At 71.9% G+C, this 56,728-nt stretch carries 49 protein-coding genes, 10 tRNA genes and 1 other RNA gene (1 of these 60 only partly in view); 32 read left to right on the top strand and 28 right to left on the bottom strand.

What is annotated here, in order from left to right; all coding sequences use genetic code 11:
- Nucleotides 1–231: 231 nt before the first annotated feature.
- The 5 genes from Sspor_RS41590 to Sspor_RS23115 all read right to left on the bottom strand — a co-directional run bounded on the left by Sspor_RS41590 (nt 232) and on the right by Sspor_RS23115 (nt 3,102).
- Nucleotides 232–474: a thiol-disulfide oxidoreductase DCC family protein gene (locus tag Sspor_RS41590; RefSeq protein WP_323187622.1), complete on the bottom strand. Its 243-nt coding sequence runs from the start codon at nt 472–474 to the stop codon at nt 232–234.
- Nucleotides 411–638 (bottom strand): thiol-disulfide oxidoreductase DCC family protein, encoded by a 228-nt coding sequence (locus Sspor_RS41340; protein WP_308295927.1) that lies wholly within the window; start codon nt 636–638, stop codon nt 411–413. The genes Sspor_RS41590 and Sspor_RS41340 overlap by 64 nt, the downstream gene beginning before the upstream one ends.
- A gap of 77 nt (nt 639–715) precedes the next feature.
- The gene (locus Sspor_RS23105) at nt 716–1,726 is read right to left on the bottom strand and encodes a sporulation-delaying protein SdpB family protein (protein ID WP_202200840.1); all 1,011 of its coding nucleotides are present in this window, start codon (nt 1,724–1,726) and stop codon (nt 716–718) included.
- Nucleotides 1,723–2,265, bottom strand: a complete 543-nt coding sequence (locus Sspor_RS23110) for an SdpA family antimicrobial peptide system protein (RefSeq protein WP_237403986.1) — start codon at nt 2,263–2,265, stop codon at nt 1,723–1,725. The genes Sspor_RS23105 and Sspor_RS23110 overlap by 4 nt, the downstream gene beginning before the upstream one ends.
- A gap of 174 nt (nt 2,266–2,439) precedes the next feature.
- Nucleotides 2,440–3,102: a sporulation delaying protein family toxin gene (locus tag Sspor_RS23115; RefSeq protein ID WP_202200842.1), complete on the bottom strand. Its 663-nt coding sequence runs from the start codon at nt 3,100–3,102 to the stop codon at nt 2,440–2,442.
- Between the two features lie 252 nt (nt 3,103–3,354).
- Here Sspor_RS23115 and Sspor_RS23120 point away from each other — a divergent pair, with 252 nt between their 5' ends.
- Genes Sspor_RS23120 through Sspor_RS23130 form a run of 3 tightly spaced genes read left to right on the top strand, consistent with a single transcriptional unit; the run spans nt 3,355 to nt 4,662 of the window.
- Nucleotides 3,355–3,819, top strand: a complete 465-nt coding sequence (locus Sspor_RS23120; RefSeq protein WP_202200843.1) for a DUF1648 domain-containing protein — start codon at nt 3,355–3,357, stop codon at nt 3,817–3,819.
- A gap of 26 nt (nt 3,820–3,845) precedes the next feature.
- A complete protein-coding gene (locus Sspor_RS23125; protein ID WP_202200844.1) occupies nt 3,846–4,301 on the top strand; it encodes a hypothetical protein in 456 nt (151 codons plus the stop codon).
- Between the two features lies 1 nt (nt 4,302).
- Nucleotides 4,303–4,662 (top strand): GntR family transcriptional regulator, encoded by a 360-nt coding sequence (locus tag Sspor_RS23130; protein WP_202200845.1) that lies wholly within the window; start codon nt 4,303–4,305, stop codon nt 4,660–4,662.
- Between the two features lie 321 nt (nt 4,663–4,983).
- On the opposite strand, the gene Sspor_RS23135 is transcribed toward Sspor_RS23130, so the two are convergent.
- A complete protein-coding gene (locus Sspor_RS23135; RefSeq protein ID WP_202200846.1) occupies nt 4,984–5,952 on the bottom strand; it encodes a hypothetical protein in 969 nt (322 codons plus the stop codon).
- Nucleotides 5,953–6,120: 168 nt separating this feature from the next.
- A tRNA-Ser gene (locus Sspor_RS23140) sits at nt 6,121–6,208 on the bottom strand.
- 108 nt (nt 6,209–6,316) lie between these two features.
- Here Sspor_RS23140 and ffs point away from each other — a divergent pair.
- The 6 genes from ffs (at nt 6,317) to Sspor_RS23170 (ending at nt 14,839) form a co-directional block, all read left to right on the top strand.
- An RNA gene (gene ffs, locus Sspor_RS23145) (signal recognition particle sRNA small type) lies at nt 6,317–6,411 on the top strand.
- A gap of 91 nt (nt 6,412–6,502) precedes the next feature.
- Nucleotides 6,503–8,668: a DNA polymerase III subunit gamma and tau gene (locus Sspor_RS23150; RefSeq protein ID WP_202200847.1), complete on the top strand. Its 2,166-nt coding sequence runs from the start codon at nt 6,503–6,505 to the stop codon at nt 8,666–8,668.
- Between the two features lie 60 nt (nt 8,669–8,728).
- Nucleotides 8,729–9,982 carry a phosphoribosylamine--glycine ligase gene (gene purD / locus Sspor_RS23155; RefSeq protein WP_202200848.1) on the top strand — a complete coding sequence of 418 codons (1,254 nt, stop codon included), beginning with the start codon at nt 8,729–8,731 and terminating at the stop codon, nt 9,980–9,982.
- A gap of 288 nt (nt 9,983–10,270) precedes the next feature.
- Nucleotides 10,271–12,097, top strand: coding sequence for a M48 family metalloprotease (locus Sspor_RS23160; protein ID WP_237403987.1), 1,827 nt, complete (start codon nt 10,271–10,273; stop codon nt 12,095–12,097).
- A 239-nt stretch (nt 12,098–12,336) separates the two neighbouring features.
- Nucleotides 12,337–13,824 carry a N,N-dimethylformamidase beta subunit family domain-containing protein gene (locus Sspor_RS23165; RefSeq protein WP_202200849.1) on the top strand — a complete coding sequence of 496 codons (1,488 nt, stop codon included), beginning with the start codon at nt 12,337–12,339 and terminating at the stop codon, nt 13,822–13,824.
- 109 nt (nt 13,825–13,933) lie between these two features.
- The gene (locus Sspor_RS23170) at nt 13,934–14,839 is read left to right on the top strand and encodes a phosphoribosylaminoimidazolesuccinocarboxamide synthase (protein ID WP_202200850.1); all 906 of its coding nucleotides are present in this window, start codon (nt 13,934–13,936) and stop codon (nt 14,837–14,839) included.
- 58 nt (nt 14,840–14,897) lie between these two features.
- Here Sspor_RS23170 and Sspor_RS23175 read toward each other — a convergent pair.
- The 8 genes from Sspor_RS23175 to Sspor_RS23210 all read right to left on the bottom strand — a co-directional run bounded on the left by Sspor_RS23175 (nt 14,898) and on the right by Sspor_RS23210 (nt 19,355).
- Nucleotides 14,898–14,970, bottom strand: a tRNA-Gly gene (locus Sspor_RS23175).
- Between the two features lie 24 nt (nt 14,971–14,994).
- The gene (locus tag Sspor_RS23180) at nt 14,995–15,606 is read right to left on the bottom strand and encodes a response regulator transcription factor (RefSeq protein ID WP_202200851.1); all 612 of its coding nucleotides are present in this window, start codon (nt 15,604–15,606) and stop codon (nt 14,995–14,997) included.
- Nucleotides 15,603–16,844, bottom strand: coding sequence for a sensor histidine kinase (locus tag Sspor_RS23185; RefSeq protein ID WP_254722678.1), 1,242 nt, complete (start codon nt 16,842–16,844; stop codon nt 15,603–15,605). The genes Sspor_RS23180 and Sspor_RS23185 overlap by 4 nt, the downstream gene beginning before the upstream one ends.
- Before the next feature lie 31 nt (nt 16,845–16,875).
- Entirely contained in the window at nt 16,876–17,640 is a 765-nt protein-coding gene (locus tag Sspor_RS23190) for an ABC transporter permease (protein ID WP_202200853.1), read from the bottom strand.
- On the bottom strand, nt 17,637–18,581 hold the full coding sequence (locus Sspor_RS23195) for an ABC transporter ATP-binding protein (protein WP_202200854.1): 945 nt from the start codon (nt 18,579–18,581) through the stop codon (nt 17,637–17,639). Before Sspor_RS23195 ends, Sspor_RS23190 begins: the two co-directional genes overlap by 4 nt.
- A 149-nt stretch (nt 18,582–18,730) precedes the next feature.
- A tRNA-Gly gene (locus Sspor_RS23200) sits at nt 18,731–18,803 on the bottom strand.
- A gap of 74 nt (nt 18,804–18,877) precedes the next feature.
- Nucleotides 18,878–18,949, bottom strand: a tRNA-Gly gene (locus tag Sspor_RS23205).
- Nucleotides 18,950–19,037: 88 nt separating this feature from the next.
- Entirely contained in the window at nt 19,038–19,355 is a 318-nt protein-coding gene (locus Sspor_RS23210; RefSeq protein ID WP_202200855.1) for a histone-like nucleoid-structuring protein Lsr2, read from the bottom strand.
- Nucleotides 19,356–19,682: 327 nt separating this feature from the next.
- Between Sspor_RS23210 and purS the strand changes: the two genes are divergently transcribed.
- From purS to Sspor_RS23235, 5 genes are all read left to right on the top strand, one after another.
- Nucleotides 19,683–19,928, top strand: coding sequence for a phosphoribosylformylglycinamidine synthase subunit PurS (purS, locus tag Sspor_RS23215; protein WP_030009438.1), 246 nt, complete (start codon nt 19,683–19,685; stop codon nt 19,926–19,928).
- Between the two features lie 2 nt (nt 19,929–19,930).
- Nucleotides 19,931–20,611, top strand: coding sequence for a phosphoribosylformylglycinamidine synthase subunit PurQ (gene purQ / locus Sspor_RS23220; RefSeq protein ID WP_030768819.1), 681 nt, complete (start codon nt 19,931–19,933; stop codon nt 20,609–20,611).
- On the top strand, nt 20,608–22,857 hold the full coding sequence (gene purL / locus Sspor_RS23225; RefSeq protein ID WP_202200856.1) for a phosphoribosylformylglycinamidine synthase subunit PurL: 2,250 nt from the start codon (nt 20,608–20,610) through the stop codon (nt 22,855–22,857). The genes purQ and purL overlap by 4 nt, the downstream gene beginning before the upstream one ends.
- Before the next feature lie 91 nt (nt 22,858–22,948).
- Nucleotides 22,949–23,740 carry a maleylpyruvate isomerase family mycothiol-dependent enzyme gene (locus tag Sspor_RS23230; RefSeq protein WP_202200857.1) on the top strand — a complete coding sequence of 264 codons (792 nt, stop codon included), beginning with the start codon at nt 22,949–22,951 and terminating at the stop codon, nt 23,738–23,740.
- A gap of 49 nt (nt 23,741–23,789) precedes the next feature.
- A complete protein-coding gene (locus tag Sspor_RS23235) occupies nt 23,790–24,596 on the top strand; it encodes an META domain-containing protein (protein WP_202200858.1) in 807 nt (268 codons plus the stop codon).
- An 18-nt stretch (nt 24,597–24,614) separates the two neighbouring features.
- On the opposite strand, the gene Sspor_RS23240 is transcribed toward Sspor_RS23235, so the two are convergent.
- Nucleotides 24,615–26,048, bottom strand: a complete 1,434-nt coding sequence (locus Sspor_RS23240; RefSeq protein ID WP_202200859.1) for a sulfatase-like hydrolase/transferase — start codon at nt 26,046–26,048, stop codon at nt 24,615–24,617.
- 137 nt (nt 26,049–26,185) lie between these two features.
- Nucleotides 26,186–26,308 carry a putative leader peptide gene (locus Sspor_RS41595; RefSeq protein ID WP_351150916.1) on the bottom strand — a complete coding sequence of 41 codons (123 nt, stop codon included), beginning with the start codon at nt 26,306–26,308 and terminating at the stop codon, nt 26,186–26,188.
- A 122-nt stretch (nt 26,309–26,430) separates the two neighbouring features.
- Between Sspor_RS41595 and purF the strand changes: the two genes are divergently transcribed.
- Both purF and purM read left to right on the top strand, forming a co-directional pair.
- On the top strand, nt 26,431–27,948 hold the full coding sequence (purF, locus tag Sspor_RS23245; RefSeq protein WP_030009390.1) for an amidophosphoribosyltransferase: 1,518 nt from the start codon (nt 26,431–26,433) through the stop codon (nt 27,946–27,948).
- Nucleotides 27,949–28,039: 91 nt separating this feature from the next.
- Nucleotides 28,040–29,110 carry a phosphoribosylformylglycinamidine cyclo-ligase gene (gene purM / locus Sspor_RS23250; RefSeq protein ID WP_202200860.1) on the top strand — a complete coding sequence of 357 codons (1,071 nt, stop codon included), beginning with the start codon at nt 28,040–28,042 and terminating at the stop codon, nt 29,108–29,110.
- Between the two features lie 79 nt (nt 29,111–29,189).
- Here purM and Sspor_RS23255 read toward each other — a convergent pair whose 3' ends face one another.
- Together Sspor_RS23255 and Sspor_RS23260 are read right to left on the bottom strand one after the other, a co-directional pair.
- Nucleotides 29,190–29,453, bottom strand: a complete 264-nt coding sequence (locus tag Sspor_RS23255; RefSeq protein WP_030009392.1) for a DUF3073 domain-containing protein — start codon at nt 29,451–29,453, stop codon at nt 29,190–29,192.
- A 290-nt stretch (nt 29,454–29,743) separates the two neighbouring features.
- A complete protein-coding gene (locus tag Sspor_RS23260; RefSeq protein WP_272934844.1) occupies nt 29,744–30,853 on the bottom strand; it encodes a Leu/Phe/Val dehydrogenase in 1,110 nt (369 codons plus the stop codon).
- A gap of 179 nt (nt 30,854–31,032) precedes the next feature.
- Here Sspor_RS23260 and Sspor_RS23265 point away from each other — a divergent pair, with 179 nt between their 5' ends.
- Together Sspor_RS23265 and bldC are read left to right on the top strand one after the other, a co-directional pair.
- Nucleotides 31,033–31,887, top strand: a complete 855-nt coding sequence (locus tag Sspor_RS23265) for a DUF8083 family protein (RefSeq protein ID WP_237403988.1) — start codon at nt 31,033–31,035, stop codon at nt 31,885–31,887.
- Between the two features lie 567 nt (nt 31,888–32,454).
- Complete coding sequence (gene bldC, locus Sspor_RS23270) at nt 32,455–32,661, top strand: developmental transcriptional regulator BldC (protein WP_003949541.1); 207 nt, start codon at nt 32,455–32,457, stop codon at nt 32,659–32,661.
- 643 nt (nt 32,662–33,304) lie between these two features.
- Here the strand turns inward: bldC and Sspor_RS23275 are convergent.
- Nucleotides 33,305–33,378 (bottom strand) — tRNA-Asp (locus tag Sspor_RS23275).
- A gap of 81 nt (nt 33,379–33,459) precedes the next feature.
- Nucleotides 33,460–37,407: an ATP-dependent RNA helicase HrpA gene (gene hrpA, locus Sspor_RS23280; RefSeq protein WP_202200861.1), complete on the bottom strand. Its 3,948-nt coding sequence runs from the start codon at nt 37,405–37,407 to the stop codon at nt 33,460–33,462.
- A gap of 111 nt (nt 37,408–37,518) precedes the next feature.
- On the opposite strand from hrpA, the gene Sspor_RS23285 reads away from it, so the two are divergent.
- The 3 genes from Sspor_RS23285 to Sspor_RS23295 are packed head-to-tail and all read left to right on the top strand — an operon-like array spanning nt 37,519 to nt 39,587.
- A complete protein-coding gene (locus Sspor_RS23285; protein ID WP_202200862.1) occupies nt 37,519–37,950 on the top strand; it encodes a hypothetical protein in 432 nt (143 codons plus the stop codon).
- Between the two features lie 54 nt (nt 37,951–38,004).
- Complete coding sequence (locus Sspor_RS23290; RefSeq protein ID WP_202200863.1) at nt 38,005–38,745, top strand: DsbA family protein; 741 nt, start codon at nt 38,005–38,007, stop codon at nt 38,743–38,745.
- Nucleotides 38,742–39,587 carry a cytochrome c biogenesis CcdA family protein gene (locus tag Sspor_RS23295; protein WP_202200864.1) on the top strand — a complete coding sequence of 282 codons (846 nt, stop codon included), beginning with the start codon at nt 38,742–38,744 and terminating at the stop codon, nt 39,585–39,587. The genes Sspor_RS23290 and Sspor_RS23295 overlap by 4 nt, the downstream gene beginning before the upstream one ends.
- A gap of 38 nt (nt 39,588–39,625) precedes the next feature.
- Here the strand turns inward: Sspor_RS23295 and Sspor_RS23300 are convergent.
- From Sspor_RS23300 to Sspor_RS23310, 3 genes are all read right to left on the bottom strand, one after another.
- Nucleotides 39,626–39,702: transfer RNA gene (locus Sspor_RS23300), tRNA-Phe, on the bottom strand.
- A 22-nt stretch (nt 39,703–39,724) separates the two neighbouring features.
- A tRNA-Asp gene (locus Sspor_RS23305) sits at nt 39,725–39,798 on the bottom strand.
- Between the two features lie 39 nt (nt 39,799–39,837).
- A tRNA-Glu gene (locus tag Sspor_RS23310) sits at nt 39,838–39,910 on the bottom strand.
- 103 nt (nt 39,911–40,013) lie between these two features.
- On the opposite strand from Sspor_RS23310, the gene Sspor_RS23315 reads away from it, so the two are divergent.
- The 10 genes from Sspor_RS23315 to Sspor_RS23360 all read left to right on the top strand — a co-directional run bounded on the left by Sspor_RS23315 (nt 40,014) and on the right by Sspor_RS23360 (nt 48,487).
- Complete coding sequence (locus Sspor_RS23315) at nt 40,014–40,364, top strand: metallopeptidase family protein (protein ID WP_030012899.1); 351 nt, start codon at nt 40,014–40,016, stop codon at nt 40,362–40,364.
- Nucleotides 40,361–40,894: a FluC/FEX family fluoride channel gene (locus Sspor_RS23320; RefSeq protein WP_202200865.1), complete on the top strand. Its 534-nt coding sequence runs from the start codon at nt 40,361–40,363 to the stop codon at nt 40,892–40,894. Before Sspor_RS23315 ends, Sspor_RS23320 begins: the two co-directional genes overlap by 4 nt.
- A complete protein-coding gene (gene crcB / locus Sspor_RS23325) occupies nt 40,891–41,283 on the top strand; it encodes a fluoride efflux transporter CrcB (RefSeq protein WP_202200866.1) in 393 nt (130 codons plus the stop codon). Before Sspor_RS23320 ends, crcB begins: the two co-directional genes overlap by 4 nt.
- A 176-nt stretch (nt 41,284–41,459) precedes the next feature.
- Complete coding sequence (locus Sspor_RS23330; RefSeq protein ID WP_202200867.1) at nt 41,460–42,002, top strand: hypothetical protein; 543 nt, start codon at nt 41,460–41,462, stop codon at nt 42,000–42,002.
- A 278-nt stretch (nt 42,003–42,280) separates the two neighbouring features.
- Nucleotides 42,281–44,611 carry a DEAD/DEAH box helicase gene (locus tag Sspor_RS23335; protein ID WP_202200868.1) on the top strand — a complete coding sequence of 777 codons (2,331 nt, stop codon included), beginning with the start codon at nt 42,281–42,283 and terminating at the stop codon, nt 44,609–44,611.
- Nucleotides 44,612–44,829: 218 nt separating this feature from the next.
- A tRNA-Lys gene (locus Sspor_RS23340) sits at nt 44,830–44,902 on the top strand.
- Nucleotides 44,903–45,077: 175 nt separating this feature from the next.
- Nucleotides 45,078–45,620 carry a GNAT family N-acetyltransferase gene (locus Sspor_RS23345; RefSeq protein WP_202200869.1) on the top strand — a complete coding sequence of 181 codons (543 nt, stop codon included), beginning with the start codon at nt 45,078–45,080 and terminating at the stop codon, nt 45,618–45,620.
- Between the two features lie 84 nt (nt 45,621–45,704).
- A tRNA-Met gene (locus tag Sspor_RS23350) sits at nt 45,705–45,778 on the top strand.
- 206 nt (nt 45,779–45,984) lie between these two features.
- Nucleotides 45,985–47,157: a PP2C family protein-serine/threonine phosphatase gene (locus Sspor_RS23355; protein WP_202200870.1), complete on the top strand. Its 1,173-nt coding sequence runs from the start codon at nt 45,985–45,987 to the stop codon at nt 47,155–47,157.
- A gap of 301 nt (nt 47,158–47,458) precedes the next feature.
- Nucleotides 47,459–48,487: a M23 family metallopeptidase gene (locus Sspor_RS23360; RefSeq protein WP_202200871.1), complete on the top strand. Its 1,029-nt coding sequence runs from the start codon at nt 47,459–47,461 to the stop codon at nt 48,485–48,487.
- Here Sspor_RS23360 and Sspor_RS23365 read toward each other — a convergent pair.
- The 4 genes from Sspor_RS23365 to Sspor_RS23380 form a co-directional block, all read right to left on the bottom strand.
- Complete coding sequence (locus Sspor_RS23365; protein WP_373318907.1) at nt 48,396–49,715, bottom strand: PrsW family intramembrane metalloprotease; 1,320 nt, start codon at nt 49,713–49,715, stop codon at nt 48,396–48,398. The two genes, Sspor_RS23360 and Sspor_RS23365, sit on opposite strands and share 92 nt — an antisense overlap.
- A gap of 64 nt (nt 49,716–49,779) precedes the next feature.
- The gene (gene trmB, locus Sspor_RS23370; protein WP_372499825.1) at nt 49,780–50,526 is read right to left on the bottom strand and encodes a tRNA (guanosine(46)-N7)-methyltransferase TrmB; all 747 of its coding nucleotides are present in this window, start codon (nt 50,524–50,526) and stop codon (nt 49,780–49,782) included.
- A 205-nt stretch (nt 50,527–50,731) separates the two neighbouring features.
- A complete protein-coding gene (gene lhgD, locus Sspor_RS23375; protein WP_202200874.1) occupies nt 50,732–51,964 on the bottom strand; it encodes an L-2-hydroxyglutarate dehydrogenase in 1,233 nt (410 codons plus the stop codon).
- Between the two features lie 77 nt (nt 51,965–52,041).
- On the bottom strand, nt 52,042–53,892 hold the full coding sequence (locus Sspor_RS23380) for an NsdA family TPR-like regulatory protein (RefSeq protein ID WP_202200875.1): 1,851 nt from the start codon (nt 53,890–53,892) through the stop codon (nt 52,042–52,044).
- 629 nt (nt 53,893–54,521) lie between these two features.
- Between Sspor_RS23380 and Sspor_RS23385 the strand changes: the two genes are divergently transcribed.
- Nucleotides 54,522–56,728: the 5' portion of an asparagine synthase-related protein gene (locus Sspor_RS23385; RefSeq protein ID WP_237403989.1), read on the top strand. The gene runs 7 nt beyond the window's last position; 2,207 of the gene's 2,214 nt are visible here — the first part of the coding sequence; its start codon is at nt 54,522–54,524; its stop codon lies beyond the right edge, outside the window.

The raw sequence follows: 56,728 nt of genomic DNA on the forward strand, positions 1-56,728 counted from the left end.
CGGGGCACACGCAGAAGGCCCCGGCCGGTTTCCCGGTCGGGGCCTTCAAGTGCCCGGTGAGGCACTGGCGGAGGATACGAGATTCGAACTCGTGAGGGGTTGCCCCCAACACGCTTTCCAACTCGGCCCCGTCCGAACAGCCCCGGACGGAGGCGAATGAGACCAGAACCGAGACCGGCTACCAAGTGATCGGCCTGGTGGCTGTGACCCCAAGCCCGCCCGAGTGTGGTGTCAGGCGCCGTCACGGGTCGCGGGCCGCAGATGGGCGGGCAGGGAGCAGGCTGCCGTTGCGCCTGGGAGGCGGTGGCCGTTCATGGCCACGGCCCGGTACACGAGCCGGGCGGTCCAGTTGAGCGGGGGCATTGCCATGGCCTGTCCCGCGAGCCGCCAGGAACGGTGCGGGCTCTGCTTCAGCAGGTGGGCCACCGCTTCCGCGCCGCCGTGCACGACGGCAGCGTCGGCCTCGATCCACAGGACCTCGCGGTCGGCTTTTCGGCGGTGACGCCCAGTGTCTCCAGGTCGGCGAACTGCCAGGGGGTGATGTCGGCGTCGGTGTCCAGCGGGCGCACAGCGGTGTTGACGGCTTTGGTGCAGAAGTCGCGGTCGCCGTCGAAAAGCAGGATTGGACGTTCGGCCATAGGGATTCTCCTTCGCCTCCCGAGCTGCTGACGCAGCCTTCGGCGTGCGCACCCTCGTGTGCGGCTCCCTGTCGGCATTACTGCCGACTTTGTGTGAGTCCCGTTTCGTCCATCTGCCCGCGCCGTGGGGGTGCGGCCGCCCCGGCTTGCTCGCCGACGTGCACCGGCTCGGCCTCTTGTTCGGGCGTGGAGGGTGTGGGGACTGCCGGTTCGGTGATGTGGAACTGGATGGTGGAGCCGAGTGGCAGGCACAGAAGGAGGATTCCTCCGGCCATGGCAAGGGCGAAGCTCCACAGGCCCATCATCAGGGCGATGGAGAGGTGGAAGAGGAGGCCGGCGCCCATGGCCCACCATCGCAGGCGCTGCGGCAGCAGTAGGGAGATGGCCAGGGAGCCCTCGATAACCAGAGGGAGCCAGGTCATCAGCGCCACTCCGAGCGGGGTGCCGATGACAGGTGCGATGAGCGTGTCAAGCCATGGGGCGGGGCCGAAGTCGAGGTTGGTGCCCCAGTACCACATGGCGGTTCCGTCCTGCCATTCGGAGTGAGGCAGTTTGGCGACGGCGGCCTGGAAGTAGACGACGATCATCTGGAGGCGCAGCATGACCAGCCCGCCGGTACCGATGAGCGCGAGTAGTTGGGTGGCGCGCGTCTGCGGCGTCCGGACTGGAGGTTGTGCCCAGTGCCAGCGCCGCCTGTCCCCGAGGGCTGGGAGGACGAACAGGACGGAGAGGATCAGGGCGATCTGGTCGCCGCCGTCGACGATCGCGATGCCAGAGAAGACGCTGTAGTTGATGTAGGCGTGAGGCAGTGCGGTGAGCCTGGGACGCCAGCCCGATGCGACGACCAAGAGGGCGATGACGCACGCCCATTTGATCCAGGTCAGGTGCGTGTAGTCGTCCGGAGAAAGGCAGAAGAGGCTGGCTGCGGTGGTGGAGGTGCAGGCCGGGTAGTTCCCGATGGTGGCCACGGGCCGGAACAGGGTTTCGGCACTCGATGCGGCCAGGGTTCCGGCGGTGCCCAGGGCAACGAGGGTGCGGGCGAGGCCGTAGACGTTGGTCCAGGGCAGCGGGATGCGTCTCTGGTTCACGGGCACGTCACATCCCAGACAGCGATGCGCTCGGGGGTGTGAGGCTCAGGGGAGAGGTCACGCCAGGCCCAGGGAACCGGCCGCATCTCCGCCACGGCGGCGCGTCCGCACAGGGTTGGGTCCGGCGAGGGGTTGGTCGTCGTCGTTGCCTGGGCTGCTGCTCTCTTCAGGCAGTCCGTCACCGAACGCGTTTCCGCGCACGGGGTCCACGTGACGTTCTCCTGGTGGAGCAGCAGGGCTACCTCGATGCCCTGGGACCTGGAAGCGCGGTCGAGCCCGAAGGCGTTCGACGGCCTGGAGTGCGGGGTGAGCGCCGCACTGTGCCACTGACCGCCGGTCATGCGATAGGGGGCGTACTGAGGGTCCTTTGCGGACTTGGTGAAGAAGGCCCAGCCCTGGGGAGCCACCACGGTCGCCACCTTCCGGGTCTTGCCCTGCCCGGGAAGGGAGATGGTGTTGTGCGGCAGGAAGCTCTGGGCCACGTAGAGGCAGATGACGACCCAGGCCGCGGTGGTCGCCGTGACCCAGATGCGGGGCACTGTGACCGAATGGTCGGGAGAGTGGGAGTGCAGCTGAATTCTGTTGGTGAGACGCATGGGAAGGGGGTGCCCTTGACTGGTCGGCGAAGCCTGGTGGCCTGCGGGAGCGGAGGACGAGGGCAGCGGGCCGGCCGCCAGGCGCCTTGGAGGCCGGCCCGCCGCTGTGCGCCGCGCCTAGGCCGCCAGGACCCGCGTCAGCCCGGCGATCTGCTGGTCCTTCGTCAGGGAACTCCCGCCGTTGCCGGGCGCGGACCAGAAGTTGAGCGCGTTCACGATGTTGCCCGCCGCCTGGATGTTGACGGCGACGGCCGCGTTGATCGCGCCGCCGAGGTTTACGGCGATCAGCACGTTGACGGCGAGCACCACGGTCGCGCACTGAGCGGTTCCGGTCCCGATGTCGCCGGCGTTGGCCGCCTTCGAGGATGCCAGCGACTGCAGGATCTTGCCGGCCTCGGCGACCCCGCTTTCTACCTGTCGCGGGTCGCCGGAGCGGAGCTTCACCGAGAAGGAGCCGAAGAACTGCGGCTGCTCCCTCTGTATCCGGTCCAGGACCCCGGATACGGCCTGCCTCTGCTCGGCGGTGCTGTTCTTCTCGCGGAGGGCCGCGACGTCCACGAACATGCCGGATTCGGCAAGCTCTGCTGCCACGTCGCCCTGGGCGAAGGCCAGGCCTTCGAAGAGGGCCCGACCATCCTGGGTGGCCTCGGCCGTGGACGCGGCGGCTAAGGACGAACCCGCCCGGCTCGCTACGGGTGTGGCCACGGCCTGCTGGGCTACGACACTGCCGAGGCCGAGGATGGTTACGGCGGCGATGGCGACGCTTGTGCGCCTGTGCATGTATAGCTCCCTGTTTCTCGTGATGTTCCAGTGGTTACTCATCGCAACCGTGGATCATGGACGAGTGAAAGCTACAAGTGTTCGATGACAGGGCAACGTTCTTTATGGGGCGACGTCAGGCGATCAAGCCAAGTGCTCACAGCTGCGTGTAGCTGACAGCAGCCCTGGGTACGCGGATCACCAACCGATATGTTTGTTCTATCTCGATGCAAACAAATTCAGTGACCTGATCCGCAGAGAGGATCGATGTCGATGTCGACGCATCCCGCGCCGCCTGCCAGCCTCACGCGACGCGCGGCCTTAGTCGCCGCGCCCTTCGTCGTCGGGGCAATGGCCACCTCAATCGCGTTCTTGCTGCTCCGGGACTCGTTCCCCGACAAGATCGCCACCCACTTCACCCTCGACGGCGCCGCCGACGGCTACAGCTCACCCGCCACGACACTTGGCCAATACATGCTGTTGTTCGTGATCGAAGCCGCCGGCACCATCGCCGCGGGCTTCTCCTCCAGGTCGGCCCTGACGACGGTCAGGTCGCTGGCCGTCTTCGCCTCCGGCCTGTCCGCCGCTACCGCCTACGCCTTGGTTGCCGCCATGCGGGCCGTCGGCGATTCCGACGGACACGGCATCCAACTGCCCCTCTACCAACTGCCTGTAGCCATCGCAGTCGGTGCAGCAGTGGGCGCTGTGGTCTGGCTTGTCTCCCGGAGGCGGGCATGAACCGCACTTCCGCTTCGCACCCGGTCATGGTTTGGCATCGCTTCCTGGCCAGCGGCTGGATGCTCGCCACCGGCGCTGTCTCGGCTGTCGGCCTGACTGTCGTCGCGGTCGTCGACCGTCCGCACAGGGCCATCGCCCTGTGGCTCCTGATCGTCTCCGCGGCTTTCCTGGCGACCGGAGCCATCCGCGTCACCGTCTCCGCCCACGGCGTCACCGCCGGCTCCGCTGTGCTTCCCTTCCTGCGCCGGCGATTTCCCCTCGAACGCATCGAGAGCGCCTCCGCCCGCTGGACCCGGCCCACTGAGATCGGGGGATGGGGCTACCGCTGGAACCCGGGCCTCAGCTCCATATCGCTGCGCGAAGGTGACGCCCTATGGCTCACCCTGACAGGCGGCAAGCAGTTCGTGATCACCATCGACGACGCCGGCACCGCCGCCGAACTCACCAACGATCTCCTGGCTCACGGACGCAAAGGTCCCTGACATGCTGGTCACCATCGACCCGTCCTCACCCCAGAGCCTCGCGGAGCAGATCGCCGCCTCCGTACGCCGCAGCATGGCCGACGGCAAGCTCCGCAGGGGCGACCGCCTGCCCTCCGCCCGCGCCTTGGCCCGCACCTTGGACATCAACATGCACACCGTCCTGCGCGGCTACCAGATCCTCAGGGACGAGCGGCTCATCGAACTCCGCCCCGGACGCGGCGCAGTCGTCACCGCCGAAGCCTCCGGCCAGGCCCTGGTCATCGACGCATGCCGACACTTCATTTCCCTCGCTAGAGGAACAGGCATGACAAGGCCCGACATCCTCCGACTCATTGCCGAACAGCTCGATCCGACCACCTGAACAGAGGCGTTCCTGTCCGCAGCGAACCCGGCATCGGTCGGGTCTGACGGCTGGACAGACCCGACCAGGGCTCGCCTGATCCGCCGCGTCGACGAGGAAGGCTCGATCGGAGGGAGCGCCTGAGTGGGCCGGGCCCTCGGGCGGCCCACCGGCGGCCTCACGATCACCGCACGCGGGCCAGGAGACGCCGAGGGACCCACGTGGAACACGGAGCGGTTCGGGCAGCGGGGCCCCGCCCGGACCGCCCCGGAAGGGGGCGAATGGGGGCCTGAATAGATGGCTGTCCGCATGATCGGCAGTGCGGCCAGGCAGGTTCCGCAGCTAGTTCCGGGCCATGGCGTACTCGAAGCACGTCTCACAGACCTGGAGGGCGCCCTCCCCACCATCGATCAACGTGCCGCACTTCGCGCATTCGGTGAGGTTTCGGAACGCCTCGCCACAGTGGAAGCAGAAGCCCCGGTCTTCCTCCTTGAAGGCGGCGACCCGGACGCTCTGCACCAGCGCTTCCCCGTCGCAGGCAGGGCATGTGTACCTGGGCGGGCTACCGCCGTCCTTGACCATGGAGAACCAGCTGTCGCCGAGGTGCTCGGCGGCGTACTCCTCGGCTGCCTGCTCCGGCTCCCACGGCACACCGCAGAAGAGACAGGATGTCGCGCCCTCGTGGGCGACCATGGCCCACTGGCCGCAGGCCACGCACTGAACGACGTGCCTCGCCATGCTGTCGAGCTCGGGCTGGATCCTCGCCATACGCGACGTGACCAGAGCCTCCACTCGGCTCAGGCTCTCGCGCACGGTCCCCATGTGTGTGTCGAGGCTGGAGAGGTCATCCCCTGACAGGTGAGGCCGGAGTTCCTGGTTCACGAAGTCGAGCAGGAAGTCCAGCACCAGCACAGTACGAGACCTGACCGCCAGCGCCGGCTCGGTGAGACCGAAGTGCTGCAGACGGTTCCGCTGTGATGCGAGGTGCGTGATGTGGCCCTTGGCCTCTGACGGGACCTCCACGCCGGCATCGGCGCGCAGACGCTTGATCGCTGTGTCCACGTTGCAGCTTTGGAACCCGCCGCGGTCGAAGGCGGCCCTGTCGGCCTCCTCCGCCTTCTTGAAGGTCAGCCGCCAGTCGAAGGCGATCAGCCGAGCTTTGAGAAGCACCTCCGTCGCGGCCTGCAGATGGAGGACGGCGTACTTCAGGCTGCGAGGGCCTGGGGCCCCGTCGAGGTGCTCCATCACGCTGATCAGGTAGTCCATCCCGTTTTCGACAGGCGGGAAGTGCACCTGCGGTTCCTCGGACACCTTCGTTCCCCTCGTGCAGCTCTGGGTGCGTGGTTCGGGTCACACGGTGACGGATAGCGGCCTCGGCATGCACGTCTGCGGGCGAACTGAGACCAAAAGTGAGACCACGGAACGCAGAAGGCCCCGGCCGGTTTCCCGGTCGGGGCCTTCAAGTGCCCGGTGAGGCACTGGCGGAGGATACGAGATTCGAACTCGTGAGGGGTTGCCCCCAACACGCTTTCCAAGCGTGCGCCCTAGGCCACTAGGCGAATCCTCCGCCGCAAACAATACAAGACGTTGAGGGGTGCTCGCGAACGTGATCGTCGCGCCGGGGGCAGGTCGGGGTCCGGCTCGATTCCGGGGGCTTCCATCCGCTAGGGTGGGGCCAGCCCCTCACGTGGCGCTATCTCACCCAACTCCCCCAGGGCCGGAAGGCAGCAAGGGTAAGTGGGCTCTGGCGGGTGCGTGGGGGGCGCCTTGCGTTCCGGGCGCGGTCAAAGCGCGGTCCGGGACGGCCTCCCGGGGCTTCGGCGGGCCGCTGATGTCGGTGGGCCCGGATAACCTCGTATACGTGTCGTCCCTTGCGCTGTACCGCCGCTATCGCCCCGAGTCGTTCGCCGAGGTCATCGGGCAGGAGCATGTCACTGCCCCGCTGATGCAGGCCCTGCGGAACAACCGGGTCAATCACGCGTACCTGTTCAGCGGGCCGCGCGGCTGCGGCAAGACGACCAGCGCGCGCATCCTCGCCCGGTGTCTGAACTGTGAGCAGGGTCCCACCCCCACCCCCTGCGGGGAGTGCCAGTCCTGCCGGGACCTGGCCAGGAACGGGCCGGGGTCCATCGACGTCATCGAGATCGACGCCGCCTCGCACGGTGGTGTGGACGACGCCCGTGACCTGCGCGAGAAGGCCTTCTTCGGGCCGGCCTCCAGCCGCTACAAGATCTACATCATCGACGAGGCCCACATGGTCACCCCGCAGGGCTTCAACGCCCTGCTGAAGGTGGTCGAGGAGCCGCCGGAGCACCTCAAGTTCATCTTCGCCACCACCGAGCCGGAGAAGGTGATCGGGACCATCCGGTCCCGGACGCACCACTATCCCTTCCGGCTGGTGCCGCCCGGCACCCTGCGGGACTACCTGGGCGAGGTCTGCGGGCGGGAGGGCGCCGCGGTCGAGGACGGCGTGCTGCCCCTCGTCGTGCGCGCCGGCGCCGGGTCCGTCCGTGACTCGATGTCCGTCATGGACCAGCTGCTCGCCGGTGCCGGTGACGACGGTGTGACGTACGCCATGGCCGCCTCCCTGCTCGGTTACACCGAGGGGTCCCTGATCGACTCCGTCATCGACGCCTTCGCCGCCGGGGACGGGGCCGCCGCCTTCGAGGTCGTCGGCCGGGTGGTGGAGGGCGGGAACGACCCGCGCCGGTTCGTCGCCGACCTGCTGGAGCGGCTGCGCGACCTGGTGATCCTGGCCGCCGTGCCGGACGCCGGGGAGAAGGGGCTGATCGACGCCCCCGCCGATGTCGTGGAGCGCATGCAGGCCCAGGCGTCCGTCTTCGGGGCCGCCGAGCTGTCGCGCGCCGCCGATCTGGTCAACGCGGGCCTCACCGAGATGCGCGGCGCGAACGCGCCGAGGCTGCAGCTGGAGCTGATCTGCGCCCGCGTGCTGCTGCCCGCCGCCTTCGACGACGAGCGGTCCGTCCAGGCCCGGCTGGACCGGCTGGAGCGCAGCGGCCCGCCCGCCGCCGCCTTCGCTGCGCCGCCGGCCGCCGCGCCCGCCATGGGGTACGTGCCCGGGCCCGAGGCGCATGCCATGGCGCCCGCCGGTCCCGGTGGAGGTGCGGCCGCCGCGCGCGCCGCCGCCCCCGTGCCCGCTCCGGCCCCGGTGCAGGCGCCCGAGCCGGTCCAGGCCGCCCCGGCCCCCGCTCCCGCCGCCCCGGCCCCCGGCGCCTGGCCCGGCGCCGCCCAGCCCGGCAGCGGTGCTCCCGGCGCCTGGCCCGGCGCGGCGGCTCCGGCCGCGGCGGCGCCGGCTCCCGCCGCGGGTGCCTGGCCCACCGCGGCCGCGTCGGCCCCGGCCCCCGCCTCCGCGCCCGTGGCTCCGGCCGCCGCCCCCGCCGCGGCCGCCCCGGCCGCCGCGCCCTCCCCCGGCATGGCCGCCGGAGCCGGGCAGGTGCAGGCGATGTGGCCGGGCGTCCTGGAGGCGGTCAAGAACCGCCGCCGCTTCACCTGGATCCTGCTCAGCCAGAACGCCCAGGTCACCGGCTTCGACGGGACCACCCTCCAGCTGGGCTTCCCCAATGTCGGAGCCCGCGACAACTTCGCCAGCAGCGGCAGCGAGGACGTCCTCAAGGCGGTCCTGGCCGAGCAGTTCCAGGTCAACTGGAAGATCGAGGCCGTCATCGGCGGCGGCTCCCCGGCCCCGGTCCAGCCCTCCTCGTACGGCTCCTCCTCCTACGGGGCCCCGGCCGCGCCCGCCCCCGCCTACAGCCCGCCGCCCCCGGCGCAGCAGCAGGCCCCCGCCCCGCAGGCCCCGCCGCAGCAGCAGTACCCGTCGCAGCAGCAGCCCCAGCATGCGGCTCCCGCCCCGCAGCCGCCCGTACAGCAGGCGCCCCCGCCGGTCGCCCCCGAGGACGACTTTGCGGAGGAGGACGATCCCGACCTCGTCGAGAGCGCCCTGACCGGACACGACCTGATCGTGCGCGAGCTCGGAGCCACCGTTGTGGAGGAATACACAAACGAGTAGCCGGTCCTGATTGGGTGGCCGCACGAAGGCGACCGCCCCGTCCCGGCTAGGCTGAGCAGCGTGAAGGTCCTCGTCATCGGCGGCGGCGCCCGCGAACATGCCCTGTGCCGCTCTCTGTCCCTCGACCCCGACGTCTCCGCGCTGTACTGCGCTCCCGGCAACGCCGGCATCGCCGAGGTGGCCGAGCTCCGCCCGGTCGACGCCCTCGACGGCGGCGCCGTCGCCGCTCTCGCCACCGAACTCGGCGCCGGCCTGGTCGTCGTCGGCCCGGAGGCCCCGCTGGTCGCCGGCGTCGCCGACGCCGTGCGTGCCGCCGGGATCCCCGTCTTCGGCCCGTCCGCCGAGGCCGCGCAGCTCGAAGGCTCCAAGGCCTTCGCCAAGGACGTGATGGCCGCGGCCGGGGTCCCGACCGCGCGCAGCTACGTCTGCACCACCCCCGAGGAGGTGGACGAGGCCCTCGACGCCTTCGGTGCCCCGTACGTCGTCAAGGACGACGGCCTCGCCGCCGGCAAGGGCGTCGTGGTCACCGACGACCTGGCGGCCGCCCGTGCGCACGCGCTCGCCTGCGACCGGGTGGTCATCGAGGAGTACCTCGACGGCCCCGAGGTCTCCCTCTTCGCCATCACCGACGGCGTCACCGTGGTCCCGCTCCAGCCGGCGCAGGACTTCAAGCGCGCCCTGGACGGCGACGAAGGTCCCAACACCGGCGGCATGGGCGCGTACTCCCCGCTGCCCTGGGCCGACCCGAAGCTGGTCGACGAGGTCATGGAGCTGGTCCTCCAGCCGACCGTCGACGAGCTCCGCCGCCGTGGCACCCCCTTCTCCGGGCTGCTCTACGCGGGCCTCGCGATCACCGGCCGCGGTACCCGGGTCATCGAGTTCAACGCCCGGTTCGGCGACCCCGAGACCCAGGTGGTCCTCGCCCGGCTGCGCACCCCGCTCGCGGGCGTGCTGCTGGGCGCCGCCAAGGGCACCCTGGACGCCGTACCCCCGCTGGTCTGGCGTGAGGACGCGGCCGTCACGGTGGTCATCGCCTCCCACAACTACCCCGAGACCCCCCGCACCGGGGACCCGATCGAGGGCCTGGCCGAGGTGGCCGCCGAGGACGGGCCGGACGCCTACGTGCTGCACGCCGGGACCCGCCGCGAGGGCGACGCGGTGGTCAGCGCGGGCGGCCGCGTGCTGTCGGTGACGGCGACCGGTTCCGACCTGGCGCAGGCGCGCGAGAAGGCGTATAAGGCGGTGGCCCGCGTCCGTCTCGACGGTTCGCAGCACCGTACGGACATCGCCGCCAAGGCGGCCGAGGGTCGCTGACCAGCGGCTCCGCAGACCCGCGGGCCCGGTGCGCACCTTGTGCGCCCGGGCCCGCGGGCGTGTCCGCGTGCGACTGCATCCGGCCGCGTTCGAAAGCATCCACCTTTACCCAAAGCCATTCCATCGGGTGATCGTCACCCGGTCTGCCTGACGCCCGCGCGGACCCCAACTAGGGTGCGATGCCAAGCATTCCGGCACTTGGCCCACCGGCATTGCGATGTCAGTGGCGGGTGTCACAGTGGGGGAGTGAGCAACGTCGCCGCAGGGCAGAGGGGGTGAGGTCCGGCCGTGTCCGGAACCGGTTCGATCATGGAAGCGGGCGCACCGTCCGCGCGTTCCCGCGCTCTGGCCGTGCTGCGGGTGCGCAGCAGGGCCTTGGCCGTCGGGCTGCTGCCCGCCGCCCTCGCCGTGGTCCTGGTGGCCGCCCGGGCCACGGGCCGGCTGGCCGGTGACCCCTGGCCCGCGGTGACCCTCGTCGTGTGCGCCGTCGCCGCGCTGGTGCTGCTCGTCGGCGGTGCCTTCGCCGCGGTGGTGCTGCGGGCCGGCCCCGCCGTGACCCCGACGGTGCCGCTCTCCGAGGCCGCCGCGCCCGATCTCTACCGGCTGGTGCGCGACCTGGCGGACCGGATGGACGTGCCGGCCCCCTCCGCGATAGCCCTGACGCCGGACTGCGACAGCTGGCTGGAGGACCGCAGCCACGCGGCCCACCGGCGTGGCGCCGCCCGTGTCCTCGGCGCCGCGGCCGGTCCCGCCGGGCCGGAGTCCGAGCCGGGCGCGGCCCCGGTCCTGGTGATCGGCTCGCCCTTCCTGTGGTGGATGCGCGTCGCGGAGCTGCGGGCGGTCCTCGCGCCCGTCGTCGCCGGTACGGGCCCTTCCGCGCACCCGGACATAGCCGACGCGCGCGGGTTCGTGCGCGGCCTGGACGCGGCCGTGGACGTGGGTACCCGGCGCGGCCTCGGCTGGATCTCCCCGCCGGCCCGGCTGCTGCTGCGGCTGTGCCGGACGGACGCCGCCGAGATGGAGCGGGGGGTGGCCGCGGCCGCCTCGGACCGTGCACAGGGTGTGGACTACGGGCTGCGCATCGTCGCCCAGGAGCAGGTCGGCCTCGCCTACGCGGGCTGGGACCGGCTGCTGACCCGGGTCGCGCTGCCCGCCTGGCGGATGGGCCGCTGGCCGGCGCACCTGGACGCCGGAGTGGTCTCCGCGCTGACCGAGCTGTCCCGGCGGGACCGGCTGGCCGAGGGGTTCACCTCGCGGCTGGGCGAGCGCCCCGCCTGTGACCTGCTGGAGCAGCCCGGGCTGATCGACGAGGCGACCTCGCTGCTGGCCGCGCGGCTCTTCCACGGCGGTCCGGCCGAGGCCGGGCCGGACTGGTCCCCGGTGGACTGGACGGCCTATCCGGAGGAGGTCGTGGACCGCAAGTGGCGGACGGAGGCGGCCCGCCTGCACGCCGCCCTGGACGCCCTGGCCGTCCCGGCGGGGCTGACGGCGGGCCCCGCGGGATCCCCCGCCCCGGCCTCCTCGGCCCCCGGGGCGGCCCCTGCCGCCCCGAACGGCCGCGCCGGGGCCGCGACCCGGCCCGGTTCCCCGGGCTCCGCAGGAGCGGCCGGAGCGGCCGGAGCGGCGGGCCCCGCCACGCTCGCGGCCGCCGACTCCCCCTCGCCCGCCGCGGACGCCTTCACCGGCCCCACCCTGGAGCGGGTGCTGGGCTACCTCACGGACCCCGGCGGCGAGGGTGCGGCCGGCGAGGCGCTGGCCGGCCGGATCACCGGTGAGCTGGCCCGCGAGGAGCGGGCCGCCGGACCGGCCGCCGGGGCCGGGAAGGCGCGCGGCGCGGACGCCGTCCCGCTGTTCCCGCTCCAGCCGCCGCGCAGCGGCCGGGACCTGCTGGCCGACCACGTCACGGCGATGGTGTGCTGCGCGGCCGTGGACTCGGCCGGGGCCGCCCCCGGGCTGGACTGGCTCGACGGTCCCGTCCTGCTGGTGGGCGGCGACCGCCGCTCCGACCTGGCGCCGCGCGTGCTGTGCCTGGTCGAGGACGGGAACCCGGAGCCGCTGCGGGACTGGCTCTCGGCCCTGGGCGTCCGCCCGGAGAAGCCGGTCCGCCTGGTCTGAGGCGGGCCGAGGGGCGCCCCCGGGAGGGCTACGGCTCGTACGGGCAACCGGATGCCAATGTTCCGATCCCGTCAATTCGCGACGAACAGTGACGGACTGCGTGCGTTATGTGATGTGCTGGGACCGGTCGCGGCGGGAGGACCTGGACCGGGCAGCGCGGATCACCGTCCCGGTTCGGCCAGGAGCCGCGCCCCGAGGCGATGTACGCCCGTTCGGGGGTGCGAGGGAGGGGAGCGGTCATGGGTGCGGACCAGATCCGGCGTTGGGAGTCAGGTGCGCTCGCGCACGCGGTGTCCGACCCCTTCGGGCAGGGCCCCCTGCCCTGGTTCCGGGGAAGCGAGCTCTACTTCGACGACACCGGCCAGGTCGTGCCCTGGTACGTGGACCCGGCCGCCGCGGCCGCCGGAACCGGCCAGATCCCGCGCGCCCGCGGCAACGGCGGTCCCCGCACCGCCGACGACGTCCACCGGCAGATCAAGGGCTTCGCCTCCACCGGCGGCGTGACCCCGGGCGAGGCCATCGACTTCCACATCACCGTCGACCCGCCCCAGCAGTTCTCCGTCGACGTCTACCGGATCGGCCACTACGGCGGCGACGGAGCCTCCAAGATCACCACCAGCCCCCGGCTCTCCGGCATCGTCCAGCCGGCCCCGCTCGCCGCCGACCGCACCGTCTCCTGCCACCACTGGTGGCTGTCCTGGCGCCTCCAGGTCCCCTCCTACTGGAGCGTCGGCGCGTATGTCGCCGTCCTCACCACCGCCGACGGCTACCGCTCCCACATCCCCTTCACGGTCCGCGACGACCACCCCGCCGACCTCCTGCTCCTGCTCCCCGACATCACCTGGCAGGCCTACAACCTCTACCCGGAGGACGGCCGCACCGGCGCCAGCCTCTACCACGCCTGGGACGAGCAGGGCCGGCTGCTCGGCGAGCAGGACGCCGCCGTCACCGTGTCCTTCGACCGCCCCTACGCGGGCGCGGGCCTGCCGCTGCACGTCGGCCACGCCTACGACTTCATCCGCTGGGCCGAGCGCTACGGCTACGACATCGCCTACGCCGACACCCGCGACCTGCACGCCGGCCGGGTCGACCCCACCCGCTACCGCGGTCTGGTCTTCCCCGGCCATGACGAGTACTGGTCGGCCCCCATGCGCCGCACCGTCGAGCGCGCCCGCCGGCACGGCACCTCGCTCGTCTTCCTCTCCGCCAACACCATGTACTGGCAGGTCGAGCTCGGCCCGTCCCCCTCCGGGGTCGACGACCGGCTCCTCACCTGCCGAAAACGGCGCGGCCCGGGCCGCCCCAGCCTGTGGCGCGAGGTCGACCGCCCGGAGCAGCAGCTGCTCGGCATCCAGTACGCGGGCCGGGTCCCCGAACCCGCTCCCCTGATCGTGCGCAATGCCACGCACTGGCTCTGGGACTCCACCGGCGCCGGCGAGAACGACGAGCTGCCCGGACTGGTCGCGGGCGAGGCCGACCGCTACTTCCCGCGCACCCAGCTCCCCGAGCACCAGGACCGGATCCTGCTGGCGCACTCCCCGTACCTCGACAGCGAGGGCCACCGCCGCCACCAGGAGACCTCCCTCTACCGGGCGCCCAGCGGCGCGCTGGTCTTCGCCTCCGGCACCTTCGCCTGGTCCCCGGCGCTCGACCGCCCCGGCCACGTCGACGAGCGGGTCCAGCGGGCCACGGCCAATCTCCTCGACCGGATCTGCAAGCACGACTGATCCGGCAACCGGCCCGCGACCGGCCCGCAGCGCGGACCCCTGTCCGCGGACGGGGCCGCCGGTGCGCGAGAATCGGGGTGCGCTTCATACAGATCTACAGGGAGACCCCGTGTCCGGATTCGTCGAAAAGCCCGAGCCGGTTCAGGTTCCGGGCCTCGTCCACCTCCACACCGGCAAGGTGCGCGACCTCTACCGTGACGAGGACGGCCGCCTCGTCATGGTCGCCAGCGACCGCCTGTCCGCCTTCGACTGGGTGCTGCCCACCGAGATCCCGGACAAGGGCCGCGTCCTGACGCAGCTCTCCCTGTGGTGGTTCGACCAGCTCGCGGACCTCGTCCCGAACCACGTCATCTCCACCGACCTGCCCGCCGGCGCCCCCGCCGACTGGGCTGGCCGCACCCTGATCTGCAAGAACCTCGACATGGTCCCGGTCGAGTGCGTGGCCCGCGGCTACCTCGCCGGCTCCGGCCTCGTGGAGTACAACCAGACCCGCACGGTCTGCGGGCTCGCCCTTCCCGAGGGCCTCGTCGACGGCTCCGAGCTGCCCGCCCCGATCTTCACCCCGGCCGCCAAGGCCGCCGTCGGCGAGCACGACGAGAACGTCTCCTACGAGGAGGTCGCGCGCACCGCCGGCGCCGAGACGGCGGCGCTGCTGCGCCAGACCACCCTCGCCGTGTACAGCCGCGCCCGGGAGATCGCGCGCGAGCGCGGGATCATCCTGGCGGACACCAAGTTCGAGTTCGGTTTCGACCCGCAGGACGGCACCCTGGTCGCCGCGGACGAGGTGCTGACCCCGGACTCCTCCCGATTCTGGCCGGCCGACCAGTGGGAGCCGGGCCGCTCGCAGCCCTCCTTCGACAAGCAGTACGTCCGCGACTGGCTGACCTCCCCCGAGTCCGGCTGGGACCGCAAGGGCGAGCTCCCGCCGCCGGCCCTCCCGGCCGACGTCGTCGCCCGGACCAGCGCCAAGTACATCGAGGCCTTCGAGCGCCTCACCGGCCAGTCCTGGTCGTAGAGACGCAGGGACGAGAGAAGCCCCCCGGTCCGAGGACCGGGGGGCTTCTTCGTTACAGAGCGGACAACGCGACTCGAACGCGCGACATCCACCTTGGCAAGGTGGTGCTCTACCAACTGAGCTATGTCCGCAGGTGCGCCGTAACGCGAGAACTACTATACCCAACCTCGCTCGCGTGCGAGACGCACTGCCGTGTGCCGGTTCTCCGCACCCAGCTTCGTCGCCGCCGAAGACAGGTAGTTCCGTACCGTCCCCTGCGACAGCGAGGCCCGCTCCGCGATCTCCGCTATCGGTGCCCCGTCCGCCGCGAGTTCGAGTACCTCCGCCTCCCGCGCGGTCAGCGGCGAGTCCCCCGCGCTGATCGCGTCGGCCGCCAACTCCGGGTCCACATAGCGGCCTCCCGCGTGCACGGTCCGGATCAGCTCGGCCAGCCGCTGCGCCGAGACGGTCTTCGGGGCGAAGGCCCGCACCCCCGCCGCCAGGGCCCGCTTCAGGTGCCCGGGACGGCCGTGGCTGGTCACGATCATGGTCTTGCAGCCGGGCAGTTCGGCCCGCAGCGATGTGGCGACACTCACACCGTCCGCCCCCGGCATCTGCAGGTCCAGCACCGCCACGTCGGGCCGGTGGGCCCGCGCCATCGCCAGCGCCTCGGGGCCCGAGGCCGCCTCCGCGATGACGGTCAGGTCGTCCTCCAGCGCGAGCAGCGCCGCCAACGCGCCCCTGATCAGATGCTCGTCATCGGCGAGCAGTACGCGTACGGGGCTCACGCCCGCACCTCCAGTTCTTGCAGTCGTCGGTCCGGGATCTGCGCCAGCAGCCGGAACCGGCCGTCGCCGACCAGCCCCGCCTGCAACGTCCCGTCCAGGGCGGCGAGTCGCTCCCGCAGCCCGGCCAGCCCCGAGCCCGGAGGCCCGGCCGGGGCCTCGGGCGCCCCGTCGTTCTCCACCACCAGCGTCACGGAGCCGCCCTCCCCGGCGGTCAGCCGGATCAGGCAGCGGTGCGCGTCCCCGTGCCGCAGGATGTTCGTCGTCGCCTCGCGCACCACCCAGCCGAGGGCCGACTGGACCTCGGGCGGCAGCTCCGTGGCCCGCCGCCCGGCCGGGAAGTCCACGCGGCAGTCCATTCCGGCCGCGCTGAGCACCCCGCGCGCGCCCTCCAGTTCCACCGAGAGGTCCGCCTCCCGGTAGCCCCGCACCACGTCCCGTACCTCCCGCTGGGACTCCTGCGCGATCCGCTGCACCTCGATCATCTGCTCCACCGCCTCCGGCCGTTCGCGCCGGGCCAGCTGTATCGCCAGCTCGCTCTTGAGCGCGATCACCGCCAGATTGCGGCCCATCACGTCGTGCAGGTCACGGCCGAACCGCAGCCGCTCCTCCGCCACCGCGAGGCGCGCCTGGACCTCGCGCGAGTGGTCCAGCTCGTAGACCGTTCTCAGCAGCCACGCCGAGAAACCGCAGGTGGCGCCGAAGAACAGGCTGCCGAGCAGGATGCCCACGCAGTAGCCCAGGGCCGTGGCGGCCGGCGTGCCCAGGGCGAGTGCGGCCAGCCCCGTCGCGACCGCCGCCGCCGCGGGGATGAACAGCATCCTCTTCACCGACCGCAGGCACAGGACCAGCGATCCCGAGGCGAACCAGATCAGCCCCGCCACCAGCGTCGGCGTCACGGCAGCCTCGGAGATGTGTCCGGTCGCCCGGAGCGTGAGCACGGCCAGGGTGCACGCGGCCGTCGTGACGACCACTGCCACCGCCGTCCGGGTGGGGCGTTCGCGCCGGCCCACCACCCAGTGCAGCGCCTTGTGGGTGAGCACCCCGCACAGCACCGCATGGCCGCAGACCATGAACAGCAGGGTGAGGGGAAGCAGGACCGGGGGCCTCGAAGGGGCGGTGGCGGCCACGGGCATCAGCCCGAAGGACGTGATCTCCAGGAGGACGAAGAGATGGAACGACCCCCGCGTGTAGAGCTCGACCTTCCCCGCACTGCTGCGGTTCTTCCACCACCCCGTCATTTTCGACACGGTTCCCGTCCCCCGACTCGCACTACCGGCGCGGTTCCCAGCGGAACCACCGCTGAACAGAAAACACGGTGATCACGATCCAGGCCAATGCGGTCAGCCCGGCACTGAGCAGGTCCCCGCCCGCCGAGCCGCCGCTCCACCCGGCCCGTACGAGGGTCATCACCCCGCTCAGCGGCAGCAGTTCGCACAGCGAGGCCGCCAGGTCCGGCAGCGAGTCGGCCGGGAAGAACAGCCCGGAGCCGAGCACGGTCGCCAGGAACAGGGGCAGCGTGGTGAGGCCCGCGGTCTCCACGGTGCGGGTGAAGGAGCTGGCCAGCGCGGACAGTCCGGCGAGCAGCACGATGCCCGCGAGGACGCCCGCCACGAGCAGCAGGGGGCTGCGCGGCATGCGCACGTCCAGGGCGGCGGCCCCGGCCACGGTGAGGACGGCGATCTGCCCGAGGGCCAGGACGGCGGCGGGCAGGGCGGTTCCGGCGATGATCTCCAGGTCGGTCGCCTCGCCGGTACGGAGCCGCTTGAGGACGAGTTCCTCGCGCCGGGCGACGTAGGCGGAGACCAGGTTCATGTGGACGACGAGGATCAGCACCATGCCGATCCCGCCGGTCAGGGTGGCCTCGCCGAGGGCCTCGGCGCCGTCGGCCCCGCTCAGCGAGGAGCGCAGGATGAACACCATCAGCAGGGGCATCAGGACGGCCAGGGTGAGCGCCGCCCGGTTGCGTACCAGCAGGGTCACCTCCGAGCGGCCGAGCGCGACGAGCCGGCCGGGGTTCAGGGTGAGCGTGTTCATCGGGTCTCCGCCTTCGTGTCCTCGGTGCGGCCGCCGGCGGTGCGGCGGTTCTCCGCGATCTCCAGGAAGGCCTCCTCCAGGGAGGCGGACCGGGCGTCGAGCCCGGCCAGTTCCACGCCGCACTCCCGGGCCCAGTCCAGTAGTTCGGCCAGGTCCCCCTGGAGGCGGTCGGTACGGATCTCCACGCGCTGCCCGTCGGCCGCCGCGCGCAGCGTCAGCGGGAGCCGGGAGGCGGTCACCCCGGCCGGGAGGGTGAAGCGGATCCGGGCCGGGCGGGTGGCGGTCACCTCGGCCGGACTGCCGGACAGGACGAGTTCCCCCTCGTGGAGGATGGCGAGGCGGTCCGCGAGCTCCTCGGCCTCCTCCAGGTAGTGCGTGGTCAGCAGCACCGTGGTGCCCTGGTCGCGCAGCTCCCGGACGAGCGCCCAGGTGTCGCGGCGTCCCTCCGGGTCCATGCCGGTGGTCGGTTCGTCCAGGAAGAGGATCTCGGGCCGGCCGAGCAGGGCCAGCGCCAGGTCCAGGCGCCGCCGTTCGCCGCCGGACAGCTGTTTGACGCGTACGGCGGACCGCGCGGCCAGGCCGACCAGTTCCAGCACCTCCGCCGCCGGGCGGGCTCCGGTGGTGACCCCGCCCCACATCCGGACGGTCTCGGTCACCGTCAGGTCGGAGGGGAAGCCGCCCTCCTGGAGCATGACCCCGGTGCGCGGGCGGACCTCGGCCCGCCGCGTGTACGGATCGAGCCCGAGGACGCGCACCCGGCCCCCGCTCGGCGCGGCCAGCCCCTCCAGCAGTTCGACGGTGGAGGTCTTGCCCGCGCCGTTGGTGCCGAGCAGGGCGAAGATCTCGCCCCGGGCCACGGAGAAGGAGACGCCCCGGACGGCCTCGAATCCTCCCGCGTAGCCGCGGCGCAGGCCTTCGGCTTCGATCACGGTGTCAGTCATGATCCAAGGCTCGCGCCGCCGGCACCGGGCCGGCAGTGCGCGCTGTCACCGCCGCCGATGACATTTGTCAGGGGCCGGCGCCGGGGTGGCGAAGTCGGGGAAACACGAAGAAGGCCCCGATCGCAATGACCGGGGCCTTCTTCATACAGAGCGGACGACGCGACTCGAACGCGCGACATCCACCTTGGCAAGGTGGTGCTCTACCAACTGAGCTACGTCCGCAAGCACTGCACTGCCGCGAGGCAATGCATGCATCACTCTACCCGATCCACAGCAGTGGTCCGGAGGTGATGCAGAGCGGGTGACAGGAATCGCACACTGCGCCTTCCCTCTGGAAGAGGGATGTTCTGCTACTGAACTACACCCGCACGACCTCGGAGGCTTTGACCTGCGGTCTGGCCCCTCGGCGTGATCCACACACTAGCCGACGGATGGGGGTGCATGGCAAATCGACCCTCAGTGAGCCGCGTTGTAGGCCTCGTAGATCTTCTTGGGGATGCGGCCGCGCGGCGGCACCTCGAACTGGTTCGACCGGGCCCAGGCGCGGACGACCGCCGGGTCCGGGGCGACGGCGGTGTGCTTGAAGACCTTCCCCGAACGCGACTGGCGACGGCCGGCGGCCACGAAGGGGGCCAGGCCCTTCCTCAGTTTCTTTGCGTTCGCCACATTGAGGTCGATCTCGTAGGACTTTCCGTCCAGAGCGAACCCGACCGTTTCCACCGCTTCTCCGCCATCGATGTCGTCGGAGAGCGTGACTACTACGCGCTGCGCCACGGATATCGGTCCCTTCGTGCGACGTCGCCACCTGCTGACGTGCGGTGATGTCGCCTGTGTGGATGTTTCGGGGCAATGCAACTTTCCTCCGGAATCCGGAGTGATTCCTTTGTACCGCGATTCCCATTGCATTGCGAAGCCCAGTTAATTCTCTCCGCGTGTCCCGCCGCAATGCCGGGCACGTGGTTTTCCGGCGGATTTTGCGAAGCGTTGGTGAAGCCGAAACGGCCCGGTGATCCCGGCCCCGGGATATCTACCCGCGTAGAAATTTCGGCCGGGTACGCTGATGGAACCGCCTTCGCACCAACCACCACACGGGAGTGCCCGATGGCACGCGTCGTAGTCGACGTCATGCTCAAGCCGGAGATCCTCGACCCCCAGGGCCAGGCGGTGCAGCGTGCACTGCCGCGCCTGGGCTTCGAAGGGATCGCCGACGTCCGCCAGGGGAAGCGCTTCGAACTGGAGGTGGAGGGACCGGTCGACCAGGCCGCCCTCGACCGCATCCACAAGATGGCCGAAACGTTCCTCGCCAACACCGTCATCGAAGACTTCACCGTGAAGGTCGAGGCCTGACGGTGACCACTCGCATCGGAGTCGTCACGTTCCCCGGAACGCTCGACGACCGTGACTCGCTGCGCGCCGTCCGCCTCGCGGGGGCCGAGCCGGTCTCGCTGTGGCACCGCGACAAGGACCTGCACCAGGTCGACGCGGTCGTCCTCGCGGGCGGCTTCTCCTACGGGGACTACCTGCGCGCCGGGGCCATCTCCCGTTTCTCGCCGGTGATGGAGACCATCATCGAGCAGGCCAAGGGCGGCATGCCCGTCCTGGGCATCTGCAACGGCTTCCAGGTCCTCACCGAGGCCCACCTGCTGCCGGGGGCGATGCTCCGGAACAACCACCTGCACTTCATCTGCCGCGACCAGAAGCTGCGGGTGGAGAACGCGGAGACCGCGTGGACCGGCGACTACACCGCCGGCCAGGAGATCTCCGTACCGCTCAAGAACATGGACGGCCGTTACACCGCCGACGAGCGCACGCTCGACGAACTGGAGGCCGAAGGCCGAGTGGCCTTCCGGTACCTGGACGGCAACCCGAACGGCTCGCTGCGCGACATCGCCGGCATCACCAACGCCGCGGGCAACGTCGTCGGCCTCATGCCGCACCCCGAGCACGCGGTCGAGCCGCTGATCGGGACGGGCCGCACCGACGGCCTCCCGTTCTTCACCTCGGTCCTGAAGAAGCTGGTCAGCGCATGAGCCTCGACACCGTCAAGAACGCCACCGAAACCCCGGACGCCTCCCAGCCCTGGAAGGAACTCGGCCTCAAGGAGGACGAGTACGCCCGGATCCGCGAGATCCTCGGCCGCCGGCCCACCGGCGCCGAGCTCGCCATGTACTCGGTCATGTGGTCCGAGCACTGCTCGTACAAGAGCAGCAAGGTCCACCTGAAGCAGTTCGGTGAGAAGGCCCCCCAGAACGACGCCATGCTCGTCGGCATCGGTGAGAACGCCGGCGTCGTCGACGTCGGCCAGGGCTACGCGGTCACCTTCAAGGTCGAGTCGCACAACCACCCGTCGTACATCGAGCCCTACCAGGGCGCGGCCACCGGCATCGGCGGCATCGTCCGCGACATCCTCGCGATGGGCGCCCGCCCGGTCGCCGTCGTGGACCCGCTGCGCTTCGGCGCCGCCGACCACCCCGACACCCGGCGCGTCCTGCCCGGCGTCGTCGCGGGCATCGGCGGCTACGGCAACTGCCTGGGCCTGCCCAACATCGGCGGCGAGGTCGTCTTCGACGCCTGCTACCAGGGCAACCCGCTCGTCAACGCCGGCTGCATCGGCGTCATGAAGCACGAGGACATCCACCTCGCCAAGGCCTCCGGCCCCGGCAACAAGGTCATCCTCTACGGCGCCCGCACCGGCGGCGACGGCATCGGCGGCGTCTCGGTCCTCGCGTCCGAGACCTTCGACGACACCAAGCCCACCAAGCGCCCCGCCGTGCAGGTCGGCGACCCCTTCCAGGAGAAGCTCCTCATCGAGTGCACCCTGGAGATCTTCAAGGAGAAGCTGGTCGCGGGCATCCAGGACCTCGGCGGCGCCGGGCTCTCCTGCGCGACCTCCGAGCTCGCCTCCGCCGGTTCCGGCGGCATGCGGGTCGAGCTGGACACCGTGCCGCTGCGCGACGCGACGCTCTCGCCCGAGGAAATCCTCATGAGCGAGTCGCAGGAGCGCATGTGCGCGATCGTCGAGCCGCAGCACGTCGACCGCTTCATGGAGATCTGCGAGAAGTGGGACGTCATCGCCACGGTCATCGGTGAGGTGACCGAGGGCGAGCGCCTGGAGATCTTCTGGCACGGCGAGCAGATCGTGGACGTGCCCCCGGGCACCGTCGCCCACGAGGGCCCCGTCTACAACCGCCCCTACGCGCGCCCCTCCTGGCAGGACGCGCTGCAGGCGGACGACGCCGGCAAGCTGGCCCGCCCGCAGACCTCCGAGGAGCTGCGCGCGCAGGTCCTCGCGCTGGTCTCCTCCCCGAACCAGGCGTCGAAGTCGTGGGTCACCGACCAGTACGACCGCTTCGTCCAGGGCAACACCGTCCTCTCGCAGCCCGAGGACGCCGGCATGGTCCGCATCGACGAGGAGTCCAACCTCGGCGTGGCCATGGCCACCGACGGCAACGGCCGCTTCGCCAAGCTCGACCCGTACACGGGCGCGCAGCTGGCGCTGGCGGAGTCGTACCGCAACGTGGCGGCGACCGGCGCCAAGCCGCTCGCCATCTCCGACTGCCTGAACTTCGGTTCCCCCGAGGACCCGGACGTCATGTGGCAGTTCGCCGAGGCCTGCCGCGGTCTGGCGGACGGCTGCCTGGAGCTGGGCACCCCGGTGACCGGCGGCAACGTCTCGCTGTACAACCAGACGGGCGACATCGCGATCCACCCGACCCCGGTCGTCGCGGTCCTCGGTGTCATCGACGACGTCAACCGCCGTACGCCGATGGCGTTCTCGGAGGCCGGCCAGCTGCTGTACCTGCTCGGCGACACGGCCGAGGAGTTCGGCGGTTCGGCCTGGTCGCAGGTCGTCCACGACCACCTCGGCGGCATGCCGCCGAAGGTGGACCTGGGCCGCGAGAAGCTGCTCGCCGAGATCCTGATCTCCGCCTCGCGCGACGGCATGATCGACGCCGCGCACGACCTGTCGGACGGCGGCGTGATCCAGGCGCTCACCGAGTCCTGCCTCAAGGGCGGCAACGGTGCCCGGATCGTGGTGCCCGAGGGCCTGGACGCCTTCACCTTCCTGTTCTCCGAGTCCGCGGGCCGGGCCATCGTGGCCGTCCCGCGCAGCGAGGAGCTCCGCTTCACCGACATGTGCGGTGCGCGCGGCCTGCCCGTCGCCCGCATCGGTGTGGTGGACGGCGAGGAGATCGAGATCCAGGGCGAGTTCACCCTCCCGCTGGCCGAGCTCCGCGAGGCCCACGAGACGACGATCCCGGCCCTGCTGGCCTGATCCCACCGCCTCTGCCACGAGCCCCCGACCGGATCCAGCGGTCGGGGGCTCGTGTCGTCGGCGGAACCCGCGGCCCGAGTAGGGTCGGGGCATGCCGCCCCGAGGGAAGAAGCCGCGTACCTACGATCCCGCCCGGATCCGTACGGCCGTCACCGCGCAGTTCGCGCATGTCTGCCGGGCCGTCGGGGAGTTGGGTCCCGAGCAGCTGGCACGCCCCAGCGGGCTCGGGGAGTGGAGCGTCGCCGAACTCGCCGGGCACATCGCCTGGATCGCCGACTCGCTGGCGGGGGGCCTGGCCCGGCCGCCCGCGGCCGTCGCCGAGCTCTCGGCCGTCGAGTGGCCCTTCGCCACCGCCTCGCTGGCCGGGAAGATCTCCGAAGCGGCCAGGGAGACCCTGACCGGGGCACCGCTGCCCGAGCTGTACGAGCGGGCCGCCGCCCGGATGGCGCAGGCGCTCGCGGCGCATCCGGGCGAGCGCGTGCTGGACCTGTGGATCGGGGACATGACCCTGGCCGACTTCCTGGTCACCCGGACCGTGGAGCTGGTGGTCCACACCGACGACCTGAACCGGGCCGCCGGACTGGACATCCCGGTCGACCGGCAGGCGCTGGCCGCCTGCACCCGGCTGCTCGCCGACGCGCTCGCTCTCAAGGCACCGGGCGGCTCGGTCGAGGTCCGCGTGCCGCCCTTCGCGGTGGTCCAGTGCATCGAGGGCCCGCGGCACACCCGCGGCACCCCGCCGAACGTGGTGGAGACCGACCCGCTGACCTGGATCCGGCTCGCGACCGGCCGTACGCAATGGGCCGCGGCCCTCGACGGGGCGCACGTACGGGCCAGTGGCGAACGGGCCGATCTGTCGGCGCTGCTGCCGCTGATGAGCTGAGGGGACAACCATGGTGGAACCACTGCGGCGCCCGGTCCGTCCCAGGGGCATGCCTACCTTCCGGCACGTCCCCGCCTCCGCGGGCCTGGCCCTCGTCGTCGTCCTCGCCCTGGCCGGCTGCGGCCGGACCGGGGACGCCCACGGAGCCCGGCTGCCCGATCCCGTGGGCTCCTGGGCCGTCGAGTCCCTGACCACGGACGGCCGCACCCTGCACGCGCCCGAGAGCGCCCACCTCGACATCGGCCGGAACCAGGTCAAGGGCAACTACGGCTGCAACGGCTTCACCGCGGTGGCGGCCTTCGCCGGTACCTCCGCGGTGACCGTCACGCCCGGTGCCTCGACCACCATGGCCTGCGCGGACATGGAGTTCGAGACGGCCTTCGCCAAGCTGTTCCAGGGCGAACTGGCGATCGACCGGGGACCCGACCGGCTCACCCTGAAGACCGCCGACGGGAGCACCATCGCCATGACCTCGGCGCCCGCGGTCACGGACGCCCCGCTCACCACGACCGAGTGGACCGTGGAGTCGCTGGTCAGCGGTGGGACCGCGGCCTCCGTGCCCGCCGAGGCGGCCGGGAAGGCGCGGTTCACCATCGCCCCGGACTTCACCGTGAGCGGCGTCCTCGGCTGCAACCGGTTCAGCGCCAAGGCCACCGTCGACGGCTCCACGGTCACCTTCGGGCCGCTGACCTCGACCCGGATGGCCTGCGAGGGCGCGGTCGGCGAGCTCGAGCGGACGCTGACCGAGCTGTTCGGCAGCGGCCCGCTCACCGCGAAGACCGAGGGCCGCACCCTCACCCTCACCGCCGCCGACGGCAAGGGCCTGACCGCGAAGGCGTCCTCCGCCGCCGAGTGACGCCCGCCCGGGAGGCAGTCAGGCCGGGTACGGGAGGAGCTGGGCGTCCACCTTCTCCCAGGCCGCCCGCAGCTGCGCCAGCCGGGCCGGTTCCGCGGCGGCCTTGTCGGCCTGTTCGCGGACGTCGCCGGCCAGGTCGAACAGCTGGTCCCTGCCCGCCTTGCCGCGGTAGTACTTCCAGTCCCCGCGGCGCAGCGCGCGCTCGCCCCGGACCCGCCAGAAGAGGTCCCGCTCGGCGGGCTTCTCGCCGCGCAGCAGGTACCCGGCCAGGCTCACGCCGTCCAGCGGGTGGGCCCGGTCGGGCCGCGCCCCGGCCAGCTCCAGCAGCGTCGCCGTCCAGTCCGGGCTGAACACCGGTACGCGGCTGACCTGTCCGCCGTCCAGCCGGGCGGGCCAGCGCACGATGTTCGGCACCCGGATCCCGCCCTCCTGGAGGGAGGCCTTGTTGCCGGACAGCGGCCAGTTGTACGAGAAGCGCTCGCCGCCGTTGTCGCTGGAGAAGACCACGACGGTGTCCTCCTCCTGGCCGGAACGCTTCAGCGCCGCCAGCACCTTGCCGATCGAGCGGTCGAGGTCCTCGACCATCTCCTTGTACTTCTCGACCGAGCCGCCGTCCTGGTGCCACAGGGCGCGCCCGTCGCCCGCCTTGATCCGCCGGACGATCTCGGCGCTCTGCTCGGTGTCGCCGTCGGCGATCCACGGCCAGTGCGGGGTGGTGAAGTTGAGGTTCAGCAGCCACGGGCGGCCGTGGTGGTCGCGGGAGACGTACTCGCTCGCGCGCTCGGTGATGATCCGCGTGTAGTAGCGCAGGTCCTTGTACTCGGCGTCGCCCTCGTACAGGTCGTACTCGCCGCCCAGGCCCAGCTTGGAGTAGTACTCCAGGGCCCCGCCGAAGTTGCCGAAGAACTCGTCCCAGCCGGACCGGGTCGGGCTGTAGTCGGGCAGGTAGCCGGCGTGCCACTTGCCGATCAGGGCGGTGGCGTAGCCGGCCCCCTTCAGCAGCGAGGCCAGCGTCGGGTGCGCGGGGTCCAGGCCCACCGACTTGTCGGCGATCGGCTCGGCCAGCCCGCCCTCGGTACGGCCCGGGTAGCGCCCGGTGTAGAGGCTGAAGCGGGTCGGCGAGCAGGTCGCGGAGCCCGAGTAGGCGTCGGTGAACCGGACGCCCTGGCGGGCGAGGCGGTCCAGGTTCGGGGTCTTGATGTGCGGGGAGCCGTAGGAGGAGAGGTCGGCCCGGCCCAGGTCGTCGCCGAGGATGAACAGGATGTTCGGGCGGCGGGACGGCCGGGGCCGCGCGGCCCGGAACTCCCGTTCCTGAGGCGCGTTCTGCCCGTCGCCGGGGGCCGGGGCGGCGGCGGCCGGGGAGGCGCCCAGCCCCACCGCGGCGGCGGCCGCGCTCACGCCGACCGCGCCGCCGAAGGCGCGCCGGGACAGCTGGGGTTCGTACGAGGTCACAGGTACTCCAAGGCATGGCCCGGCGGCCCGCCCCCGGCGGCGCGGGACGGCGCGCGGCACGGCGGGGCGGGCTCGGCCGGGGATCAGGCAGAAATCAGGCAGGAAACGGGAAAAGAAAGAACGAAAGCGGCGTGTGACTACGCAGAACAGCGACAGATGGCGCTCGCGACACGGACAAGGTCCACGTGCCGGCGCTCGACGAGGGTGACCGTTCGGTCACCGAGAGGCTGCATGGGGCGAGAGCCTGTACGAATGCCCATGCGCCTGTCAACAAGGGCATTCCGGATACCGAGACGGAATGGATCGGTCACCCTCTGTGCTGTGACATTTCCCGGCCGTCCCCAATTCGGACCAGTGGTCGATCTCGCCTACACTCGGGAGCGTGCCTCGTGGTGATGGACGACTCAACCACGACCTGCTCCCCGGCGAAAAGGGCCCCCAGGACGCTTGCGGCGTCTTCGGTGTCTGGGCTCCGGGTGAAGAGGTCGCCAAGCTCACCTACTTCGGACTGTATGCCCTGCAGCACCGTGGACAAGAGTCCGCGGGAATCGCTGTGAGCAACGGTTCCCAGATCCTCGTCTTCAAGGACATGGGCCTCGTTTCCCAGGTCTTCGACGAAACCTCTCTCGGCTCGCTCCAAGGTCATATCGCGGTCGGTCACGCCCGCTATTCGACCACCGGGGCCTCCGTCTGGGAGAACGCCCAGCCGACCTTCCGTGCGACCGCCCACGGCTCCATTGCCCTGGGTCACAACGGCAACCTGGTGAACACCGCCGAGCTTGCCGAGATGGTCGCCGACCTCCCCCGTCAGGACGGCCGTGCCACCCAGGTGGCCGCCACCAATGACACCGACCTGGTCACCGCCCTCCTCGCCGGTCAGACCGACGACGAGGGCAAGCCCCTGACCATCGAGGAGTCGGCCGCCAAGGTCCTGCCTCAGGTCAAGGGCGCCTTCTCCCTCGTCTTCATGGACGAGGGGACCCTCTACACCGCCCGTGACCCGCAGGGCATCCGCCCGCTGGTCCTCGGCCGCCTGGAGCGCGGCTGGGTGGTCGCGAGTGAGACCGCCGCCCTCGACATCTGCGGCGCCAGCTTCGTCCGCGAGGTCGAGCCGGGCGAGCTCATCGCGATCGACGAGAACGGTCTGCGCACCTCTCGATTCGCGGAAGCGAAGCCCAAGGGCTGTGTCTTCGAGTACGTCTACCTGGCGCGCCCGGACACCGACATCGCCGGCCGGAACGTCTACCTCTCGCGTGTCGAGATGGGCCGGCGCCTGGCCAAGGAAGCCCCGGTCGACGCCGACCTGGTGATAGCGACGCCGGAATCCGGCACGCCCGCCGCCGTCGGATACGCCGAGGCCAGCGGGATCCCGTACGGATCCGGCCTGGTCAAGAACGCCTACGTGGGCCGGACCTTCATCCAGCCCTCGCAGACGATCCGCCAGCTCGGCATCCGGCTCAAGCTCAACCCCCTCAAGGAAGTCATCCGGGGCAAGCGCCTGGTGGTCGTCGACGACTCGATCGTCCGCGGCAACACCCAGCGCGCCCTGGTCAAGATGCTCCGCGAGGCCGGCGCGGCGGAGGTCCACATCCGGATCTCCTCGCCGCCGGTGAAGTGGCCGTGCTTCTTCGGCATCGACTTCGCCACCCGGGCCGAGCTGATCGCCAACGGCATGACGGTCGACGAGATCGCCACGTCGCTGGGCGCGGACTCGCTCTCGTACATCTCGCTCGACGCGATGGTCGAGGCGACCACCATCCAGAAGCCCAACCTCTGCCGTGCCTGCTTCGACGGCGAGTACCCGATGGAGCTGCCCGACCCGCAGCTCCTGGGCAAGCAGCTGCTGGAGTCCGAGCTCGCGGGCGGCACGGACGCCGCCGACGCGCTCCGTCGCCCGTAGCCCTGGCTCAACCTGCGCCGGGCCCTGTCTTTGAGGCTTCTCCCAGGGCCCGGCACCACACGCAGTAACGACACGAAAGCTCTCTCCTGTCATGACAGAGAAGACCACCGGTGCCAGCTACGCAGCCGCAGGCGTGGACATCGAAGCGGGCGACCGCGCCGTCGAGCTGATGAAGGAGTGGGTGAAGAAGACGCAGCGCCCCGAGGTCCTCGGCGGCCTCGGCGGCTTCGCCGGCCTCTTCGACGCCTCCGCCCTCAAGCGCTACGAGCGCCCGCTGCTCGCCTCGGCCACCGACGGCGTCGGCACCAAGGTGGACATCGCCCGCCAGCTCGGCGTCTACGACACCATCGGCCACGACCTGGTGGCGATGGTCATGGACGACATCGTCGTCTGCGGTGCCGAGCCGCTCTTCATGACCGACTACATCTGCGTCGGCAAGGTGCACCCCGAGCGTGTCGCGGCGATCGTCAAGGGCATCGCCGAGGGCTGTGTCCTCGCCGGCTGCGCCCTGGTCGGCGGCGAGACCGCCGAGCACCCGGGCCTGCTGGGCCCGGACGACTTCGACGTGGCCGGTGCCGGAACGGGCGTCGTCGAGTACGACCGCCTGCTCGGCGCGGATCGCATCCGTACGGGTGACGCCGTCATCGCGATGGCTTCGTCCGGCCTTCACTCGAACGGGTACTCGCTGGTCCGCCACGTCCTCTTCGAGCGCGCGAAGATGTCGCTGGAGAGCCACGTGGAGGAGCTCGGCCGCACCCTCGGCGAGGAGCTCCTGGAGCCCACCAAGATCTACTCGCTGGACTGCATGGCCCTCACCCGTACGGCCGAGGTGCACGCCTACTCGCACATCACCGGTGGCGGCCTCGCGGCGAACCTGGCCCGGGTCATCCCGGACCACCTGCACGCGACGGTCGACCGTTCGACCTGGGCCCCGGGCGCCATCTTCGACCTGGTCGGCAAGGCCGGCCAGGTGGAGCAGCTGGAGCTGGAGAAGACCCTGAACATGGGCGTCGGCATGATGGCCGTCGTTCCGCAGGAGTCGGTGGAGGTCGCGCTGACCGCGCTGGCCGACCGGGGTGTCGACGCGTGGGTCGCGGGAGAGATCCTGGACCGCGGCGACCACGCCGAGGGCGCCACCATGACCGGTTCCTACGCGAGCTGAGCAGCACTGAAACCCGGCCCGGGGCGATGCCCTGGACCGGGTTTCAGTCTTTTGTCTGTCGTGCAGACGCCTCAGGGCGTCAAGCGCCGCGACGCTGTGACGACGGCCCGGACTCTTCGTCCTCGTCGTCGTCATCCCTGTTGTAGAGGTCCGCGTACCGAGCGTACGGGTCGTCCTCGTCCAGTTCGTCGTCGTCTACCTCGACCGGCTCGCTGACAGGCAGCGGTTCCACGGTCGATGCGCCCAGCTCGTTGGCCAGACGCGAGAGGTCAGTCCCGCCGCTGCTGTACTTCAGCTGGCGGGCGACCTTCGTCTGCTTGGCCTTTGCCCGGCCGCGCCCCATGGCTCGACCCCCTCGGTGACGGGGCTCGACGGCCCCAGAGTCTGACACGCGTTCATGGTTCGGAGCGGGCTCTCCGTGGAGAGACCGTCCGTAGGGGTTTAACGGTACCTGCTTCCGCGGCCATACGGTACGCCGCCCGCATGACGCGCCCCGGTGCAGAACCAACAAGGCGCCCCGTCCTCGCTGGTCAGCTGCGATTTTAACCTTTTCCTGGCGGGCGACCCGCCGAAGTGCAGTGAGTTCCGTCTCGCCGCACCCCGGCGGGCGTGCCCAAGGGCCCCGGGAAGGGCTCAGACCGCGCGCGCGGCGCGGCCGTCGGCCATCCGCTGCTCGGCGATCCGGTCGGCCGCGGCGGCCGGCGGGATGCCATCGGCCTTCGCGCGAGCAAAGATCTCCAGCGTGGTGTCGAAGATCTTCGTGGCCTTGGCCTTGCAGCGGTCGAAGTCGAAGCCGCGCAGCTCGTCGGCGACCTGGATGACACCGCCCGCGTTGACCACGTAGTCCGGGGCGTAGAGGATCCCGCGGTCCGAGAGGTCCTTCTCGATGCCCGGGTGGGCGAGCTGGTTGTTCGCCGCGCCGCAGACGATCGTCGCGGTGAGCGCCGGGACGGTCTCGTCGTTCAGGGCGCCGCCGAGCGCGCAGGGGGCGTAGATGTCCAGGCCCTCGGTGCGGATCAGCGCGTCCGTGTCGGCGACCGCCGTGACCTTGCCCGGGTGCTTGTCGAGGATGCGCTGCACCGACTCCTGGCGGACGTCCGTGATCACGACCTCGGCGCCGTCCTCCAGCAGGTGCTCGACCAGGTAGTGGCCGACCTTGCCGACACCGGCCACGCCGACCTTGCGGCCGCGCAGGGTCGGGTCGCCCCACAGGTGCTGGGCGCTGGCGCGCATGCCCTGGAAGACACCGAAGGCGGTGAGGACCGAGGAGTCGCCCGCGCCGCCGTTCTCGGGGGAGCGGCCGGTCGCCCAGCGGGTCTCGCGGGCCACGACGTCCATGTCGGCCACATAGGTGCCGACGTCGCAGGCGGTCACGTAGCGGCCGCCGAGGGACTCCACGAACCGGCCGTAGGCCTCGAGCAGTTCCTCGCTCTTGAGGACGTCCGGGTCGCCGATGATCACGGCCTTGCCGCCGCCGAGGTCGAGACCGGCGAGGGCGTTCTTGTACGACATGCCGCGCGAGAGGTTCAGCGCGTCGAGGACGGCCTCCTCGTCGGAGGCGTACGCGTGGAAGCGCGTACCGCCGAGGGCGGGGCCCAGGGCGGTGGAGTGGATGGCGATGACGGCCTTCAGGCCGGTGGCGCGGTCCTGGCACAGCACGACTTGCTCGTGGCCGCCCTGTTCCGAACGGAACAGGGTGTGCAGGACGCCGTCGGTCATTTCGGTCACGGTGGTGACTCCCATGGAAGAGATGCGGCGGAAAGACGCCCGCCCTGCGGGTGGGGGAGGGCGTGCTGGGAGCAGAGTAAGACCTGTGGGCCGTGCGTAGGTGACCTGTCCGAGGATCGAAACACTCCCGTGGCGCGAGGGGGCGGGAGCGCCCCGGAGGTGAACCCGGCGCCGCGGCAGGGCAGTACGAGAGCGTGAGCGAATCCTCCGATCTCCCGCTGCCGTCCGCGCGCTCGGCGCCGACCGTCCCGTACGCCTCCTACCTGCGCGTGTACGAGCCCTTGGCGGCCTTCGCCGAGCCCGAGCGCACGCACTGGGCCGACTACGCCCGGCGCGGCGCGACCCCGACCGCCCAGGACGAACTTCGCCGTTCGCTGTCGGACTTGGTGCGGGTCCCGGTGGTGGCGGTGCCGGCCCACGAGAGCGCGGACGCCTTCACGGCGGTGGTCGACGGGGTGCTGCTGGTCTGCCCGTGGCGCACCCGGCTCCGCGGCTGGCTGGCCCTCCAGGAGCTCGTCGAGTGGTTCCCGGGCCCGGTGCTCGACGCGGCGCTCCCGCCGTCCGCGCGCCGGCAGGCCGCCGAGGACTACGAGAGCTGGCGCGAACGGAACCCGGACGCGCGCCCCTGGATCCGCACCGGGGTGTGGCAGGTCCCGCTGCGCTGGTTCGTGCTGGTGGCGGACGGGGAGCGGGACCACGTGCCGGGCGAGCGGCTGCGCTACCGCACACCGATGGTGCAGGCCCGGCGGCGGCTCGCCCGGGCGCTGCGGACCCTGCGCGACGCGGAGGGGTACGGGATGCTCGCCGACGGGCTGGTGGAGGTGGGGAGCTGGCTGGAGGAGTTCCATCCGCGCTCGATGGTCGAGCTGGACTACGGCGGGCTGCTGCACGCGCTGCCCGCGGAGCGGCTGGCGGCGGACCGCTCGGCCGCGGACCTGGCGGCGGGCATCGCGGCCCTGCGGGCCGGGGACGCGGAGGGCGCGGCCGAGGTGTACGAGGGGCTGGCGGAGCGGTGGCGGACGGTCCGGGAGCGGCTTTTTGCTAATTAGGCCGAAAGGGGCCTGTGTGGCCGGTTTCACCCAAGAGGGTCCCGTACGTATCGTCCGGTATCGGTCGATCAGTCAATACTGGCTGATCAGAGGCCTGATCGTGGCATTTGGGACGTAGTACCAGGACCTACGTCCCGATACGGGCCATTGGCCCAAGCGTGACGGACCGCACTAACTACACCCTTGCGCCCTTCCCCTACCCTCGTGCCAAAATAGGACAAGGAGTCCGGGGAGGGTTCCTTCCGCCCAACTAAGGGCGGAATGCTCGGCATTGCACTCTACGGGGGGTCTGACGACTCCTGATCGCTCTGTGACTGATCGTCACAGTGGGGTGACTGTCCGTTATGGGACGGTCCATCGGCTTCCGCCGCTGATGAACACCTCGGAGGGCAATTCCGTCGGTTTGGCCGTCGAGGCTGGACGGATGGTGTAGTTGTAGTGCCGAGGACAAGCCGTTCGTCCTATAACCGACTCGGCCCGCGTATGTCCATTTCGGGCAACGCGGGCCAAGGTGCAGAATTTAGAGGAAAGAACCGAGATGGTTCGGTTCTCCCGAGGAGGCCGCTCATGACCGCTCGCACCCCTGATGCCGAGCCGCTGCTGACCCCGGCTGAGGTTGCCACGATGTTCCGCGTGGACCCGAAGACGGTCACCCGCTGGGCCAAGGCTGGCAAGCTCACGTCCATCCGCACCCTGGGTGGACACCGCCGGTACCGCGAGGCCGAGGTTCGCGCACTGCTCGCGGGAATTCCGCAGCAGCGCAGCGAGGCCTGAGGTCGCGTTAACACCCCGCTTTAACGGGTTTATCGGGTCCCCCAATCCGATGAAACCTACATAGCTTCATACGGCCGGACCTGCCCCAACAGGTCCCATGCCGTGCGATCGCGCTGGACTCCGCCGGGTCCAGCGCGATCTTTTTTATGCCCAGGTCAGGGCGGGTCTCGGATGCGCGCGGGGGCACCGGCGGAGTAGGTGCCATTGCACATATTCTATCGAGCGGGCGTATGGGTGCGATAAAAGTATGAGTCTCAAAAACTCATGCGGTGACTCCCGTCACAGATGATCACTCTTGTATATCCGGTAATGCACCCCGTAAAGGGGACGGGCATCGCGGGGCACCTCATGCGAACGGGGGATTCCGGCCCGCGGTCGGCGCGTGGGCGCGCGGACCGGCACCGGACTGCCCCGCGGAGGACCGGGACGTGCTCGTGGGCGGCCCGCGGGTGGCGCGTAGGCGGCCCGGAAGCGTTCACGGGTGACCGGGGCGCTCTACGGGCCCCATGAGCCCCACGCACGCGCAGCGGGGGCCCGGGTGGCCCCGGCGGTCCCGGGCGGCCCCCAAGGCCGCCGACGCGCCGGGACCCGCCAACGCGTCAGGGCCCGCATCCCCAGAGGGATACGGGCCCTGACGTTTCTGCGAACCTGACGGGACTTGAACCCGCGACCTCCACCTTGACAGGGTGGCGAGCTAACCAACTGCTCCACAGGTCCTAGATTTGCGGCCGCTCGGCGGCTGCGAATCAGACTGTACCGCAGCTCAGGGGGTGCAGTCGAACCGGACCGGGGCGACGGTCACGGCGCCGCCGCATCCACCGCCTTCACGATCCGCTTGTCGGAGATCGGGTACGCCGTCCCGAGGGCGTGCGCGAAGTAACTGACGCGCAGTTCCTCGATCATCCAGCGGATGTCGGTGACCGCGGACGGGACCGGCCGCCCCTTCGGCAACTGCTCCAGCAGCCAGGCGTACTCGTCCTGCATCTCGTGGACCTTCTCCATGCGCGTGGTGTCGCGCTGGACGCCGGTGGGCATCTGCTGGAGCCGGCGGTCCGCCGCCACCAGGTAGCGCATCAGGTCCGCCAGCCGGCGCAGCCCCGTGAGCGTCACGAAGCCGGCCGGCACGAGGGCCGCCAGCTGCGTCCTGACGTCCTGGATGTTGGCGACCAGCGCCAGGCTGCCCGTGGCCTTCAGACGGCGCTCACAGGCCTGCCAGGCCGCCAGCACCTGCTGCACCTGGCCCACCGTGCGCACGGTCGTGTCCACCAGGTCCGCGCGGACGGCCTCGTAGAGCTTGCGGAAGCCCGCCTCGTCCCACGCCGGGCCGCCGTGGTCGGCGATCAGCTTGTCGGTCGCCGCCGTCGCGCAGTCGTCGAAGAGTGCCTGGATGGAGCCGTGCGGGTTCCTGGACAGGGCCAGCTTCTGCTGGTTGGTCAGGTGGTCCGAGGCGAACTTCGCCGGGTTCACCGGGATGTTCAGCAGGATCAGCCGCCGGGTTCCCAGCCACATCGCCTGCTGCTGCTCGGCCTCGGTGTCGAAGAGCCGTACGGACACGCTCGCGCCCTCGTCCACGAGCGCCGGGTACGCCTTCACCGGCTGGCCGGCCCGCCGGGTCTCGAAGACCTTGGTCAGCGTGCCGATCGTCCAGTCGGTCAGCCCGGTGCGCTCCACCGACTCCCCGCCCGCCCGCTCCGCCGTGGCCGCGGCGGCCTTGGAGAGGGCCTGGCGGGCCTTCGGCCTCAGCCGCAGGCGCAGGGCCTCCAGGTCCTTGTCCTCGGCGAGGTTCTTCCGGCGCTCGTCGACGATCCGGAAGGTGATCTTCAGGTGGTCGGGGATCCGGGTGAGGTCGAAGTCCTCGGCCGAGACCGGGACCCCGACCATCCGCTGGAGCTCGCGCGCCAGCGTGACCGGCAGCGGCTCCTGCAAGGGCACCGCCGTGTCCAGGAAACGCCCGGCGTAGTTCGGCGCGGGCACGTAGTGCCGGCGGATCGGCTTCGGCAGCGAGCGGATCAGCTCGGTCACGACCTCCTCGCGCAGGCCCGGGATCTGCCAGTCGAAGCCCTCGTCCGTGACCTGGTTCAGCACCTGGAGCGGGATGTGGACGGTCACGCCGTCGGCGTCCGCGCCCGGCTCGAACTGGTAGGTCACCCGGAACTTCAGCTGCCCCTGCCGCCAGGAGTCCGGGTAGTCGGCCTTGGTGACCCCGGCCGCCTTCTCGGTCAGCAGCATCTCGCGCTCGAAGTCGAGGAGTTCGGGCTCCTCGCGCTTCTTGTGCTTCCACCAGGAGTCGAAGTGCGCCCCCGAGACCACGTGGGCGGGGATCTTCTGGTCGTAGAAGTCGAAGAGCGTCTCGTCGTCCACCACGATGTCGCGCCGCCGGGCCCGGTTCTCCAGCTCCTCCACCTCGGTGAGGAGCTTGCGGTTGTCGGCGTAGAACTTGTGGTGCGTGCGCCAGTCGCCCTCGACCAGCGCGTTGCGGATGAACAGCTCGCGCGAGACCTCGGCGTCGATCCGGCCGTAGTTGATCTTCCGCTGGGCCACGATCGGCACGCCGTACAGCGTGACCTTCTCGTACGCCATCACGGCCGCCTGGTCCTTCTCCCAGTGCGGCTCGCTGTAGGTGCGCTTGACCAGGTGCTGCGCCAGCGGCTCCACCCACTCGGGCTCCACCTTGGCGTTCACCCGGGCCCACAGCCGCGAGGTCTCCACCAGCTCGGCCGACATCACGAACTTCGGCTGCTTCTTGAAGAGCGAGGAGCCCGGGAAGATCGCGAACTTGGCGCTGCGGGCACCGAGGTACTCGTTCTTGTCGGTGTCCTTGAGCCCGATGTGCGACAGCAGACCGGCCAGCAGCGAGACGTGGACGACCTGCTCGGGCGCGTCGGCCTCGTTGACGTGGATGCCCATGCTCTTGGCGACCGTGCGCAGCTGGGAGTAGATGTCCTGCCACTCGCGGATCCGCAGGAAGTTCAGGTACTCCTGCTTGCACATCCGGCGGAACGAGGACGAGCCGCGCTCCTTCTGCTGCTCGCGGACGTAGCGCCACATGTTGAGGAACGAGAGGAAGTCGCTCGTCTCGTCCTTGAAGCGGGCGTGGTTCTGGTCGGCCTGGGTCTGCTTGTCCGAGGGCCGCTCGCGCGGGTCCTGGATGGACAGGGCCGCCGCGATGACCATGACCTCGCGGACGCAGTTGTTCTTGTCGGCCTCGATGACCATGCGGGCCAGCCGCGGGTCCACGGGGAGCTGGGAGAGCTGGCGGCCCATCTGGGTGAGCCGCTGGCCCTTCTTCCCCTCCGGGCCGGCCTTCTCGCCCGCCTCCAGCGCGCCGAGCTCCTGGAGCAGCTGCACGCCGTCGCGGATGTTGCGGTGGTCCGGCGGGTCGATGAAGGGGAACTTCTCGATCTCGCCGAGGCCGGCGGCGGTCATCTGCAGGATGACGGAGGCCAGGTTGGTCCGCAGGATCTCGGCGTCGGTGAACTCGGGGCGGGCGTCGAAGTCGTCCTCGGAGTACAGCCGGATGCAGATGCCGTCGCTGGTACGGCCGCAGCGGCCCTTGCGCTGGTTGGCGCTGGCCTGCGAGATCCGCTCGATCGGCAGGCGCTGGACCTTGGTGCGGTGGCTGTAGCGGGAGATCCGGGCGGTGCCCGGGTCGATCACGTACTTGATGCCGGGGACCGTCAGCGAGGTCTCGGCGACGTTGGTCGCGAGGACGATCCGGCGGCCGGTGTGCTGCTGGAACACGCGGTGCTGCTCGGCGTGCGAGAGGCGCGCGTAAAGGGGGAGCACCTCTGTGAAGCGGAGGTTCCGTTTGTTCAGGGCGTCCGCCGTGTCACGGATCTCCCGCTCGCCCGAGAGGAAGACCAGGATGTCGCCGGGCCCCTCGGACTGGAGCTCGTCGACGGCCTCGCAGATCGCGGTGATCTGGTCCCGGTCGGAGTCGCCGGCCTCCTCGGCGTCCTCCTCCAGGAGCGGCCGGTAGCGCACCTCCACGGGATAGGTCCGCCCGCTGACCTCGACGATCGGCGCCTCGCCGAAGTGGCGGGAGAAGCGCTCGGGGTCGATGGTCGCCGAGGTGATGACGACCTTGAGGTCGGGACGCTTCGGCAGCAGCGTGGCCAGGTAGCCCAGCAGGAAGTCGATGTTCAGCGACCGCTCGTGGGCCTCGTCGATGATGATCGTGTCGTAGGCGCGCAGCTCGCGGTCCGTCTGGATCTCGGCGAGCAGGATGCCGTCCGTCATCAGCTTCACGAAGGTCGCGTCCTGGTCGACCTGGTCGGTGAAGCGGACCTTCCAGCCGACCGTCTGCCCGATCTCGGACTTCAGCTCCTCGGCGATCCGTTCCGCGACCGTGCGGGCGGCGATCCGGCGGGGCTGGGTGTGCCCGATCATGCCCCGGACGCCCCGGCCCAGCTCCATGCAGATCTTGGGGATCTGCGTGGTCTTGCCGGACCCGGTCTCGCCCGCGACGATCACGACCTGGTGGTCGCGTATCGCCTCGGCGATCTCGTCCTTCTTCTGGCTGACGGGCAGGTTCTCGGGATACGTGACCTCCGGCATCCGCGAGGCACGGCCGGCCAGACGCTCGGCGGCCTTGGCGGCCTCCGCGGCGATCTCGTCGAGCACGGCCTGCTTGGCCTCGGGCTTGCGGATACGGCGGGCGCCTTCGAGGCGGCGGCCGAGGCGGTGCGCGTCACGGAGGGAGATCTCACCGAGAAGCGTCTGCAGGGCGGCGAAGGAAGTAGACATACCTGATCGAGGATCTCACCTGGGCCCTACGGGTGGCGAACGCATTTGTCGGGTGGACCCGTACCATTTCGGGACGAGTCCGTCGGTCGTACGAGTGAGAGGCAGCCCACCTTGTCCCGCCCCCGGCACGTCTGGAGCCTGCTCGGCGTGGTCCTGGCGGTACTCCTGGGCTGCGCGGCACCGGCGGTGGCGGCCGTCCCGGCCTCGGTTTCGGCCTCGGTCCCGGACTCCGGCTCGGCTACGGCCACGGCCGCGGACCCGGGCTCGGCCACGGCCGCGGACTCCGGCTCGGCCCCGGTCCGGCCCCGGGCGGCCGCGTTCACCGACGGCGGCGGGCCCGCCTGTGCGCCGACGGCCCCCGGGCACGGCGGTACACCCGCCGTCCCCACCCGCACCGCGGGCGAGCAGCACGCGCAGGTCCCGCCCGTGCGGCCGGTGCCCGAGGAGGCCGGTCCGGCCGGTGCCGGGCCCGTAAGCACCCTCGTACGCGACCCCGGGCGCCCGGCGCCCGACCCGGTGGAGCTGTGCGTGATGCGGGTCTAGGAGGCGGACGCCATCCCGCCCCCGACCCGCCACCCGCAGCACAGGAGCACCCGTATGCCCTCTTCCAAGAAGAAGTCCTCCGCCAAGAAGTCCGCCACGAAGCCCCTGCTGATCTCCGCCGGGGCCGTCCTCGCCGCGATCACCCTCGGCATCGTCTCCTGGCAGGCCACCGCCCCCGCCGGGACCGGCTCGTCCGGCGCCCCCGCCGTGGCCGGGCCCCGGACCGACCCCGCCGCCGAGCTCAAGGCGCTGGCCCGCCGCGAGTCCGGCGACAAGCTCGCCGTCGGCCGCGCCGACGCGCCCGTCGTCCTCATCGAGTACTCCGACTTCAAATGCGGCTACTGCGGCAAGTTCGCCCGGGACACCGAGCCCGAACTGGTGAAGAAGTACGTCGCGGACGGCACCCTGCGCATCGAGTGGCGCAATTTCCCGATCTTCGGCACCGAGTCCGAGGCCGCGGCCAGGGCCGCCTGGGCGGCCGGGCAGCAGGACCGTTTCGACGCCTTCCACGCCGCGGCCTACGCCGCCGGATCGAAGGAGAAGGGCTTCGCCGAACACCGGCTCGTGGAGCTGGCCCGGGAGGCCGGGGTCCCCGATCTGGAGCGCTTCACGGCGGACATGGCGGGCGGGCCGGCCGCGGCGGCCCTGAAGAAGGACCAGGAGGAGGGCTACCGCATCGGCGTCACCTCCACCCCGTCCTTCCTGCTGAACGGCCGTCCCATCGCCGGGGCCCAGCCACTCGACACCTTCACGGCCGCCATCGCCAGGGCGAAGGCCGAGGCGGCGCAGCGGTGACCGACATCGGATACCTGGCCGCCCTGCTGGGCGGCCTCCTCGCGCTGCTCAGCCCGTGCAGCGCGCTGCTGCTGCCGGCCTTCTTCGCGTACTCCATCGACTCCACCTCGCGGCTCCTGGCACGTACCGGGATCTTCTACGCGGGCCTCGCGAGCACCCTCGTACCGCTCGGGGCGGCGGGCTCGTACGCCGGGCGCTTCTTCCACAGCAACCGCGACCAGCTCGTGCTGGCCGGCGGCTGGCTGATCGTCGCGCTCGGCCTCGCGCAGATCCTGGGCCTCGGCTTCGCCCCGAAGCGGATCTCGGAGCTGTCGGGCCGGATCCGGCCGACCACCGCCCTGTCGGTGTACGCCCTCGGCGCGGTCTACGGCCTGGCCGGGTTCTGCGCCGGGCCGATCCTGGGCAGCGTCCTGACCGTCGCGGCGGTCAGCGGCAGCCCCGTCTACGGCGGCCTGCTGCTGGCGGTCTACGCCCTGGGAATGGCCGTACCCCTCTTCGTACTGGCCCTGCTGTGGGAGCGGTTCGACCTGGGCCGGCGGCGCTGGCTGCGCGGGCGGGCCCTGCGCGTCGGACGCTTCGAGCTGCACACCACCTCGCTGCTGTCCGGACTGTTCTTCATCGTCCTGGGCGCGCTGTTCCTCGCCTACGACGGGGCGAGCGCGCTGCCGGGGCTGCTGGACGTGGACGACTCGTTCGCGGTGGAGCAGTGGGTCGGCTCGCTGGCGGACGCGGTGCCGGACGGGGTGCTGCTCGCCCTGGTCGCGGCCGGGGCGGCGGCCGTCGGCGTCGTGCAGTGGCGCCGCAGGGAGCGGGTGGCGGAGGCCGAGGCCGAAGGGGAGTAACCACAGAAGGCCCCGTCCGAGGGACGGGGCCTTCTTGATGGTGGCTGGGGCCGGGGTCGAACCGGCGACCTATCGCTTTTCAGGCGATCGCTCGTACCAACTGAGCTACCCAGCCACGAAACCGTTTCCGGCTTCAGCGATCCTGACGGGACTTGAACCCGCGACCTCCACCTTGACAGGGTGGCGAGCTAACCAACTGCTCCACAGGACCTTGCAGTGTGCGAGAACAAGTCTTGCACACGGTAATGCGTACCCCCAACGGGATTCGAACCCGTGCTACCGCCTTGAAAGGGCGGCGTCCTGGGCCACTAGACGATGAGGGCTAAAGGCCCGCCGGGCACTTCTCAGCGCGTCGGGGACGTGAGAAGCATATGGGATCCGGGGAGCTATCGCCAAAACGGTTTCCCCCGGAGCGACAATGGCCGGGTGCTGGAGATGACGCGCGAGGAGTTCGAAGAGCTCGTCGCAGAGGCCCTGGACCGGATCCCGCCGGAGCTGACGCGGCTGATGGACAACGTGGCGGTGTTCGTCGAGGACGAACCGCCCGCCGACGACCCCGAACTGCTCGGCCTCTACGAGGGAACTCCGCTGACGGACCGCGGCGAGTGGTACGCCGGGGTGCTCCCCGACCGGATCACCATCTACCGCAACCCCACCTTGCGGATGTGCGAGGACCGGGAGAGCGTGGTCGCCGAGACGGAGGTCACCGTGGTGCACGAGATCGCCCACCACTTCGGGATCGACGACGAGCGGCTGCACGCGCTGGGGTACGGGTGACCGGGCCCGCCGTCCCGGTTCCCGGTGACGGGGCGGTCCGGGCGGCGGATGCCGCGGAGGCCATCGATCCGGACGTCGACCTGCACGTACCGGCGCAGCGCGCCGAGCCCCAGGGCCGGGTGCTCGCGGCGGTCGCGGCGGGCGGGGCGGTCGGGGGCGCGGCGCGGTACGGGATCGCCCTGCTGTGGCCGGCCGGGCCCGGGGCCTTTCCGTGGGCGACCCTGTGGATCAACGCCTCCGGCAGTGCGCTGATCGGCGTCCTCATGGTGCTGATCAGCGAGGGTGGCCGGACGGCCCCGCATCCGCTGCTCAGGCCCTTCGCCGGGGTCGGTGTGCTCGGCGGCTTCACCACCTTCTCCACCTACGCGGTGGACTTCTCACGGCTCCTGGACGAGGAACGGACCGGGACCGCCCTGGCCTACGGCGCTCTCACGGTGGTGGCGGCGCTCGGCGCGGTGTGGGCGGCGGCCGCGGCGACCCGGCGCGCGGTCCGCGGTGCCGGGCGCGCACCGGGGGGTACCCCGAGGTGAACTGGCTGCTCGTGGTGGCGGGCGCGGCCGTCGGCGCGCCGCTGCGCTACCTGCTGGACCGTGCGGTGCAGGGGCGGCTGGCCGGCCCGGACGGCCCGGACAGCCTGTTCCCCTGGGGCACCTTCGTGGTCAACGCGACCGCCTGCCTGGTGCTGGGGTCGCTGGCCGGGGCGACGCTGGCGGGGGCCGCCTCCTCGCGGCTGCAGCTGCTGCTCGGGACCGGGCTGTGCGGTGCGCTGAGCACGTACTCGACGTTCTCGTACGAGACGCTGCGGCTGGCCGAGCGCGGCCGGGGGTTCCTGGCCGCGGCGAACGTGGTGATGTCGGTGCTGGTGGGGCTGGGCGCGGTGCACCTCGGGTCGCAGGTGGCGCGGCAGCTCCTCGGCTGAGGGGGTCGTCCGGGAGCCCTTGGGAGGGGGCGGCCGAGGGGGCCGGCCGCAGGGGGTCGGCCGAGGGGTTCGCCCCGGGTGTTCCGGCGAGGGCGTGTCCCTTACGGGTCAAAGGGAGTTGGGCACATTGACCCGCTCATGCGGAATGTTCACCCTCAGGCTCCGGAGGTGCCCCCGTGCGCCAGTTGTCCGCTTCCCTCCGACTGGCCGTCACCGCGCTCGCGGTCGCGGCGACGGCCGGCTGCATGAGCGTCGGTGAGGACGCGGCGAAGCCCGGGCCCGCCGCTTCGGGAGACCGCCGCGGCGGCGCCGAGGCGGGCGCGGGAACCGTTTCGGGGCGGAGCTCCGGGATCCACGGCAACGGGCACGGCGTGAAGGACGGTACGGGGGCCCAGGACGGCCGGCCCAAGGAGGACGGCAAGGCCTCCGGCGCGACCGGGGCCTCCCCCAGCCCGGGTGCGCCGAGCGGGGCGCCGGGCGTGCCCGCGCCGTCGGCGGGACCGGGCGGCGGGGCGGGCGGGCAGGGCCCGCAGGAACCCGCCTCGGGCGGTTCGAGCGGGTCGGGCGGATCCGGCGGCCCGGGCGGTTCGGCCGGCGGGCAGCATTCGGCCAGCCCGACCCCGTCGCCGCCGGCCACCACTCCCCCTGTGACGGAACCCACGCCGGCGCCGTCGAGTCCGCAGCCGGAGCCGACCGTCATCCCGGCGCCGGAACTCTAGGCCCGGCGGGCATCCGGCCGGGGGCCGACGGGCCCGGTCCGGTATCGGCCGTTCGGGTGTCTTCGCAGGTCAGAGGTGGTTCTCCGGGAGCGACTTGCCAGACCCCCGGGAGGGTGCGTATGGTTATAGATCGTTTGATCCCATTGCCCGGCGCCGAATCCGAAGAGCGCCGTGTGGCGCGTACTCTCCCTAGCCGTGGCTGACCGCATTGAGGCGGTCGATTTGCGATTCACGGAGTTTGGGCGCGTGCCGAGACTCCGGAAGGTTTCGCATTTCGCATGTCCATTTCCAGCTCTGACCGTTCCGTCATGCCCGAGAACGACTCCAACGAGATCATCGACGCCGAGGCCCTTGTGGTGACCGAGGCGATCGAGGCCGCCGAGGCGGACGAGATCATCGAGGCTCTTGAGGCCGACGTGAACACCGACGGGTCCTTCGAGGACTCCACCGACGACTTCGACGACGCCGACGCGGACGCCGAGCCCTCGATCACCTTCGGCGACCTCGGTCTGCCCGAGGGCGTCGTGCGCAAGCTCGCCCAGAACGGCGTCACCTCCCCCTTCCCGATCCAGGCCGCGACCATCCCGGACGCCCTGGCCGGCAAGGACATCCTGGGCCGCGGCCGCACCGGCTCCGGCAAGACCCTCTCCTTCGGCCTGCCGACCCTGGCCCAGCTGGCCGGCGGTCACACGGACAAGAAGAAGCCCCGCGCCATCATCCTCACGCCGACCCGTGAGCTCGCGATGCAGGTCGCGGACGCGCTCCAGCCCTACGGCGACGTGCTCGGCCTGAAGATGAAGGTCGTCTGCGGCGGTACCTCCATGAGCAACCAGATCTACGCTCTGGAGCGCGGCGTCGACGTCCTCGTCGCCACCCCCGGCCGTCTGCGCGACATCATCAACCGTGGCGCCTGCTCCCTGGAGAACGTCCAGGTCGCGGTCCTCGACGAGGCCGACCAGATGGCCGACCTGGGCTTCCTGCCCGAGGTCACCGAGCTGCTCGACCAGATCCCCGGCGGCGGCCAGCGCATGCTCTTCTCCGCCACCATGGAGAACGAGATCGGCACGCTGGTCAAGCGCTACCTGTCCAACCCCGTCACGCACGAGGTCGACAGCGCGCAGGGCAACGTCACGACCATGACGCACCACGTCCTCGTCGTGAAGCCGAAGGACAAGGCGCCGGTCACGGCCGCCATCGCCGCCCGCAAGGGCCGCACCATCATCTTCGTCCGCACCCAGCTGGGCGCCGACCGCATCGCCGAGCAGCTCGTCGAGGCCGGCGTGAAGGCCGACGCGCTGCACGGCGGCATGACGCAGGGTGCCCGTACCCGCGTCCTCGCCGACTTCAAGGACGGCTACGTCAACGCGCTCGTCGCCACCGACGTCGCCGCCCGCGGCATCCACGTCGACGGCATCGACCTGGTCCTGAACGTGGACCCGGCCGGTGACCACAAGGACTACCTGCACCGCTCGGGCCGTACCGCCCGTGCCGGCAAGTCCGGTGTCGTCGTCTCCCTCGCGCTGCCGCACCAGCGCCGCCAGATCTTCCGCCTGATGGAGGACGCGGGCGTCGACGCCTCGCGCCACATCGTCCAGGGCGCCGGCGCCTTCGAGCCCGAGGTCGCCGAGATCACCGGTGCCCGTTCGCTGACCGAGGTCCAGGCCGACTCCGCGAACAACGCCGCCAAGCAGGCCGAGCGCGAGGTCGCCGAGCTGACCAAGCAGCTGGAGCGCCTGAGCCGTCGCGCCGTCGAGCTGCGCGAGGAGGCCGACCGCCTCGTCGCCCGCTCCGCCCGTGAGCGCGGCGAGGACCCGGAGGCCGCTGTCGCCGAGGTGGCCGAGGCCGCCGAGGCCGAGGTCGCGGCTGCTGCCGCCGCCGCTGCCGCCGAGATCGCCGCCCAGGAGCGCCGCGAGGAGCAGCGCGCCCAGCGCGACGACCGCGGCAACTTCGAGCGTCGCGACAACCGCGGTGGCGACCGCGGTGGCGACCGTGGTGGTTTCCGTCGCGACGACCGCGGTGACCGCGGTGGCCGTCCGTCGGGTGGCTTCAACCGTGACGACCGTGGTGGCGACCGTGGTGGCTTCCGCCGCGACGACCGTCCGTCGGGTGGCTTCCGCTCCGGTGGCGACCGTCCGTCCGGTGGTGGCTTCCGTCGTGACGACCGTCCGTCCGGTGGCTTCAACCGCGATGACCGTGGTGGCGACCGTGGTGGCTTCCGCCGCGACGACCGTCCGTCGGGTGGCTTCCGCTCCGGTGGCGACCGTCCGTCCGGTGGTGGCTTCCGTCGTGACGACCGTCCGTCCGGTGGCTTCAACCGCGATGACCGTGGTGGCGACCGTGGTGGCTTCCGCCGCGACGACCGTCCCTCCGGCGGCTTCAACCGTGACGACCGTCCCTCCGGTGGCTTCCGCTCCGGTGGCGACCGTCCGTCCGGTGGTGGCTTCCGCCGCGACGACCGTCCGTCCGGTGGCTTCCGCTCCGGTGGCGGCGACCGCCCATACGGCCGCCGTGACGACCACCGTCCGTCCGGCTCCGGCTCCGGCTCCGGCTCCACCGGCGGCTTCGGCGGCCGCCGCGACGACAAGCCGCGCTGGAAGCGCAACGGCTGATCACAGCTGAGCTGAACCCCTGAGAAAGGGCCCGTACGCCACCCAGGTGCCGTACGGGCCCTTTCTCCGTTCCCGGAAGCTGACGCCCCGTAACACCCTTTCGGGGACCGGCCCGAGGCCGTCCGGAACACCACCGACCCGGCGGCGACAGGCCGGTCGGGGGATACCCGATCGGCTGACCGGCGCGGTCCGGCTATGCTCTGGGGTGAGCACCTGGAGGGCCATTAGCTCAATTGGCAGAGCAGCGGACTTTTAATCCGTTGGTTGTCGGTTCGAGTCCGACATGGCCTACCGCTCGCAGGCATGGGGGAGACATCCTCCGGCCTGAACGAGAGCGCCCCGTCCGATTCCTTCGGGCGGGGCGCTTCTCCGTACCGGGCGACGGGCGGTGAGGCCCGTAAGTCCCGGGCGGAGGGGGCGGTTAATGCGGTGAACGCGCCGGGCGGAGCGGGTAGCGTCCCGGGGCATGACGCCTGTTCTGCGTACCGAGCGGCTGTTGCTCGACCCGTACACCCCCGCCGACGAGGAAGGCTTCGTCGCCCTCTTCCAGGACACCCGGGTGTCCCGGTGGATGGGGGACGGTCCTGCCACCGAGGCCGAGGACCGGGCGCTCTTCGGGCGGGTCTTCACGAAGGTCTACGCCGAGAACCTCTTCGACGTGTGGGCCGTGCGCCGCGACGGCCGGCTGGTCGGGCACGCCGAGATCAAGCGGACCGACGAGGTCGACGGCCACGAGATCATCTACGCCCTGGCTCCCGAGGCCTGGGGAGCGGGCCTCGGCACCGAGATCGCCGAGGCGGTCGTCGCGTACGGCTTCGGCACCCTCGGCCTGACCGAGGTGCACGCCACCGTGGCCGAGGCCAACGGGGCCTCCCTGGTCCTGCTGGAGCGCATCGGCTTCACCCGTGTCCGGGACGTGCGGGAGGACGACGGCAGCACCACCCGCGTCCTGACCCGCGCCCGGGGCGCTCTGGCGGACGAGCGTCCACGGCCGGTTTTGCCTTCCTGACCTGCGGTGATGGGTGTTTGCGGGCTGCCCGGCGGTTAATTGGTGAAGGGCTCCCCCCGGATGGCGTAGAGTTGTGTTTACCGACGCGGGGTGGAGCAGCTCGGTAGCTCGCTGGGCTCATAACCCAGAGGTCGCAGGTTCAAATCCTGTCCCCGCTACTCAGTACGAAGGCCCGGTTCCTCTCCAGGAACCGGGCCTTCGTCGTGTCCGGCCCCGTCGGCTGCTCCGTCACGCCTCCGTCACGCCTCCCTCACCCGTCCGGCCGCCGTCAGGTCGCCGTACGGATGCCCATGCCCCCAGCCTTGAGGGGCGATCAGGCGGCGGGCCCGGACCCGTGCGACGGACCGGGCGGCAGGAGAGCGGCGTGGTGGGGCTGGGCCGGCAGGGCAACGGCGGCGGGCGTGCGGGCGGGAGCGGTGTGACCCGTCGCGTACTGCTGGTGCTGCCGGGCGCGCTGATCGTCCTCGGGCTGGTCTTCGACGTGCTGACCCCGCCCAGCTTCACCGGATCCCCGTTCTTCACCGCGGCCCCGCTGATCGCCGCCCCGCTGTTCACTCTCTGGGCGACGGCCCTGACGGGCGGCCTGGCCGTGTGCGCGGTGTTCCTGCTGCACCTCCTGGGCGGCACCAGCTGGAAGGTCGAGGCGCTGACCGAGCTGGTGACCGTACTGACCGTGGCCGGGCTGGCGCTCCTGATCAACCGCATGGTGCGGCGCAGCGGCGAGCGGCTCGCCTCGGCGCGCGGGATCGCCGAGGCCGCGCAGCGGGCGGTGCTGCCCAAGCCCGCCGAGCGCATCGGAGGGCTGCACGTCTCCGCCTGGTACGAGGCCGCGCAGGCGGACGCCTTCATCGGCGGCGACCTGTACGCGGTCCAGGAGACCCCGTACGGGGTGCGGCTCGCGGTGGGCGACGTACGGGGCAAGGGGCTGGGGGCGGTGGAGGCCGTCGCGGTGGTCCTCGGGGCGTTCCGGGAGGCGGCGGACACCGAGCCCACGCTGGAGGCGCTGGCGCAGCGGCTGGAGCGGGCGCTGGCCCGCGAGGGCACCCGGCGCGACAGCCTGGACGCGGTCGAGGGGTTCACGACGTGCGTGCTCGGGGAGGTCCCGCCGGGCGAGGGCGTGCTGCGGCTGCTCAACCGGGGCCACCCCGAGCCGCTGCTGCTGCACGGGAACGGTGAGCTGGCGGTCCTCACCCCGGTGGAGCCGGCCCTGCCGCTCGGCATGGGGGAGCTGGGCGGCTGGCCGGACCTGGTGCAGGAGTGGGCCTTCCCGGCGGGGACCACCCTGCTGCTCTACACGGACGGGCTGACGGAGGCCCGGGACGGGGCGGGCGACTTCTACGATCCGGCGGCCCGGCTGCGCGGTCGGATCTTTCCCGGGCCGCAGGCGCTGCTCAGCGCGCTCAGCAGCGATGTGCGCCGGCATACGGGCGGCGGGGCGACGGACGACATGGCGCTGCTCGCGGTGGGCCGGCCGGGGGAGCGGGAGCCCGAGCGGCGGCGGACCGTGCCGGTGGTGCCCCGCGGCGATGTGATGTGACGTTCGGTAATCGAAGGGGTGCTCTCCGCAAGCAGATTGACGGACCGTCATTTCCGGCCTGTGGCTGAAGTGATAAGGGTGTCGCTTGATTTTTGCCCTGAGTTGGGCTGATTTGAAGGAATAAGCGGTGGCCAAAGCCAGTCGGTGGGTGGCCGATTGGTAGGAACGATCAAGCGGATGAGCTTGGAATCACTCCCCTACGTCTATTACCTTTCGATAACGCAGCGCGGTCGTCCCAGCCGTCGCAAGAGACGGCACCGTGCGCGCGCGCGTCCCGCGCGTCGATGAGGAGTGTGCCCTGGTGGCCTCCAACTTGCCTGCCCCTGAAGGCATCGAGATCCAGGAGCCGCCCACCGCGGGTGCCTGGGGCGAGTGGAACCCCACCGAGGATTCGGTGCGGCCCGTCCGCGGCAAGCACCGGGTCGCCAAGCAGCGCGGGGGACTTGCCCGCAGCTCCACCGTGCTCGGCGTCGGTGTGATCGCGGCGGTCGGCGCCGGCGGCATCGCCACCGCGCAGGACCGGCCCCAGGTCGCGATATCCCTGCCCGCCCTCCCCGACATCATGACCGGGGGCAAGGCCCAGCAGGACGACGCGGGTTCCGCCTCGGCCGCCTCGGCCGGCGAGCGGACGGCGACCACCCGGCAGCAGTCCGCCGCGGACGCGGGGGAGGCCCTGCGCAACCGCATCCTCCAGCAGGCGGAGTCCCAGCAGGACGCCGAGGACGCCAAGACCCGGGCCGAGGCCGAGCAGGCCGCCCGGCAGGCGGCCGCGCAGGAGGCCAAGGAGAAGCTGGAGGAGGCCCGCAAGGCCGCCGAAGAGGAGGCCAAGGCCAAGGAGGAGGCCGAGGCCAAGGCCAGGGAAGAGGCCGAGGCGAAGGCCGCGGAAGCGGCGGCGGCCAAGGCGGCGGAGCAGGAGCGCCTCGCCAAGCCGTCCGGCAGCTACTCCCTCCCCACCTCCGCCTACACCCTCACCTCGCACTACGGCGACTCCGGCTCCATGTGGTCCTCCGGCCACCACACCGGCCTCGACTTCGCGGCCCCGACGGGGACCCCCGCCAAGGCCGTGGCCGCCGGAAAGATCACCTCGGCCGGCTGGTCCGGTGCGTACGGCTACCGGATCGTGCTGGAGCTCCCGGACGGTACGGAGATCTGGTACTGCCACCTCTCCTCGATGTCGGTGACCTCCGGCACGGTCGGCGCCGGCGAGACCATCGGCCGCGTCGGCGCCACCGGCAACGTCACCGGACCTCATCTCCACCTGGAAGTACGCAAGGGCGGGTCGACACAGGACCCGCTGGCGTGGCTGAACTCCAAGGGTCTGAACGTCTGAGGTCCGTCCGTCGCGGCCCGGGCACGCACCTCCCCGCGGCCGCCGGGTCCAGCGGGTCGAACCACGGCGGAACCAGCTCCTCCATGACCGCCGCCCGGGCCAGCGCCGGACCCGCCGTCGCCCGCGACCGCCAGAGCCGGTGCAGCAACTCCCGTTCCCGGCCCGCGAAATCCGGCTCCCGTACGGGGCCGCCGCGCCGCGCCCGGTTCCGTAGCAGGGCCAGGGCCGCGGCGTCCGCCTCGTAGCGGGCGACCGTACGTCCGGCGGCCCGGCCCCCGGAGCGCCGGGCCAGGGAGCGGGCCAGTGACCGGGCCGGCATCGAGGCCAGGGCCGGGACCTCGGCAGGACCGAGCCAGCCCGCGGCCGCGTACAGGGCGAGTTCCCCCTCGACGGCCCGCAATCGGTTGCGCCTTATCCGCACGGCCAGCCACACCAGCAGCCCGAACGCCGGGACCATCACGCAGCTGTAGACCACGTAGAACCCGTGATCCCCGAACTGTGAGGAGCCGTTCCACAGCGCGTGCATGCCCATGGCCAGCACCAGGCCGAGCAGCGGCAGGCCGATCCGGCGCGGGCGGCGGGCGCTGACGGCGGCCACGCCGAAGCCCAGCCCGGTGAGCACGGTGAACAGCGGGTGCGCGAACGGCGACAGCACTATCCGTACGAAGAAGGTCGCCGCCGTCACCGATTCCAGCGCGCCGCTGCGGTCGGCCAGGTCCTCCACGAAGGCGTTGCCGAGGTAGAGGATGTTCTCGGTGAAGGCGAAGCCGGTGGCGGTGAAGCCCGCCACCACGAACCCGTCGGCGGGGCCGGTGAAATGCCGTCTCCGGAACGCGAACACCAGCAGCAGGGCGGCCGCCTTGGCGCTCTCCTCCACCACCGGGGCGATGGCCACCGAGCCGAGGTGATCGGCGGCCGAGGCGTCGGTGGTGGCCGCGGCTATCCACTCGGTGGCGAAGTTGTTGGCCAGTATCGCGATCAGCGCCGCGGTGCAGGCACCCCAGCCGAAGCAGAACAGCAGCTGCGACCAGGGCGCGGGCGCGGCCCGGCCCAGCCACCGGAAGGCCGCCATGAGCGGCGCCACCGGTACCAGGGCCAGACCGAGGCCGACGAAGAAGCCGGGGGTGCCGGTCTGTTCCCGCACGAGTTCGAGGATGGCGATCCCGGTCGCGGCGAGCAGGGCGAGGAGCACGCAGGTGCGGACCGTGCCGGACGGACGTGGGAGCACGAGGTGGAGCTCTCGGTACACACCATGACCCTAGCGAGCCGGTCTGACACGCGCGGTGACCTTGTCAGTTCTCCGTGCGACGGAAGAGCAAGTCGTGTACGAGGTGGCCCTTGTCGAGGCCCTGGCCCTCGAAGCGGGTCAGCGGCCGGAAGTCGGGCCGCGGCGAGAAGCCGCCGTCGGGCTGCGTGTTCTCGAAGTCCGGGTGCGCGGTGAGCACTTCGAGCATCTGCTCGGCGTACGGCTCCCAGTCGGTCGCGCAGTGCAGTACGGCCCCGGGCGCGAGGCGGGTGGCGGCCAGCGTCAGGAATTCCGGCTGGATCAGCCGGCGCTTGTGGTGGCGTGCCTTGGGCCACGGGTCCGGGAAGTAGACGCGGATCCCGGCGAGCGAGTCGGGCGGCAGCATCTCGCGGAGCAGGATGATGGCGTCGCCGTTGGCCACCCGGACATTGGTCATCCCGCCGCGCTCGGCGAGGGCGAGGAGGTTGCCCTGACCCGGGGTGTGCACATCGGCGGCGAGGATCCCGGTGCCGGGGTCGTCGGCTGCCATCTGGGCCGTGGCCTCGCCCATGCCGAAGCCGATCTCCAGGACGACCGGCAGCCCGTCGAAGAGTTCCTTGAGGTCGAGGACCCGGTGGCCGTCGATGTCCAGGCCCCAGGTGCCCCACAGGCGCTTGAGGGCCTCGCCCTGCCCGGTGGTGACCCGGCTGCGGCGGGGCTGGAAGCTCCGGATCCGCCGCTCGTGGTGCGAGCCGGCCGGGTCCGGCGAGGGCCCGTCGGGGAAGCGGGGCTCGGTGCGCCACTTGGGCGGCACGTACGAGTTCGCCTCCGGCGCGGCGTCCGGGAGGCGGGGCGACTGGGGGTTCAGGGACTCAGACACAATGCCGTGATTCTACGACGGGGGTCGGGGCCGCCCTCAAACGCCGGACGGGCGCATGTCAGCCCGACCGGCGTGTGCGCCCCGGCTCCGGGCGGAGCCCGGCCGTCGGCCCGGCCGTCGCCCCGGGCTCCGGGTCCGCTCAGGCCGAGCCGAGGGTCCGCAGGGCCCGGGAGGCGATCTCGCGGCCGATCGGGAGCGAAGCGGTCGCGGCGGGCGAGGGCGCGTTGAGGACGTGGACCGTGCGCGGGGCGTCGCGGATCAGGAAGTCGTCCACCAGGGTGCCGTCGCGCAGCACGGCCTGGGCCCGGACCCCGGCCGCGGCCGGCCGGAGGTCCGCGGCCGTGACGGCCGGCAGCAGGCGCCGTACCGCCCGGGTGAAGGCCTGCTTCGACAGCGAGCGGTGGATCTCGCCCGTCCCGTACCGCCAGTGCCGCGCGGCCATCCGCCAGGATCCCGGCCAGGCGAGCTCGTCCGCGATGTCCCGGGGCCGCACGGTCGACCAGCCGTACCCCTCGCGGGCCAGCGCGGGCACCGCGTTGGGGCCGACATGGACACCGCCGCCGATGCCCCGGGTCAGGTGCACCCCGAGGAAGGGGAACGCCGGGTCGGGCACCGGGTACACCAGGCCCCGAACCAGGTCCGGCCGCGCGAGGTCGTAGTACTCACCGCGGAAGGGGATGATCCGCATACCCGGGTCGTCGCCGGCGAGGCGGGCGATCCGGTCGCACTGGAGGCCCGCGCAGTTCACCAGCACCCGCGCCCTGACCACCAGGCCGGACGTGGTGCGCACGGCCACCGCGGACGCGCGCCGGGAGATCAGGTCCACCGCGCCGCCGTAGACGATCTCCGCGCCCGAGGACTCCGCGAGCTGGGCGCTCACCCGGCCGTAGTCGACGATCCCGGTGCTGCCGACGTGGATCGCCGCCAGCCCCCGCACCTCCGGTTCGTACTCCGTGATCTGCGCCGGGCCGAGCTCGCGCACCGGAATGCCGTTCTCCCGGCCGCGCTGGACCAGGGCGTGCAGCCGCGGCAGCTCCTCCCGCTCCGTGGCGACGATCAGCTTGCCCGTCACCTCGTGCGCGATGCCGTGCTCCGCGCAGAACTTGACCATCTCGGCAGCCCCGCTCACCGCGAAGCGCGCCTTCAGGGAACCCGGGCGGTAGTAGATCCCGCTGTGGATCACCCCGCTGTTGCGGCCCGTCTGGTGCCGGGCCGGGCCGGGCTCCTTCTCCAGGACCACGACCCTGGTCCCCGGAGCCATGCGCGCCACGGCATGCGCCGTCGACAGGCCGACGATTCCGCCGCCGATCACCAGCACATCGCAGTCCACGCCGCCACCCACGCTGACACCTCCCACCCCTGCATACTGCACCCCGGCACCGACAACGCGGCCACGCGGCCCCCGGAAGACCGGTCCCGCGCCGGCGCCACTCCCGCGCCGGCGCACTTCTACGCCGGCGTCACCAACAGCGGCCGGGCCCGCTCCCGCAGCTCCGCCACACGTGGCTCGTCCCCGTACGGTTCCAGGCGGTGCAGCAGGTCCCGTACGTATTCGGTCGTCCGCGCCGAGGAGATCCTCCCCGCCACCTCCACCGCCCGGGTGCCCGCCGCGCACGCCGCGTCGAGATTGCCCGACTCCAGCTCGGCGACCGCGCTCACCACCAGCCGCAGCCCGTGCGACCGTACGTACTCCTCGGTGGGCCGGGACAGGGCCTGCTCCGTGAAGCGCCGTACCTGCCGGGGCAGTTTCAGGTCCCGGTAGCATTCTGCGGCATCCGCCGCGAAACGGTCGTACGAGTAGAAACCCAGCCAAGTCGGATCCGGATCGCCCTCCCGGGACCGCTCCAGCCAGCCCTCCGCCGCTCGCAGCGCCGTCCCGGCGGCCGTCGAATCGCCCGCCTTCGCGTGCGCCCGCGCCTCGACCAGCCGGAAGAAGCTCATGGTGCGGGCGGTGGCCAGGCCGCGGTTGCGCTCGACGGCCGCCTGCGCGAGGTCGACGCCCTCGTCGGGGAAGTCCCGGTAGGTCGCCTGCAGGGACATCGAGGCCAGGACGTAGCCGCCGAGCGGTACGTCCGCGGCCGCGCGGGCGAGGCGCAGCGCCTGGATGTAGTAGCGCTGGGCCGCCTCCTGCTGGCCGGTGTCGAAGGCCATCCACCCGGCCAGCCGGGTCAGTTCGGCGGTCGCGCCGAACAGCGCGCGGCCCACCTCGTCCGTGTAGGAGCCGAGCAGCAGCGGCGCCGCGTCCACCCGCAGGCACTCGGGGACCATCGACGAACGCCAGTCCCCGCCGCCGTACTTGGAGTCCCAGCGGCGCGCGTCCTCGGCGGCCTCGCGCAGCTTGGACACGTCGCTGTGACCCACGCGCTGGCCGTGGTCGCGCGGCGTTTCGGGTAAGGGCTGGGCGGGCACAACGGTGGACGGCGGGCCCGTCGCCGGTCCCGTCATCGGTCCGGAACCCGGGCCTGCCATCGGCCCGGCCAGACCTGTCATCGGGCCGGTCGTGCGGCCGTCCGGGAAGGACCGGGGACCTGGTGCCGTCGCCTCGCGCGCCGGCCCGTCGTGAGCCGAGGGGGTCGCTGATACGGGGCTCTGGACCATGGAGTGCCGCGCCGCGGGGTCGAGCGGAGCGGAGATGCCTGCCGTCGGGCCGCCGGTGGCCGGCGTGCCGGCCGTCGGGGTGCCGGTGGCCGGGCTGCCGGTCGTCGTCGGGCCTTCGGCCGTCATGGCGTCGGACACCGCGGCGCCGGGTGCCGGTGTGCCGGGTGCCGGGCCGTCGGCAGGTGCCGGTGCGGCGGTCGCGGGGTGCGCGGTCCGGCTGCCCGCCGGTTCCCGGGCCACCGAGCTGTCGGCGGGAGATATCAGCCAGCGCGAGGCGGGCGTCGCGTACGCCGCCACCGAGAACGAGCCCGCGAGCGACTGCCAGATCCCGCCGCCACCGCGGCGCCCGGCGAGGTCGAGCCGGTAGAGGTCGGTGGCCGACCGCACCGCCGCCCCGACGTCGCGCGGGAAGGCGAGACCGACCTCGGGCGCGGGGTCCGCGTCGGCCAGCCCGATCTCGTGCAGCGGTACCGGCCGCCCCAGCTTCGCGCCGATGGCGGCGGCGATCAGATGCGGGGCGGCGCCCTGGGGCACCATCCCCTTCGACACCCACCGGGCCACCGAGGTCTTGTCGTACCGAAGCGTCAGGCCGCGCTGTGCGCCGAGGTCGTTGACCCGCCGGGCCAGCCCGGCGTTGCTGATGCCCGCGAGGGCGAGGACGGCGCCGAGCTTCTCATTGGGCTCGCGGAGCTCCCTGGACATGCGCCACCCCTCGTCACACGCGGAACGCAGACGCCGCCGGGGCATAGGCGCCCGGCATTTCGTAAACCCAGCGTAGTTCCCCGCCTCCCAAGCGTTAAGGCCCTTACTTCCGTATGGCGGGATTGTTGTCCGTTTGCACAGTCCGCCCCGGACCCGGAGCCGGGGCGCACGTGTCATCGCGTGCTCCGTCCGTGTGGCCGTGCGCCCGCCCGTGCGCTCTGGCCGGTCCCCGGACCCGGCGATTCGATGTGCGGTGCGTGGGTCGACCCGCTGCCTGACCGGGCGGGTCGGGGGATGCCGCTACCTCAATCCCCGCGGGTGGCGGAACGGTCCGGGGGGTGGCTTCCGCCTCCCGGACCGCGCCCCCGCGCCGGGAGCCGGCGGCCCGTGAGGGCTCTTCCGGCGGTCGAAGAATGGCTGAAAGCGACCTATGGGGCGGTGGGAACGGAACGTCAAATACCGAGTTGCCGGGGCGTGTTCGTTTGCTTGTGCGCCCCCTTTAACCACTCTCGCACGCCTGTCCCGTGGCAGCATGGACCCCGAGCCACCCGGGGTCCCGCGGTCGCGCCCTCAGCGCTGTCCGTGCTGTCTGTGCCCCGGTCATGTGCCCACGGGCTGGGGAGGCGGCGGTGCGCTGGTTGGTGGGTTGGAGCAGTATCGCCGCGAGCTTCGGCACGGCCGGAAGGGTCTCCGCCCACGGCCCTGGCCAGGGCTCCGGCCACGGCTCCGGCCAGGGCGGATACGGCCACGGCGGCGCGCCCCTGCACGGCGGCCTCGCGGACGCCGCCCATCCGGACGACCCGAGCGTGGACGCGGAACGCACCGTCCACCCCGTCGGCGCGCAGCTCCTCTGGGGAGACCCCGACCCTCTCTGGGCCGTCGGTGACTGGCGCCCCGACGAGATCCGCACGCTCACCGCCGATCCCGCCGACCCCTTCACCCGGCTCGCCGTCCTCGGCTGCTGCGGCGCCACCGACGCCGAACTGCGGCGCGCGCTCTACGCCGCCCGCGGCGGCGCGCTGCGCCACCTCACCCAGTGGTCCGGCAGCTACACCGCCGTCGTCCAGGCCGGCCGCCGCATCACCGTCGTCGGCGACCTCGCGGGCGCCCGGCCCGTCTTCTACACCCCCTGGGCCAGCGGCACGGCCTACGCCACCGCCGCCCTCCCGCTCGCCGACCTCATCGAGGCCCAGCTCGACATCGGCCACCTCGCCGCCCTGCTGGCCTGCCCGGACAGTCCCGAGGCACTGGGCGACGGCACACCGTACGCCGGGGTCCGGCGCATCCCGCCCGGGCACGCGCTCATCCTGCGCGAGGGCTCCCGCGAGATCACCGGCTACGAGCAGGTCGCCTCGCTTGCGGTGGCCGCCCCCGAGGCCGACGCCGAGCGCGCGGTGGAGGGCGTACGGGAAGCTTTGGTGGACGCGGTGCGCGCCCGGCTCACGGCTCCGCGGCATGCTCCCGACACCCTGCCGCCGTACGATCCCGGCCCCGTGCCCGGAATGGGCCCCGCCGACCGGCGTGCCGCCCGGGGCGCCCCGGCCCCCGGGGTGGGCGCCGACCTCTCCGGCGGCAGCGCCTCAGCGACGCTGGCGCTGCTGGCGGCCGGCCTGCCGGGGGCGCCGGGCAGCCTGCTGAGTCCCGCCGGGGCGCGGCTGCTGGCCGTCACCTTCAACGACCTGGCCACCCCGCAGGGGCGCGAGGCCGAACTCGAACGGGCCCGGGCCATCGCGGCCGACCCGCGCCTGCACCACGTCGTGGTGGCCGCCGCCGCGGAAGCCCTCCCGTACGCCGAACTCGACGGCCCGCTCACCGACGAACCCGGGCCCTCGCTGGTCTTCGCCGCCCGCGAGCGGCGGCGGCTGGCCGCCGGTTCCGCCGACCACTTCACCGGCCACGGCGCCCGCCAGGTCCTCGACGCCCACCCGGCCCGCATGGCCGACCTCCTGATGGACCGCCGGCGACGGCACCTGCTGCGCCCGGTGGCCGCGCTGGCCCGGTCGGCCTCCGCCTCCGGAGCCTCCGGGGAGTCCCTGCTGGTCCCGCTCACCGTGTACTCGGCGGCCCGGAGACTTGCCCGTACGACGTACCGCGCGGGCATGGAGGCCGCCGCGGCCCGGCTCCGCGAGGGCGGGGTCCCCGAGAGATCCTCCGGCCCGGTGGACGCTTCCCTCGCCGCCCTGACCTGGTCCCGCCCGGGGCCGGCGGCGGGCTGGCTCACGGGGGAGGCACTGGCGGAAGTATCGATCCGCCTGACGGTCGCGGCCGGCCGCCCGCCGCTGTCGCTGCGGCCGGGGGAGGCCCGGGCCCGTTCGCTGCTCGCCCGCCACGCCGCCGACCACCGGGTCTTCGAGCAGGCCGTGGAGGTCCGCAGCCAGCGGCTGCACGCCCCGTTCCTGGACAACCAGGTCGTACGGGCCGCCCGCGCCCTGCCGGAGTCCCTGCGGGTCCAGCCCGGAGCCCGGGCCGCGATCCTGCGCAGCGTCCTGTCCTCGGCGGGGGTGCGGGAGTTCCCGCCGGGCTGGGGTGCCACGGACCGCGTGCCGAACGAGACGGCGACCCGGCTGGGGCTGCGCGCCGCACTGAGCGGGCTGCTCGACCTGTTCGCGTCGCCGCTGCTCGCGGACGCCGGGCTGATCGAGGCCCGGGTCGTGCGCCAGGCCCTGCTCGACGCGGCGGACGGCCGCCCGGTCCCGCTGGACGGGCTGGCGGAACTGGTCTCGATGGAGCTGTGGCTCGGCCGCCTGCTGGCCCGGCGCGGCACCTGCTGGACGGGTACCTCCGCGGCACGGCGCCGGGCGGTGCCGGAGGGAGTCCCCGTGCACCGCCCGGCGCT

The organism is Streptomyces spororaveus (assembly GCF_016755875.1).
GTDB lineage: Bacteria > Actinomycetota > Actinomycetes > Streptomycetales > Streptomycetaceae > Streptomyces > Streptomyces spororaveus.

Coding starts and splice junctions, on each gene's coding strand:
- Sspor_RS23125 (WP_202200844.1), top strand. CDS start 3,846: ATGGTTTGGCATCGCTTCCTGGCCAGCGGCTGGATGCTCGCCACCGGC.
- hrpA (WP_202200861.1), bottom strand. CDS start 37,407: ATGTCTACTTCCTTCGCCGCCCTGCAGACGCTTCTCGGTGAGATCTCC.
- Sspor_RS23185 (WP_254722678.1), bottom strand. CDS start 16,844: ATGACGGGGTGGTGGAAGAACCGCAGCAGTGCGGGGAAGGTCGAGCTC.
- Sspor_RS41340 (WP_308295927.1), bottom strand. CDS start 638: ATGGCCGAACGTCCAATCCTGCTTTTCGACGGCGACCGCGACTTCTGC.
- Sspor_RS23115 (WP_202200842.1), bottom strand. CDS start 3,102: ATGCACAGGCGCACAAGCGTCGCCATCGCCGCCGTAACCATCCTCGGC.
- bldC (WP_003949541.1), top strand. CDS start 32,455: ATGACCGCTCGCACCCCTGATGCCGAGCCGCTGCTGACCCCGGCTGAG.
- Sspor_RS23230 (WP_202200857.1), top strand. CDS start 22,949: ATGCCGCCCCGAGGGAAGAAGCCGCGTACCTACGATCCCGCCCGGATC.
- Sspor_RS23130 (WP_202200845.1), top strand. CDS start 4,303: ATGCTGGTCACCATCGACCCGTCCTCACCCCAGAGCCTCGCGGAGCAG.
- Sspor_RS23120 (WP_202200843.1), top strand. CDS start 3,355: ATGTCGACGCATCCCGCGCCGCCTGCCAGCCTCACGCGACGCGCGGCC.
- Sspor_RS23190 (WP_202200853.1), bottom strand. CDS start 17,640: ATGAACACGCTCACCCTGAACCCCGGCCGGCTCGTCGCGCTCGGCCGC.
- Sspor_RS23335 (WP_202200868.1), top strand. CDS start 42,281: ATGTCCATTTCCAGCTCTGACCGTTCCGTCATGCCCGAGAACGACTCC.
- purL (WP_202200856.1), top strand. CDS start 20,608: ATGAGCCTCGACACCGTCAAGAACGCCACCGAAACCCCGGACGCCTCC.
- Sspor_RS23195 (WP_202200854.1), bottom strand. CDS start 18,581: ATGACTGACACCGTGATCGAAGCCGAAGGCCTGCGCCGCGGCTACGCG.
- purM (WP_202200860.1), top strand. CDS start 28,040: ATGACAGAGAAGACCACCGGTGCCAGCTACGCAGCCGCAGGCGTGGAC.
- Sspor_RS23255 (WP_030009392.1), bottom strand. CDS start 29,453: ATGGGGCGCGGCCGGGCAAAGGCCAAGCAGACGAAGGTCGCCCGCCAG.
- Sspor_RS41595 (WP_351150916.1), bottom strand. CDS start 26,308: ATGGGCATTCGTACAGGCTCTCGCCCCATGCAGCCTCTCGGTGACCGA.
- purS (WP_030009438.1), top strand. CDS start 19,683: ATGGCACGCGTCGTAGTCGACGTCATGCTCAAGCCGGAGATCCTCGAC.
- Sspor_RS23380 (WP_202200875.1), bottom strand. CDS start 53,892: ATGTCCAGGGAGCTCCGCGAGCCCAATGAGAAGCTCGGCGCCGTCCTC.
- Sspor_RS23235 (WP_202200858.1), top strand. CDS start 23,790: ATGCCTACCTTCCGGCACGTCCCCGCCTCCGCGGGCCTGGCCCTCGTC.
- Sspor_RS23345 (WP_202200869.1), top strand. CDS start 45,078: ATGACGCCTGTTCTGCGTACCGAGCGGCTGTTGCTCGACCCGTACACC.
- Sspor_RS23165 (WP_202200849.1), top strand. CDS start 12,337: ATGGGTGCGGACCAGATCCGGCGTTGGGAGTCAGGTGCGCTCGCGCAC.
- Sspor_RS23260 (WP_272934844.1), bottom strand. CDS start 30,853: ATGGGAGTCACCACCGTGACCGAAATGACCGACGGCGTCCTGCACACC.
- Sspor_RS23290 (WP_202200863.1), top strand. CDS start 38,005: ATGCCCTCTTCCAAGAAGAAGTCCTCCGCCAAGAAGTCCGCCACGAAG.